The organism is Curtobacterium guangdongense, assembly GCF_049341845.1.
Taxonomy (GTDB): domain Bacteria; phylum Actinomycetota; class Actinomycetes; order Actinomycetales; family Microbacteriaceae; genus Curtobacterium; species Curtobacterium guangdongense.
Genome location: NZ_JBMPIT010000004.1, coordinates 1 through 57,306, shown reverse-complemented (window position 1 = coordinate 57,306; position 57,306 = coordinate 1). Strand labels below are relative to the sequence as shown.

Below are 57,306 nucleotides of genomic sequence, written 5' to 3'. Positions count from 1 at the left end.
CTGGAACAGGTCGGCGACCTCGTCCTCGTCCGCGGCGAAGAACGGCGCCCATGCCTCGACCAGGGAGCGCTGGATGAACGCCTGCAGGCCGAACACCACGGCGTGCGTGGACTCGGGCATGTGCGCGTTCGAGCGGTTCGTCCAGTTGATGAGGATCCGCGTGGTGCCCTGCGGGTACACCTGCCGGTGCGAGTGCTTGTACCCGTCGACGGCGAGGAGCGGCGCGATGGGGCTCGGGCCGGTGATGCGGGGCTCGATGCCGGCGGTGGTCGTGGTGGTGTCGGTGGTGGTCATCGGATCTGCTCCGTCAGGAAGGGGGTCAGGGGAACGGTCGTGAGCCCGGGCACGTCGGTCTGCGCCGGGTAGGAGTCGGTGGTGACGATCTCGCCGAAGTGCTCGGCGAGCGCCGACGCCCGGCCGGAGAAGACGCCGTGCGAGACCCAGAGGCCGAGGCGTTCCCTCGGCAGGCCCGTCGCGCCGGCGAGGCCCATGAACGTGCCGCCGCCGTCGCAGATGTCGTCGACCACGAGCAGTCGTCCGGACTCGGGGAGGGGCTCGCAGGTGAACCCGTCGAGCTTGCCGGTGTCCGGGTTGCGGTGCTTCTCGGCCTTGAAGACCGGCAGACCGCAGGCGTCCGCGACCGCGGTGGCCCGTGCGACGGCGCCCTTGTCCGGGGCGATGATGCCGACGTAGTCGGAACCGGCGACCACGGCGTCACGGACGACCCGTTCGCTCGTGACGACCGTCAGGTTGTCGACCAGCCCGACGATGACCGGCGAGTGCGGGTCGAAGGCGATGACCTGGTCGATGCCGAAGCCGTTGATGACGTCCGCGTAGACCTTCGCCCCGAAGGGGAGTCCGCGGTCCTGCCGGGCGCCGGGCAGGTACGGGATGAGTGCGACCGACTTCGAGCCGCGCTGTCGCACGGCGTCCGCCCACATGCCGAGCATGAGGAGGTCGTCGCCGCTCGCGCCCCGCAGGGTCGCGATCTCGGTGGTGTCCCCCGTGCCGGCGTCGTCGTTCGCGACCTTGACGTGTGCTTCGCCAGCGGGGAACCGCATGGTGGAGAACGTCGGGGTCACGCTGGTTCCGGAAGCGTTCCGGGTGGTGAGTTCGACTGCCATGACCCGACCGTAGCACGGTAATTGTCAGTGTGACAAGTATCGCTTGGCGATCCGTCGCATCTGCCACAGCAGCAGCGGGCCCGGGAGTCGGAGGAGCGGTCCCGGCACGACGGCCCGGAAGCGCCGGAGCCCCGCGGCCACCCGGTCCCAGCGCCGCTGCTCGCGCGGGCCCCACGCGAAGCCGTACTGCAAGCGGACGGCATCGGGGAGCATCCCGACGGTCACGACCCGCACGAGCGGCATCGCGGCACGGACCCAGAGCGGCGCGAAGCGCGGGTGCAGCAGGTCGCGCACCACGGCCCGCGCGTCGTCGGTGACGTGCAGCCCGGCGAGCGTGCTGGTCCAGTACTCCTCGAACGCGGCGACGGAGTCCGGCCACCGCCCAGCGGGCACCCGGAGCGCCACTCCCAGCGGTTCGTAGGCGTCCAGCACGCGCTGCGCGAGTTCCGGCGGAACCGGGTCACCGAACGCCTCGTGCGCCCGGAGTGCCGAGTCGTACAGCGTCGCCGCCACCCAGAGCTGCCGGTCGGCGTCGTCCGCACCCGTCACGGAGGCGTGGGCACGGTTCACGAACCCGGTTGCGATCGTCGCGTCCGAAGGCGAGCCGAGCACCACCGCGCAGATGTACATGAGCGTGTGGGCGAGCCGCTGCTGCGGCCGCCTGGCGAAGTCCGAGTGCCGGCGGACGCCGGCCGCGACGACCGGATCGGCGATCTGCAGCAGGATCGCACGCCCGCCCGCGACGACGGGGGTGCTGTCCGCCAGGAACCGGTCGAGGACCCGGTCCCGACCACGGGACGGACTGGAGGCTCGGCGCGCGTCCGGCACCGAGCCTCCCGTCCGTCCGCTGGTCACGGTCTCCTGCCCCGCTCGCGTCGGCCCGGCACCACGTCGATCGCGACGGCGCCGGCCAGGGCGGCTGCGCCGCCGACGAGCGCCGTGACGGCGAAGGCGACGCTGCCGACCGTGCCGGTGCTCATCGCGACGAGCGTCGCGACGAGCCAGATCGCTGGGAGCGGCCAGCAGTGCGACGGCGTCGCGGCGATCACGGCGATCAGGACCCCGCCGATCAGCAGGGGCAGCCAGAGGAGGTTCGTGCCGCAGGAGGGGCCGTACGTCGACGGGCCGCAGGCGGTCACACCGGAGCGGACACCCGTGTGCGCCGAGGCGGCCACGAGCAGCAGCGACGCGATCGCCAGCAGCCGCGCGACCGCGGGCATGCCGCGGACACTGGCCTGGACACGACGGAGCACGGCTCGATGGTACCGAGCCGTGCTCCGTGCTCCGTGGTCGATGCGGTGCTGGGCGGTGCCGGCTACAGCGGCTTCGTGCCGAGGTCGTTCCCCAGGTCGGGGAGCTCGGAGTCGTCGTCGTGCTCCCACAGGTCCGGCGAGCCCTCGCGGGGTGCTCCACCGGTGGGGCCGTCGTCGGTGCCGTCACCCGGCTGCGGTTCGACGGTCTCGCCGGCGACGGCGTCGTTCGTCACCGTCTCGAGCGACTCCTCGGTCTCGTCGACCTCGTACGGGCCGACGTGCTCGCGGTCGACGTCGTCGTCGCGGCGCTGCTGCGAGTCGAAGTCGTCGACGGGGCTGATGCCGGGATCGGTCATGGTGCTGCTCCTTCGTGGTCGGGTCGTGCCGGGATCAGGCGCTGACGAACTTCGTGTCGTGGTCGCCGAGGCGGAGCTGTTCCGCCAGGCCCTTCTCGTCGGTCGAGCCCCAGCGCTCGACGATCTTGCCGTCGCGGAACTTCGACACCTGGATGCCGCGCACCGTGAAGTCGCGGCCGGTGGGCTCGTGCCCCTGGAACGGGCCGGTGTGGGTCCCGCGGATGGTGAATACCGCGGTGATGAAGTCGTCCGTCACGACGAGCGGGTCCGGCTCGAGCGACAGGTCGGGGAACGCGGTGGTGAACGCCGTCCAGAAGTCCACGATGCCGGTCAGGCCCGGTGCCTGGTCGGGGGCGGGGTCGTGGTCCACGACGTCCTCTGCCCAGACCTCGGGGAAGCGGTCGAACGCCCGCGCCTCCAGGATCTCGCCGAGTCGCTCCTGTGCCTGCTGGTTCTGTTCCGCCGTCATGGCGCTCCTTCCGTCGGGCCTCCTGGTGTACGCCGGGGCCCTGGCGGGTCGCCCAGGATGTGGGGGACTCAGACGCGTTCGAGCAGGTGCCGTTCGGCGATGTCCGCGAGGGCCAGGGTCCGGTACCCGGCGTCGTCGAAGAAGACGGTGAGTCGGTCGTCCTCGGTGCTCATCACGACGCCCCGACCCCACTCGGTGTGCTCCACCGCTGCGTCGGGCGGCCACTCGGCGTCGTGTGCACCGTCGACGCTCGTGGTCGCGTCCGCGGTCCCGGCCGAGCAGGTGTCGCAGTTCCCGCAGGGCTCGCGGAGCTCGTCGCCGAAGTACCCGAGCAGGAACTGGCGGCGGCACCCGGACGTCTCGGCGAACCGGCGCATCATCGCGATGCGGGACTCCTCGATCGTCACGAGCTGGGCGGCGCGGTCCCGTGCGGCCTTCGCGGCGGCGGACGCGTCGCGCGGGGCGTCGGCCGCGCGTGCCAGCCCGTCGCCGTCGTCCGAGAGGACACCGGCGTCGAGGAGCGCGTTCGCCGCCCGTCCCGCGGTGCGCGCCGACAGTCCGGACGCGTTCGCCAGATCGGCGCGGGCGATCGACCCGGTGGCCGGGACCGCGTCGAACACGGACCGGAGCGATGCCGGACGCGGGCTACCGGAGGCGAAGAACCGCCGGAGCCCGAGGTCTTCCTCGCGGTAGTGCAGCGTGGCGAGCCCCGGGGCACCGTCCCGCCCGGCGCGGCCGATCTCCTGGTGGTAGGCGTCGACGGACTCCGGCACGTCGGCGTGCACCACGAACCGGACGTCCGGCTTGTCGATCCCCATGCCGAACGCACTCGTCGCCACGACGACCTCGACCGATCCGTCGTGGAACCCGGTGAGGACCTGCTCGCGGTCCGCCACCCGCAGTCCGGCGTGGTACGGCTTGGCGACCCGGCCGCGCTCGACGATCTCATCGGCGTACACGAGCGTCTCCGCCCGGGTCGCGACGTAGACGATGCCGGTTCCCTCGAGGCCGGCGACCTGGTCGACGACCGCCTCCCGCTTGCCCTCGTCGTCCCCGTGGCGGCGCACCTCGAGCCGGAGCTCCGGGCGGTCGAAGCCGGTGGCCAGGACGAGCGGGTCGCGCATCCGGAGCCGCTCGACGACGTCGTCACGCACGGGGCCGGAGCCCGTCGCCGTCAGCGCCAGCACCGGCGGGTGGCCGAGGCGCTCGACCACCTCGCCGAGTGCCAGGTAGTCCGGGCGGAAGTCGTGTCCCCACGACGACACGCAGTGCGCCTCGTCGACGGTCACCAGCGCCACGCCGACGTCCAGGAGTCGCTCGATGACGGTGTCCTTCACGAGCTGCTCCGGGGCGAGGAACACGTACCGGACCGCGCCGGCGGCGACGTCGTCCCACGCCTCGGTCAGGTCGCGCGTGCCCTTCGTGGCGTTCACCGTCACGGCGCGAGGAGCGTCCGGGTGCTCGGCGAGACCGACCACCTGGTCCTCCTGCAGGGCGACCAACGGCGAGACGACGACCACCAGGCCGTCGAGGGCGAGTCCGGCGACCTGGTAGATCGCGGACTTGCCGGCGCCGGTGGGCATCACCGCGAGGGCGTCCCTGCCGTCGAGGACCGCGTCGACGACGGTCTCCTGATCGGGGTGGAGGTGCCAGCCGAAGACCTCGGCGGCTCGGGTTCGGAGTCCATCGCGCACCGGATCACCGTGCCGCCCGCTGCCTGGGACGGTTTCCGGGATGCCGTCCCCCGGATCGCGCGTCCATGTGGCGGCGCTAGGCTCTGTCACGGCCGTTGTCTCGACATCGAGCGACCCTCGATGCTGAGCGCTGCGACCTGCGAAACCGATGCCGATCGCACGACGAGTGCGGGAAGAAGAACAGCGTGGATCTTTTCGAGTATCAGGCCAGGGACCTCTTCGAGTCCTACGGCGTCCCTGTTCTGCAGGGGATCATCGCCGACACCCCAGAGGAGGCGAGGGCAGCAGCCGAGGAGATCGGCGGCGTCGTCGTCGTGAAGGCCCAGGTGAAGGTCGGCGGCCGCGGCAAGGCGGGCGGCGTGAAGGTCGCGAAGACCCCCGACGAGGCGTTCGAGCACGCGCAGGCGATCCTCGGCCTCGACATCAAGGGCCACACCGTCGAGCGCGTCATGATCGCGCAGGGTGCGGACATCGCCGAGGAGTTCTACTTCTCGGTGCTCCTCGACCGCGCGAACCGCTCCTACCTGTCGCTCGTGAGCGTCGAGGGCGGCATGGAGATCGAGCAGCTCGCGGTCGAGAAGCCCGAGGCGCTCGCCCGCGTCGAGGTCGATCCGTTGACGGGCATCGACGAGGCGAAGGGCAAGGAGCTCGCCGTCGCTGCTGGCTTCCCGGCCGAGCTCGTCGACCAGGTCGCGAACGTCTTCGTGAAGCTCTACGACGTCTACAAGGGCGAGGACGCCACCCTGGTCGAGGTGAACCCCCTCGTCCGCACCGGTGACGGCCAGATCCTGGCGCTCGACGGCAAGGTCTCGCTCGACGAGAACGCGGACTTCCGCCACGAGGCCCACAAGGCGCTCGAGGACACCGCGAGCGAGGACCCGCTCGAGGCCAAGGCGAAGGCCCACGGCCTCAACTACGTCAAGCTCGACGGCCAGGTCGGCGTCATCGGCAACGGCGCAGGGCTCGTCATGTCGACGCTCGACGTCGTCGCCTACGCCGGTGAGCGCCACGGCGGTGTGAAGCCCGCCAACTTCCTCGACATCGGCGGCGGCGCATCGGCAGAGGTCATGGCGAACGGCCTCGACGTGATCCTCGGCGACCCGCAGGTGAAGAGCGTCTTCGTGAACGTCTTCGGCGGCATCACCGCATGCGACGCCGTCGCGAACGGCATCGTCGCCGCGCTCGGCATCCTCGGCGACGCGGCCACCAAGCCGCTCGTCGTGCGCCTCGACGGCAACAACGTGGAAGAGGGTCGCCGGATCCTGGCGGAGGCGGCGCACCCGCTCGTCACCGTCGCCGCGACCATGGACGACGCGGCCGAGCAGGCCGCCGAACTCGCTGCAGCAGCGGCCTGAAGGGACTGACCATGTCGATCTTCCTCAACAAGGACTCCAAGGTCATCGTCCAGGGCATCACCGGCGGCGAGGGCACGAAGCACACCGCGCTCATGCTCAAGGCCGGCACCCAGGTCGTCGGCGGCGTGAACGCCCGCAAGGCCGGCACGACCGTCACCCACGGCGACGTCACCCTGCCGGTCTTCGGCTCGGTGCGTGAGGCCATCGACACCACGGGTGCCGACGTCTCGATCGTCTTCGTCCCGCCGGCGTTCGCGAAGGACGCAGTGCTCGAAGCGATCGACGCGGAGATCCCGCTGGTCGTCGTGATCACCGAGGGCATCCCCGTGCAGGACTCCGCGGAGTTCTGGGCGCACGCCAAGGCCAAGGGCGGGACGACCCGCATCATCGGCCCGAACTGCCCCGGCATCATCACCCCGGGGGAGTCGCTCGTCGGCATCACCCCGGCGACGATCACCGGCAAGGGACCGATCGGCCTCGTGTCCAAGTCGGGCACCCTGACCTACCAGATGATGTACGAGCTCCGTGACCTGGGCTTCTCGACCGCCATCGGCATCGGCGGCGACCCGGTCATCGGCACGACGCACATCGACGCGCTCGCCGCGTTCGAGGCCGACCCCGAGACCGAGGCGATCGTGATGATCGGCGAGATCGGTGGCGACGCCGAGGAGCGCGCGGCTGACTACATCAAGGCGCACGTCACGAAGCCGGTCGTCGGCTACGTCGCGGGCTTCACCGCTCCCGAAGGCAAGACGATGGGCCACGCGGGCGCGATCGTGTCCGGCTCCGCCGGCACGGCCGAGGCGAAGAAGCAGGCGCTCGAGGCCGCGGGCGTCAAGGTCGGCAAGACGCCGTCCGAGACGGCTGCGCTGCTGCGCGAGGTGGTCGCCGCCCGGTAGTGGGTCGCGTCCACGTCAGGACGGCCGGGAGGCTCGGTGCGGGTTCCGCACCGAGCCTCCCGTCGTTCCCGGCCACCGGTAGCATCGCGGCGTGGGGGAGCAGCGCGCGCGTCGACCGGGTCCCGCCCGGCCGTGGATCGTGGCGGGTGCGGCGTCGGGCGTGATCGCACTCGTCGCCCTCGTCTCTCCGCTGCGGTCGTCGGTGACCGGCAACGTGCCCGTGTGGTTCCTCGCCGTCGTCCTGCTGGCGACCGGCGCATGGTTCGTCGTCTACGCGGTCATCGCCAGACCCCGTCGTGCGGGTGACGTCCCACTCGACCCGGAGGCGACCTCGATGCCACGGGACCCGGCGATCTACGACCCGGCGGACTACGAGCCCCGGCCCGGGTACGTCACGGACGTGTCGGGTCGGACGAACACGACGCCGATCTCGACCGTGGTCGCGATCGTCGCCGGGTTCGCGACGATGCTCGTGTCGGGGGTCTTCGACGTCGGCAAGCCGGTGGCGTACGGCTTCGCGGCGATCGTCGCCGTGGTGACCTCGCAGGTGTGGTCGCTCACCGGACGGCGCGCACGCTCCACAGCGCCTCGCCGCCTCTGACTCTCCACAGGAGCCGCGCGGCAACGCCGGACTCGACTGGTCGCCACGTATCCTCACTGCGATGAACCGCCTGGGAACCGCACTGCTCGCCGCTGTCGAAGCGATCGTGACGGTCGGCGTGGGCGTCGGGATCGCGCTCGTGCCACTGACGCTGCTCTGGGGCTTCGAGTACGGCCTGCAGGTCGACTGGGACGTGTTCTGGAAGGCCGCGGGCAGCGTCTGGCTCGTCGGGCACGGTGTCGACGTGACGTTCGTGCTCGGGGCCGCCACCGCGAAGGCCTCCGGGGTCAGCGGCGCTGCCGACCCGATCTCGGTGACACTCGCGGCACTCGGGTTCGCACTCGTCACGGCATGGCTCGGCGGGCGTGCCGGACGACGCTTCGCCGAGACGGAACACCGCGTCACGGGCGTGCTCGTCGGCACCGGGGTGGTCGCCGCCCTCGGGCTCGGCCTCGCCCTGTCGTCCACGTCCGCGGCGACGCAGCCGACCGTGTGGCAGGCCGTGGTGTTCCCGGCGCTGTGGTTCGGCATCCCGGCGCTCGTCGCGGCAGAGGTCTGTCGTCGTCGTCGCTCCGTGCCGGCCGATCCGGTCACCGCGTGGGTCGTCGGACAGCTCGACCGCGTGCCGGCGGTGTGGCGTTCCGTCGCGGGCTTCGGGCTGCGCGCGGGCACCGCTGCGAGCGCGATGGTCGTCGCTGCCGCCGCGGTCGTCGTCGGCTTCCTGCTCTTCGGCTCCTTCGCCGAGGTCATCACCCTGTACGAGCGCTCGCACGCCGGGGTCGTCGGCGGGATCTCGCTGACGATCGGGCAGCTGGCGTTCCTGCCGGACTTCGTCGGCTGGGCGACGTCGTGGCTCGTCGGCCCCGGGTTCGCCATCGGCACCGGCTCCAGCGTCTCGCCGATCGGCACCACCCTCGGCCCCATCCCGAGCATCCCCGTGTTCGGTGCGCTGCCGTCGTCCGGGCACACGTTCGGCCTGCTGTGGGTGCTCGTCCCCGTCCTCGCCGGGTTCGCGGTCGGCGGCTTGCTGCGACCGCGCCTGGTCCGGGCACTCGGGTCCGAGGACAGTGCGCTGCACCGGGCTGCCGGCGGACTCGCGACCGGCATCGTCGCCGGTGTGCTCACCGGGCTCGTCGCCTGGTTGTCGTCCGGGTCCTTCGGGCCGGGTCGTCTGGCCGACGTCGGACCGCACGCCCTGGTCGTCGGGTCGCTCGCCGCGCTCGAGGTCGGCGTCCCCGCGATCGTCGCCCTCGCCGTCGGGCAGGACCTCGTGCGGATGCCCGAGCGCACCTGGACCCGCGAGCGGTGGCACGAGTCCGAGGACGACCAGGACGCTGCATCCGTGCAGGCGGAGGGCTCGCTGCTCGACGCGCTCGACCGTGCGGGCGCCGGGCGGACGACCGACGTGCACCGCTTCGTGGTCGAGGAAGCGCACGACGGTGCCCACCCCGCGGACGTGCCGTCGCGAGCCGGAGTGCCGGAGCCGGGCGATGCGGTGACCGAGACCATCGAGGACGACGTGCGGGGCGAGGCGGACGGACCACGGGCCTCCCGTCCGGCGTCGGCCCCGGAACACGACGCTGATGCCGATGTGGAGATCCCCGAGTGGGCGCGCACCGGTGCCGTCGTGTCCCCGACGACCGCGCCGGCGTCGTCCGAGCCGCTCCGCCGAGGCAGCAGCATCCGCGACCGCCTGCGTGGCGCTGCCGACGGCGTCCGCGGACGTGCCGGCGACCTGCGTGAGCGGGCCAGCGGGATCCGCGACCGAGCCGGAGACCTGCGCGACCGGGTGACGGGTGCGGATGCCGAGCGGCCGGACAGCGCACCGGACGACCGCCCGGACCGGCACCGTCCCGAGCGGCCCGAGGTCGCCGGCGCACGTGACGAACAGCCGGCGTTCCCCTGGAGCACCGAGGAATTCGTCGCCGGCCGCGATGACGTGGACGAACAGCCGGCACTGCGCCCATCGAGCACCGAGGAGTTCGTCGCCGGCCGCGATGACGTGGACGAACACCCCGCCGTCCCGGTGGCACCGCCCGCGAAGCCGCGGTGGGACGCCACCGACCAGATCGCCGAGGACGAACTGCCGTGGTGGCGCCGTCCCAAGGACGACCGGGCGTAGCAGCGCAGCACCGCCGGTAGGCTTGTCCCCGTGCTCGAACTGGTGGTCCTGATCTCCGGTGCCGGATCGAACCTCCGGGCCCTGCTCGAAGCGACCCGCGATGCGGAGTACCCCGCGCGGGTCGTCGCCATCGGGGCCGACCGTGACGCCGAGGGACTCGGTCTCGGCGAGGAGTACTCGATCCCGACCTTCACGGTGCCCTTCTCCCGGTACGAGACCCGTGCCGAGTGGGGTCAGGCACTCGCGGAGCAGATCCGACCCTGGTCGCCGGACCTGCTCGTGCTCTCCGGACTGATGCGCCTGCTGCCGCCGGCAGTCGTGTCCGAGTTCGGTCCCGCGATCATCAACACGCACCCCGCGTACCTGCCGGAGTTCCCCGGCGCCCACGGCGTGCGTGACGCGCTGGCCGCCGGCGTCGAGCGGACCGGTGCGAGCGTCATCAAGGTCGACGACGGCGTCGACAGCGGGCCGATCCTCGCCCAGGAGCGCGTCCCCGTGCTCCCCGGCGACTCCGAGTCGACGCTGCACGACCGCATCAAGCCGGTCGAACGGCGTCTGCTCATCCAGACCATCCTCGACATCGCCAACGGCACCACCGACCTGAAGGGCACCACGAGCGCATGAGCGTGCACGCAGCCGACCCCAGCCTGTACCGCGACCGGGACGTCGTGCCCGTGCGTCGCGCGCTCATCTCGGTGAGCGACAAGTCCGGCCTGCTCGAGCTCGCCGGTGCCCTCGCCGACTCCGGCGTCGAGATCGTGTCGACGGGGTCCACCGCGCAGACGATCCGTGACGCGGGCTACGCCGTGACCGACGTCGCGAGCGTGACGGGCTTCCCCGAGTCGCTCGACGGTCGCGTGAAGACCCTGCACCCGTCGGTGCACGCCGGGCTCCTCGCCGACCTGCGCCTCGAGTCGCACGAGCAGCAGCTCGGCGAGCTCGGCATCGAGCCGTTCCAGCTCGTCGTCGTGAACCTGTACCCCTTCGTCGAGACCGTTGCGTCGGGTGCCGACACCGCGACCGTCGTCGAGAACGTCGACATCGGCGGCCCGGCGATGGTCCGCGCGTCGGCGAAGAACCACCCGAACGTGGCGATCGTCGTGTCGCCGTCGTCCTACGCCGAGGTCGTCGAGGCCGTCCGTGCGGGCGGCACCTCGCTCGAGCTCCGGAAGCGCCTCGCCGCGCAGGCGTTCGCGCACACGGCCGCGTACGACACCGCGGTGGCGTCGTACTTCGCGTCCGACGTGGTCGCAGCCGCAGGGGACGACATCGAGACCCCGGGCGCGTTCGACGAGACGCTGTCGCTCGGCGGTTCGCTGCACGCGACCCTGCGCTACGGCGAGAACGCGCACCAGGCGGCGGCGCTCTACACCTCCGAGGGCGGCACCGGCATCGCGCAGGCGACGCAGCTGCACGGCAAGGAGATGTCGTACAACAACTACGTCGACGCCGACGCCGCCGTCCGTGCGGCGTTCGACTTCGACTCGCCCGCGGTGGCGATCATCAAGCACGCGAACCCCTGCGGCATCGCGATCGCGCCCGTCGACGCGGCGGACCCCATCGCCGCCGCCCACGCCGCCGCGCACGCATGCGACCCGCTGTCGGCGTTCGGGGGCGTCATCGCCGCGAACCGTCCCGTCACGGTCGCGATGGCCGAGACCGTGCAGGACATCTTCACCGAGGTCGTCGTCGCACCCGGGTTCGACCCCGAGGCACTCGAGATCCTGTCGCGCAAGAAGAACATCCGCCTGCTCACGCTGCCCGCCGACTTCGCGCTCGCCCCGCGGGAGGTCAAGCAGATCTCCGGCGGCTTCCTCGTGCAGGACGCCGACCGCTTCACCGCGTTCGACCAGTCCACGTGGAATCTCGTCTCCGGTGAACCCGCTGACGACGCCACCCTGGCGGACCTGGCGTTCGCATGGAAGGCCTCGCGCGCGGTGAAGTCGAACGGGATCCTGCTCGCGAACGCCGGTGCGTCCGTCGGAGTCGGCATGGGGCAGGTCAACCGGGTCGACTCGTGCCACCTCGCCGTGAACCGTGCCGGGGACCGCGCTGCCGGGTCGGTCGCCGCCTCGGACGCCTTCTTCCCGTTCGCCGACGGGCTCCAGGTGCTGCTCGACGCCGGTGTGCGTGCGGTGGCGCAGCCCGGGGGCAGCGTCCGCGACGAGGAGGTCATCGCCGCGGCGAAGGCGGCCGGCGTCACGATGTACTTCACGGGCGAGCGCCACTTCTTCCACTGAGGCCGCGGGCCCGGGTACCTCGGGGTCGGTCAGATCGCACTTCGTGTCGGTACGGCCACGGCCGATCCGACACGAAGGGCGATCTCACGGCTGGGGCGGGGCGGGTGGGACGGGTGGGACGTGGCAGCGAGGGCAGCGCCGCCCAGGCTTTCGTCCACGGATTTGGCAAAAGCGACCGAAGCCTATTGCGCGCTGAGAGTCGCTGCGAATAGTCTGTAAGGCTCCGCGACAGGCACGCCGACGACTCCCAGGAGCCGGCGGCACCGCGGACACAACGGTGACGAAGACGACGACTGGAGTGACGATGAACACGACGACCGGAACAGTGGCGACGGCTGCCCGGGCAGGTCTCGTGTCCCTCGTGGGGACCACTCCCGCTCCGCGACCCCGACGGGCCGCGGCCGCCGCCTAGCCAGGCCGTTCCCACGGCCTCGCGGCGCCGCGACTGCACACGACAGCAGCTCGGCGTCCGCGAACCACCCGCTGAGAACCCGGGGGACGAGTGTCCCTCGGCGCCTACCGGCCCGACCGACGTCACGGAAGTGACGGCGGTGGCGCGCGACCACGCGCCCGGCTGATGATGACCACGCAACGCACACCGAGCCTCCAGGCCGGTCCGAGCAACCGACGGACCGACCTGCCCGTCTCGGCAGACGCATGAGGACGCAACGCATGTCCAAGTCGCCCACCACGGCGCGCCCGTCCACCTTCCGTGCCATCGCGCGGATCTACCCCTACGTGAAGCCCTACCAGGGCCGCCTCATCGCCGGCATGGCCGCGGCGATGGGTGCCTCCCTGGTGGCGCTCGCCATCCCCTACGTCCTGCAGTGGCTCGTCGACGGGCCGCTGTCTTCGAAGGACTCCGCCCAGATCTGGCCGGCCGGCCTCGGCGTGCTCGCCCTCGGCGTGCTCGAGGCGTTCTTCATCGCCTCGCGCCGCCGGATGGTGATGCGCCCGTCGACCCGCATCGAGACCAGCATGCGGAACGCGCTGTACGCCAAGTTGCAGGACCTGCCCGTGGCGTTCCACGACCGCTGGGAGTCCGGGCAGCTGCTGTCCCGCTCGGTGTCCGACCTGTCGCTGATCCGTCGGTGGCTGGCGTTCGGCGTCGTGCTGCTCGTGGTGAACATCGTCACGATCGTCGTCGGCTTCGTCGTGCTGTTCACCTTCGGGTGGCTGCTCGGGCTGATCTTCCTCATCGCCTCGATCCCGCTCTGGATCAACGGGCTGCTGTTCGAACGCCGGTACTCCGTCGTCGCGCGCCGCAGCCAGGACCAGGTCGGCGACCTCGCGACCAGCGTCGAGCAGTCGGTGCACGGCATCCGCGTGCTCAAGGCGTTCGGTCGCGGCGGCTACAAGCTCGAGGAGTTCAGCGAGCAGGCCGAGGCGCTCCGTGGCACGGAGATCAAGAAGGCGAAGGCCATCGCGAGCATCTGGCTGTGGCTGCTGCTCGTGCCGGACGTCGCGTTCGCGCTGTGCCTGCTCGCCGGCATCTACCTGGCGAGCCAGGGGCAGCTCAGCGTCGGGCAGCTGTTCGCGTTCTTCGCGACGGCGACGGTGCTGCGGTTCCCGATCGAGTCGATCGGCTTCCTGCTCTCGATGACGTTCGACACCCGCACGGCGGTCGACCGCTTCTTCGAGGTCATGGACTCCGAGAACACGATCACCGACCCGGAGCACCCGAAGACGATCGCCGAGCCGCACGGGGCGCTGTCCTTCAACGCGGTGCACTTCCGGTACCAGGACTCGGCGCCGCAGTACGCGGACCTGATCAACGGCGTCGAGCTGCAGCTGCAGCCCGGCGAGACGATGGCGCTCGTCGGCCTGACCGGGTGCGGCAAGACGACGCTCCTCTCGCTCGTGCCACGGCTCTACGACGTGACGGGTGGATCGGTGACGATCGACGGCGTCGACATCCGCGACCTGACCCGCGAGGAACTGCGTCGCCACGTCGGTGTCGCCTTCGAGGACGCCACCCTGTTCTCGACGACGGTGCGGCAGAACGTGCTGCTCGGTCGCCCCGACGTGGAGGGCGAAGAAGCCGAGGCGCTCATGCGCGAGGCTCTCGACATCGCGCAGGCGTCCTTCGTGGACGACCTGCCCGACGGCGTCGACACCCGCGTCGGGGAAGAGGGGCTCTCGCTGTCCGGTGGGCAGCGGCAGCGTCTGGCACTGGCCCGCGCGATCGCCGCACGACCGTCGGTGCTGGTCCTCGACGACCCGCTGTCCGCGCTCGACGTCGACACCGAGGCACGGGTCGAGGCAGGACTCCGCCGGGTCCTCGCCGAGACCACGTCGCTCATCGTCGCGCACCGTCCGTCCACCGTGACGCTCGCCGACCGGGTGGCGCTCATGGAGAACGGCGTCATCACCGCGGTCGGCACCCACTCGGAGCTGATGGCCACCAACGAGCACTACCGCTACGTCATCTCGTCGCTCGACGACGACGACGCGACCACCCGAGAGGAGGCGATGGCATGAGCCAGCAGACAGACCAGAACCTGCCTGGAGGCACGGCACCGGTCAGCGACGACGCTGCGGACACGCAGACTGCCGCGCCGATCACCGCATCCATCACCACCCTGGGCGTGCGCGGCGAGGAGCGTGAGGACTTCACCAAGGCGGAGAGCAAGCGCCTGCGGCGCCGCTCCCTCGCCCTGCTCGGGTCGCTCGCGGCTCCGCTGAAGCTCCGGCTCGTCCTTCTCGGCATCGTCGTGGTGGTGTCGACCGGCGGACAGGTCGCCGGCCCGGCACTGATCGCGTGGGGCATCGACAACGCCCTGCCCGCGGTGCTCGACCAGAACGACTGGGTGCCGGCGTTCGGCGTCGTCGCGACCTACATCGTCGTGGCGATCGCCGGCGCGGTGCTCACCGCGTGGTACACCGTGCTCGCGGCGCGCATCAGCCAGGCGATCCTGTTCGACCTCCGCAAGCGGGTGTTCCTGCACACGCAGCGGCTGTCGCTCGAATTCCACGAGACGTACACGTCCGGCCGGATCATCTCCCGCCAGACGAGCGACCTCGACTCCATCCGCGAACTCCTCGACTCCGGGCTGAACCAGCTCATCCAGGGCGTGCTGTACATGGGGTTCACCGCGGTGGCCCTCGTCTCGCTCGACCCGACGTCCGGTCTCGTGCTCGCGGTGTCGCTCGTCCCGCTGTGGTTCCTGATCCGCTGGTTCCAGACGAACTCGCAGACCCTGTTCCGGGCGACCCGTGTCACCTCGGCGCGGGTGATCGTGCACTTCGTCGAGACGATGACGGGCATCCGCGCGGTGCAGGCGTTCCGCAAGGAGTCGCGCAACCGGGACGAGTACGGCGGCTACGTCGAGGACTACCGGGTGGCGAACACGAAGGTGTTCAACCTGTTCGGGACGTTCGACCCGGTGCTCGTGCTCATCGGCAACGCGACGCTCGCCGCCGTGGTCATCGTCGGCGGCTTCCGGGTCGTCGGCGGGACGCTCGAGGTCGGTGCGCTGCTCGCGGTCGCGCTGTACGCCAAGCGCTTCTTCGACCCGGCGCAGGAACTCGCGATGTTCTACAACGGGTACCAGTCGGCCTCGGCGGCGATGGAGAAGATCTCCGGCGTCCTCGAGGAACGTCCGAGCGTGCCGGAGCCCGTGAAGCCGACGAAGCTCGCCGACGCCCACGGCAAGATGGACTTCGACGACGTCGTGTTCGCCTACAACAAGGGCAAGGTCGTGCTCCCGGAGTTCGACCTGCACATCCCGGCAGGGCAGACCATCGCGCTCGTCGGGTCCACCGGTGCGGGGAAGTCGACGCTCGCCAAGCTGATGGCGCGCTTCTACGACCCGTCGCAGGGGTCGGTGAAGCTCGACGGCGTGGACCTCCGCGACCTCGACTCGCGGGACATGCGCCGTGCGATCGTCATGGTCACGCAAGAGGCGTACCTGTTCTCCGGGACCGTCGCGGACAACATCGCGCTCGGCAAGCCGGGGGCGGAACGCCACGAGATCGAGGCCGCCGCGAAGGCCGTCGGCGCGCACGAGTTCATCATGGCGCTGCCCGACGGGTACGACACCGACGTGAACAAGCGCGGCGGTCGTGTCTCGGCGGGCCAGCGGCAGCTGCTCTCGTTCGCGCGGGCGTTCATCGCGGACCCGAAGGTGCTCATCCTCGACGAGGCCACGGCGTCGCTCGACATCCCGTCCGAGCGGCTCGTGCAGGAGGGCCTCGAGACGCTGCTCGCCGACCGGACCGCGGTGATCATCGCGCACCGGCTGTCGACCGTGGCGATCGCGCACCGGGTGCTCGTGATGGAGTACGGCAAGATCGTCGAGGACGGCACGCCGGACGACCTGATCGCGGGCACGGGGCGCTTCGCCCAGCTGCACGCCGCCTGGCGCGACTCGCTGGTGTAGCGCGCTGCCGGGCTGCGGGACGTGGTTGGCTTGGGGGATGACCAACGACAGTCCGCAGCCCGGCGGCGTCGCCCTGCGCGACCCCTTCTACGGGGCACCCTTCGCCGAGGCCGTCCGACGCTTCTGGCGGAAGTACACCGTGTTCACCGGGCGGGCGTCGCGCGCGGAGTTCTGGTGGTGGTGGATCACGTCGTTGGCGATCGGCCTCGTGCTGCAGCTCGTGCCGCAGATCTTCACGCCGGACACCGCGATGCTCGAGAACCCCGTCGGCTCGTACCTGTTCGTGCTCTGGGTCGTCGCGACGCTCGTCGGTTCGCTGGCACTGGGTGCCCGCCGGCTGCACGACGCGAACCGCTCGGGCTTCTGGCAGTTCCTGCACGTGCTCCCCGGCATCGGGTCGCTCGTGCTCTTCGTGATGTTCCTGCTGCCGTCGAACCCGAAGGGCACGCGCTTCGACCTCTAGAACGGGTCGCGGGGGAAGTTCGGGTCGCCCTCGTCGCGACCGTCCTGATCGTCGTCGTCGTGGCCATCTGCGTCAGGCGACCAGCGCGCCCGACGCATGTCGAGCCTCCAGGTCGTGTCGCGCCACGTGAGCGGCGTGCCCTCGACCCGGTACTGCTCGAGCGCACGCGCCTCGTGGTGGACGGGCGGGAGCCCGCCGGACCGCACCACGCGCCACCACGGCAGATCGGCGCCCTCGTGCGCCATCACCTTGCCGACGGCGCGGGACGCCTTCGAGCCGAGCGCTGCGGCGACGTCGCCGTAGGTCATCACGCGCCCTGGCGGGATCGTGCGCACCACCTCGGCCACGGCGATGCCGAAGTCGTCGATCGGTGCTGCCGGTTCCACTACAGCGAGAGCACCGCGAAGTGGTCGCCGTACTGGGTCTCGCGGACGACGTCGAAGCCGACCGCACGGAAGAACTCCTCGGGGCTGCCCTCGCCGGGTTCGTACACGACGGTGAGGCGTTCGAAGCCGCGGCTGCGGGCCTCGTCCGCGAGGCCGTGCACCGCGAAGCGTCCGATGCCCCTGCCCTGTGCGGTGGCGGACACGTTGACGCGCCAGATGCAGGCCTGCAGCTCTTCCTGCGGGTTGTCGGCGTCGAAGCTGCCGATGATCAGTCCGACGACCTCGTCGCCGTCGAGCACGACACGGGGCCACGACGCGCTCGGCTTGACGTCGGACTCGGCGACGCCGTAGGTCGTGGGCTGCACGAACTGCTCCTGCCCCGGCTTGAGCGTCAGGGAGTTGGCCGCTGCGGCGGTCGCTGCGGAGAGTTCTTCGAGGCGGAGGTCCGTCATGCGGTCAGGCTAACGGTGGTACCCGTGCGGGGGCCAGTGGGTCGCCCGTCCCGGGTGAGGCGGAGAGGGGGGGGCGGCGACACGGTGGGTCGCACGGCGGACACGGCACGATATGGTCCAGACATGGCGGAACACCGGCGCGGCGCGAACCTGCCGTCGATCGGCGGGTTCAACCGCACCGTTGTGCTCGACGCCGTCCGACGGTCGCCCGACGGACTGAGTCGTGTGGAGCTCGCCGGTCGCACGGGGCTCAGCGCGCAGACGGTGTCGAACGTCACCCGGTTCCTCATCGACGCGGGGATGATCGTCGAGTCGGGCACGATCGTGTCCGGGCGCGGCAAACCCCGGACCATCCTCCGGCTCGAAGCGGGCAGTCGGTTCGCGGTCGGTGTGCACGTCGACCCGGCCGTCGTCACCTACGTCCTGCTCGACCTCGCCGGCACCGTCGTCGGCTCGACCACCACGTCCACCCCGACCGCGGACGACCCCGACCAGGTCGTGCGCACGATGGCCTCGGCGGTGGACCGCCTCATCGCGGACGCCGAGGTGGACCGCGACGCCGTGCTCGGTGTCGGCATCGCCAGCCCCGGTCCGATCGACATCGACGCGGGCATCGTCGTCGACCCGCCGTTCCTGCCCCGGTGGCGGGACGTGCCCCTGCGGGACGCCCTCGCCGAGGCCACCGGACACCCGGTCCTGCTCGAGAAGGACGTCACCGCGGCCGCGGTCGGCGAGATGTTCCTGGCAGGGGAGTCGTCGGCGAGGAACTTCGCGTTCGTGTACTTCGGGACCGGGTTCGGTGTCGGGCTCGTCATCGACCACGAACCCGTGCGCGGGACCGGCGCGAACGCGGGAGACGCCGGACACCTGATGGTCGAACTCGGTGTCCTCAGCGGGACGCCGGACAGCGCTGCCGACCGGGGCGAGGTGGGTTCCGCCGTCGCGCCGGAGCGTCTCGTCGGCATCGCCGCGTCGCGGGGGCTCGACCTCGGTGTCGTCGCGCCGTCGGACGTCGAGGCCGTCGACCGCGCGTGGGACGCGCTGGCGGCGGCGATCGACGACGGTGACGAGACGGCACTCGAACTCGCTGCCGACGCCGGCACCGTCATGGGACGCGCTGCCGTGCTCATCGTGAACCTGCTCGACATCGACCGCGTCGTGTTCGGCGGGCCGTTCTGGTCCCGCATCTCGGCTGCTGCGCTTCCGGCTGCCCGCGAGGCGATCACGGGGTCGCCGCTCCTCGTCCCGAAGCACCCGGTCACCGTCGTGGAGAGTGACCGTGGGGCGGACGTCGCCGCGGTCGGGGCCGCGTGCCTGGTGCTCGACGCCGCGTTGTCGCCGCGGGCGAGCGCGTTGCTCATCCGGCGCTGACGGGCGGGCACCTGCTCGTCCGGCGCTGACGGGCGGGCACCTGCTCGTCCGGCGCTGACGGGCGGGCGCCTGCTCGTCCGCCGTCGCCGCGTTCGTGGCGACACCTGTCGTTCACCGCCGCGACACCGCCCGGACGCCCGGGTGCTGAACAGTCGTGCAGGTCCCCGCCGTCCCGCTCGAAGGATCCTGCATGCCCACCCCTGTCCTCCGCCTCGGCGCAGCAGCCGCGGCCGGTGCCGTGCTCGTCGCCGGCGTCCTCGCCAGCGCACCGGCGGTCGCCGTGACGCCGAGCACCGCCGCCACGACGACCGCCGCCGCACCCGACGGGCTCGTCATCAACGAGGTCGAGTCCAACGGCGACGACGTCGACTGGGTGGAGCTGAAGAACACCTCGTCCGCAGCGATCGACATCAGCGGGTACTCGATGCTCGACGACAGCGACGAGCACACCCCTTACGTGCTCCCCGCGGGATCGGTCGTCGCACCCGGTGGCTACTTCGTGCTCAACGGGAAGTCGACCACCGCGGACGGCTTCGACTTCGGCCTCGGGAACCCGGACGAGGTCCGGATCTTCGACACCACGGGCGCGCTCGTCCTCGACTACGCGTACCAGCAGCACGCGAAGGTCACGTACGGCCGCTGCCCGGACGGCACCGGCGACCTCGTCGACACCACGAAGTCGACCAAGGGTGCGGCGAACGACTGCTCCTCGCCCGTGCGCATCAACGAGGTCGAGTCGCAGGACGGTGTCCCGGGTGACTGGGTGGAGCTGACGAACACCGGCACGACCTCGATCGACCTCGGCGGGTACGTCTTCACGGACGACGACGACACCCACGGCTACTCGATCCCGGCCGGCACGACTCTCGCCGCCGGCGGGTTCACCGTCCTCGACGAGGCCGACTTCGGCTTCGGGCTCGGCAAGGCCGACTCCGCGCGGCTGTTCAGCCCGACCGGTGAGCTCGTCGACTCGTACTCGTGGACCGCGCACGCCGCCACGACGTACGGCCGGAACCCGGACGGCACGGGTGACTTCGCCGTGACCGCTTCGCCGACGAAGGGTGCTGCGAACGAGTTCGCCGGCGTCGTCACGGCGAAGGCATGGCCCGGGAGCCCGGACGAGACGGTGCTCGACGACGAGGACACCTTCTCCGGCGACCTGAGCGGCCTCGACTGGCAGCCGTCCCCGACCGCGAAGGACGGCGGGGTGCTCTGGGGCGTCCAGAACGGCGACGGCCTGCTCTACCGCATGGTCTCCGACGGCGCGGGTGGCTGGGCACCGTCGAACGCGGCGGGCACCACGCTGCACTACGCCGACGGCTCCGGCACGCCCGACGCCGAGGGGGTCACGGTGACGTCGGACGACCCCGGCGCCGTCTACGTCTCGACGGAGCGCAACAACGACGTGTCCTCGACGAGTCGCCCGGCGGTCCTGCGCTTCGCCACGTCCGACGGCTCCGAGCGGGCGCTCGACGCCACGGACGAGTGGAACCTCGCGGCCGACTTCCCCGGCCTCGGTGCGAACTCCGGCCTCGAGGGCGTCACCTGGATCCCCGACGCCTGGCTCACCGCGCACGGCTTCACGGACGAGCACACCGGCGCGACGTACTCGCCGTCGACCTACGCCGGACACGGTGCCGGGCTCTTCTTCGTCGGCGTCGAGGGCACCGCCAGTACCTACGCCTACGCCCTGATGGACGACGGCTCGTTCCAGCGCGTGGCCACGATCGCCTCGCCGTTCGCGGTCGTCGCCGACGTGCAGTTCGACCCGACGCTCGACGCCCTCTGGGTGGTCTGCGACGACGCCTGCGCCGGCCGGACCGCGCTGTACAGCGTCCAGGACGGCGTCTTCACGCTCGACACCGTGTACGAGGCGCCGGCGAACGCCGACCGCGCGCTCGCGAACGAGGGCTTCGCGATCACGGACGGCAGCACCGACGGGGTGCGTCAGACGTTCTACGCGGACGACAACGACACCGACGGGTTCTCGCTGCGGACGGGCACCTACCCGGGCACGGACGACGGTGGCACGCCGCCGACCGACCCCGGCACGGACCCGACTGACCCTGGTACGGATCCGGGTGTCGATCAGACGCCGGCTCCGACTCCGGGTGCTGGTTCGGCGCCGGTTGCTCCGTCGGAGTCGTCGCTGACGGATGCGACCCGTGGCACGGTCACGGCGCCGTCGTCGGCTCGACCGGGTGAGACGATCACGATCGGTGTCGGCACGCAGTACGCGGGCCAGCGGGTGAGCGTGTGGATGTTCTCGACACCGACGCTGCTGGGCACGGTGACGGTCGCCGCTGACGGGACGGTGCGGGTGACGATCCCCGCTGACACACCAGCGGGGTCGCACCGTCTCGCGGTGACGGCTGCTGACGGCACGCTCATCGGCTGGACGACGATCCGGATCGATCCGGTGAGCGGTGCGCTCGCGTTCACGGGTGCGGACCTGACGGGCGGCATCGCCGCAGCGCTGCTGCTCCTCGCTGCCGGTGCGGGCGTGCTGGTGGCACGTCGCCGCCGCGCCAGCGTCGCGTAACCAGAGGCCGGACGGGAGGCACGGTGCCAGCTGGCACCGTGCCTCCCGTCCGCCGTGAACACGCGTTCCGACCCATGGCACGTGCGGTGGAAAGCCGAATCGCGCGTAGGTGGTCGGAAGTTCGGGCCTCCTACGCGCGTTTCGACCTCCTACGCGCGAAACGGCCACCCAGCCCGAGCGCCGGTCCGTGGCACGCTGGGAGCATGCAGCCTGACGTCCTCCGCTACACCGCGTTCGCCTCCGAACCAGGGGGCGGCAACCCCGCCGGACTGGTCCTCGACGCCGGCGCGTTGTCCGCCGAGGAGATGCTCGCGATCGCTGCCGAGGTCGGGTACCCCGAGACCGCGTTCGTGACGGGCGAGACCGCACAGAGCCTCCGCGTGCGGTACTTCTCCCCGGGCGCCGAGGTCCCGTTCTGCGGTCACGCGACCGTCGCGCTCGCGGTGGCCCTCGCGGAACGGCACGGTGTCGGCCCGCGGACGTTCACCACCATCGCCGGCGACATCGCACTCGACGCGACGCGGGACGAGCACGGGGCGGTCCAGGTCGCGATGACGAGCGTCGAACCGGCCACCCGGGACTTCGATCCCGCTGCGCTCCTCGAGCTGCTCGGCCTGACCACGGACGACGTCGCCGACGGGTACCCGCTGCTCGAGTCCTACGCCGGCAACTGGCATCCCGTCGTGGTGCTCGACGACGCGGAGCGCTTCCACCAGTTCCGCTTCGACCCGGCAGCGCTCGCTGACCTCAAGCGCGAGCGGGGCTGGGCGGGGACGGTCACCGTGCTGCACCCGACGGGCCCGGGGGAGTACGAGGCGCGGAACCTCTTCCCGGTCGGCCGCATCACCGAGGACCCGGCGACGGGATCCGCCGCGGCGTCGACGGGCGCCTACCTCCGCGCGATCGGCAAGGCCGGCGCCGGGGACCACGTCGTGATCCGGCAGGGCCGCCACGTCGGTCGCCCGAGCATCCTGCACGTGGACGTCCCCGCGTCCGGCGGCATCACCGTCCGGGGCGGCGCGACCCCGATCTGACGAGCGTTCTTGCCCACAACGCCTGCAATAGGAAGCCGAATCGCGCGTAGGAGGTCGGAAAAACCGACCTCCTACGCGCGTTTCGACCCGCCCCGGACCCGCGCACGACCGCGCACCCCGGGTCACGAACCGTGCGCCAATGTCCGGGAACCCCTTGACAAGCAATAAGTCCATACGGTGGAGTAACCCCTGTACGCGAGCGATGGGGCCCGCGCACACATCACCTGTGCAAAGGAGCACCGATGAAACGCACCCGAATCATCGCCGGACTCGCAGCCGTGGCAGTCGCCGCGCTCGGCCTGGCAGGCTGCTCGAGCTCGGGGTCCGCCTCGAGTGACACGATCAAGATCGCGTACCAGAAGTTCGGTTCCTTCCAACAGCTCGATGCCCAGATGAAGGTCGTCAAGAAGACCTACGAGAAGGAGCACCCGGGCGTCAAGGTCACCCTCGTGCCGATCCAGGCACAGGAGAACGACTACTACACGAAGCTCGCGCTGATGAACAAGGCGCCCGCGACCGCTCCCGACGTCATGTACGAAGACACCTTCCTCGTGAAGGCCGACGCCGAGGCCGGCTACCTCCTGCCGCTCGACAAGTACACGGCGAAGTGGAAGGAGTGGGACCAGTTCTACGACAACGCCAAGCAGGCGGGTCAGGGCGACGACGGCAAGATCTACGGCGTCCCGATGGGCACCGACACTCGCGCCCTCTGGTACAACAAGGACATCTTCAAGGAGGTCGGCCTCCCCGTCCCGTGGCAGCCCAAGACCTGGGACGACGTGCTCGCGGCGGCGAAGACCATCAAGGAGAAGAAGCCCGACGTCATCCCGTTCAACGTCTACTCCGGCAAGCCGCAGGGTGAGGCGTCGACGATGCAGGGCTTCGAGATGCTCCTGTACGGCGCCGACGGCAAGGGCAACACGCTCTACAAGAACGGCAAGTGGGTCACCGGCTCGAAGCAGTTCGAGGACTCCCTGCAGTTCATCAAGGACGTCTACCAGGGCGGCCTCGGCCCGACACCGCAGCAGGCGCTCGACACCAACGTCGGCACCACGATCGCGCAGACCTGGCTCCCCAAGGGCCAGCTCGCGATCGACCTCGACGGGTCGTGGCAGTCCGGCACGTGGCTGAAGTCCGGCACCGCTCCGTGGGCGGACTGGTCGACGGTGATGGGCCAGGCACCGATGCCGACGCAGAACGGGCAGGCTCCCGGCTACAACAGCATGTCCGGTGGCTGGACGCTCGCGGTGGGCAAGAACTCGAAGAACCCGCAGGCCGCGTTCGACTTCATCTCGACGTTCCTCAACAAGGACGGCTCGATGAAGTACGACATCGAGAACTCGCAGATCGCCGTCCGCAAGGACGTCTCCGAGGACCCGAAGTACGACGCATCCAACCCGACGTTCAAGTTCTTCTCCGGGCTCGTGGAACACACGAACTTCCGCCCGGCGACGAGTGACTACTCGCAGATCTCGAACGCCATCCAGGTCGCCATGGAATCGGTGATGACCGGCCAGCAGACGCCGAAGCAGGCGGCTGCCACCTACGACCAGTCCCTGATCGGCGTGGTCGGCAAGGACAAGACGGTCGACGTCGGCTGACGTGACCACATGACGGACTGGAGGCTCGTAGCGGCCCCGCCACGAGCCTCCAGTCCGTCTCTCCCCTCTTCGAGCTCCGTCAGCACCCCATGAAGGCGGCATCCGCATGACCAGCACCCCGATCGCGCCGACGTTGTCGGCGCCCGGTTCGCCGAGGCGCACCGACCCACCCGTGCCGCGCAAGCGGCGCCCACTGCGGAACGTGGGACGAGCGGTCCCGCTCCTCCCCGCAGTGGTCCTCCTCGTCATCTTCCTGCTCGGCCCCGTGATCTCGTCGTTCTACGGGTCGTTCACGAACTCCGCACTGACCGGCGCCGGCGCCGCGAACCAGGAGTTCATCGGCTTCAAGAACTACATCGACCTGTTCCAGGACAAGGACTTCCCGAAGTCGGTCGTCCTGACGCTGGTCTTCCTCATCGCCTCGGCCGTCGTCGGCCAGAACGTCGTCGGTCTCGGGCTCGCGCTCCTCATGCGGAACGCCAACAAGGTCATCCGCGGGCTCGTCGGCACCTTCGTCGTCGCCGCCTGGGTCCTGCCGGAGATCGTCGCCGCGTTCGCCGCGTACGCGTTCTTCAACGACAAGGGCACGCTCAACTCGTTCCTCGGGCTGATCGGGATCACCGGGCCGAACTGGCTGTACGCGCTCCCGATGCTCAGCATCATCCTCGCGAACATCTGGCGCGGCACCGCGTTCTCGATGCTCGTGTACTCCGCCGCCGTGCAGGAGGTGCCCGAGGAGATCACCGAGTCGGCCGAGGTCGACGGCGCCACCGGCTGGCAGCGCCTGGTCTACATCACGCTTCCGGTCATCCGCCGGTCCATCTCCACCAACCTCATGCTGACGACACTGCAGACGCTGTCGGTGTTCACCCTCATCTACGTGATGACGGCCGGCGGTCCCGGAACGGACTCGTCGACCCTGCCGATCCTGGCGTACCAGGAGGCGTTCAAGTTCTCGCAGCTCGGCTTCGGGACCGCGATCGCGACCATCCTGCTCGTGGTGGGGGCGCTCTTCTCGATCGTCTACATCCGGGCGCTGAAGCCGGAGGTGGACTGATGGCGATCACCGCTGCTCGTCCTGACACGACGACCCGATCCGTGACCGCTCCCGGCGCGCTGCACATGACCTCCCCGCGCGGGCGGACCATGCGCTGGGTGTCGAACATCGTGCTGCTCATCGTGGCGATCTGCTTCGCGGTGCCGCTGCTGTGGCTCGTGCTCGCATCCGTCGACGCGAACGCCTCGCTATCGGTGAAGGTGCCGTCGCAGTTCACGCTCGACAACTTCACGAAGGTGCTCACACCGGAGCTGTCGTTCATCCCGCTCGCGAACAGCCTGCTGCTCTCCGGCGGGTGCGCGCTCATCACCGTGGTCGTCGCGCTGCTGGCGGCGTACCCGCTGTCCCGGTACAAGATGCGCGTGAACAAGCCGTTCCTCTACGGGATCCTCTTCGGCACCTGCCTGCCGATCACGGCGATGATGGTGCCCGTCTACAGCCTGTTCGTGTCGCTCAACCTGATCGACAACGTCTGGGGCTGCATCTTCTTCCTCGCCGCGTCCAGCCTGCCGATGGCGATCTGGATGGCGAAGAACTTCATGGACTCCGTGCCGATCTCGCTCGAGGAGGCGGCGTGGACCGACGGCGCCTCGATGATGACCACGCTGACGCGCATCGTCGTGCCGCTCATGCGCCCCGGGATCGCCGTGGTGTTCATCTTCGTGTTCATCCAGGCGTGGGGGAACTTCTTCGTCCCCTTCGTCCTGCTCCTGTCGCCCGACAAGGTGCCCGCCGCGGTGAGCATCTTCAACTTCTTCGGGCAGTACGGCGCCGTGGCCTACGGGCAGCTCGCGGCGTTCTCGATCCTCTACTCCGTGCCCGTGATCGCGCTCTACGTGGTCGTCTCTCGAGGCCTCGGCGGCGGCAACGCCCTCGCCGGCGGCATCAAGGGCTGATCGAACTCCCTGCGAAAGGAAGCAACTCCATGCACAAGGACGAACCGCTCGTCGAGGCCCGCATCGCCCGCCTCGTCCGCGACCGGATCGACCCGGCGGTCCACCGCCGGTCGGCGCCCGTGACCGTGACGGCGTGGGAGGTGCCCGACGAACCCGTGCCGTTCGCCGACGCCGTCACGCAGGAGTTCACGCCGTTCACGGTGGGCTCGGCGTGGGGCGGGCGGCCGTGGGGCACGACGTGGTTCAAGGTGTCGGGGACGGTGCCCGAGGACTTCGGCACCGCTGACGGCACCACCGCCGAGCTGCTCGTCGACCTCGGGTTCACGAAGCGCCACCCGGGGTTCCAGGCCGAAGGGCTCGCGTACCGGTTGGACGGCACCACGATCAAGGCCATCGAGCCGCGCAACAACGCCGTGCCGCTCGCCGTCGGACCGGGTGGGTCGTTCGAGCTCTACGTCGAGGCAGGGGCGAACCCGGACATCGGCGGCGACTCGTTCCAGGGCGCGACGCCGCTCGGCTCCCGGAAGACCGCCGGGGACAAGCCGATCTACGAGCTCCGCGCGCTCGAGGTCGTCGAGCGCGACGACACGGTGTGGGAGCTCCAGCAGGACTTCTGGGTGCTCCGCGGGCTCATGGCCGAGCTGCCGACCGACGGCACCCGTGGTGCGGACATCCTCCGGGCGCTCGAGCGCGCCGCCGACGCGCTCGACCCGGACGACGTCGCCGGGACGGCCGCAGCCACCCGAGCCGTCCTGGCGCCGGTGCTGTCGGTCCCCGCGAGTGGAGCAGCGCACCGGGCGATCGCAGTCGGGCACGCCCACATCGACTCCGCCTGGCTCTGGCCGGTGCGCGAGACGAAGCGCAAGTGCGCCAGGACGTTCTCGAACGTGCTCGACCTGATGGACCGCGATCCCGACTTCACGTTCGCGTGTTCGTCGGCCCAGCAGTACGCCTGGATCAAGGCCGAGTACCCGTCGATCTTCTCGCGCATCAAGCAGCGGGTCGCCGAGGGACGGTGGATCCCGGTCGGCGGCATGTGGGTCGAGTCGGACACGAACCTGCCCGGCGGTGAAGCACTCGCCCGACAGTTCGTCGCGGGCAAGCGGTTCTTCCTCGAGGAGTTCGGCATCGACACCCCGGAGGCCTGGCTGCCCGACTCGTTCGGGTACACCGGGGCGCTGCCGCAGATCGTCCGGGCAGCCGGGTCGAAGTGGTTCGTCACGCAGAAGCCCTCGTGGAACGAGACGAACGTCATCCCGCACACCTCGTTCCACTGGGAGGGGATCGACGGCTCCCGCATCCTGACGCACCTGCCACCGGCCGACACGTACAACTCGGACGTCTCGCCCGCCGACCTGCACCGCGGGGAACGGCAGAACAAGGAGCGCGGCACCGCGAACACGTCGATGCTGCTCTACGGCTTCGGCGACGGCGGTGGCGGTCCCACGCGCGAGATGGTCGCCGCTGCCCACCGCCAGCACGACCTGGACGGCTCGCCCCGCGTCGACCTCGGGACGCCGGCGCAGGTGTTCGAGCAGCTCGAGCAGGAGCTCCCGGTCCCGGGCGTCTGGTCCGGGGAGATGTACCTCGAGTTCCACCGTGGGACCTACACGTCGCAGATCCGCACAAAGCAGGGCAACCGTCGCTCCGAGCACCTGCTCCGCGAGGCCGAGCTCTGGGCGGCGACCGCTGCCGTGCGGCTCGGGCTCGACTACCCGTACGAGCAGCTCGAGGAGGCATGGCACACCGTCCTGCTCCAGCAGTTCCACGACATCCTGCCCGGCTCCTCGATCGCCTGGGTCTACGAGAACGCCGAGGAGAACTACCGGATCGTCGCCGAGACGCTCGAGGGGCTGATCGGCGACGCGACGACCGCGCTCGCGGGCGGCTCGACCGACGGGACCGTCGTGCGGTTCAACGCGTCGCCCGTCAGTGCGGGGGGCGCAACCGCCCTGGGAGGTTCCCTGGGGTCGGAGGCGGAAGCCGTGCCTCCCGTCCGTTCCGGCGACCGCTTCGTGTTCGACACCGGCGCGGTCGTGGCGACCATCGACGCGGCCGGCCACGTCGTGTCGTTCGTCGAGCACGCCACCGGACGCGACGCGATCGCACCGGGGACGGTCGCCGCGGAGTACACCGTGTTCCGCGACACCCCGAACCAGTGGGAGGCGTGGGACATCGACCGCGCGTACCAGCGCAACGGGAACGCCCTGTCGGCCACGTCGGTGGCGATCGAGGGGGACTCGCTGGTCGTGGTCCGTCCGGTCGGCTCGTCGACCGTGACCACGCGCTACTCGGCCGTCGCCGGGCAGCCGGAGCTCACCATCGAGACCGAGGTCGACTGGCACGAGCAGCAGAAGCTCCTGAAGCTGGCGTTCCCGCTCGACGTGCGGGCGAGCATCGCCTCGAGCGAGATCCAATTCGGCCACGTCGACCGACCCACCCACCAGAACACCTCGTGGGACTTCGCCCGGTTCGAGACCTCGGCGCACCGGTGGGTGCACGTCGCGGAGCCCGGGTTCGGTGTCGCCGTCGCGAACGACTCGACCTACGGGCACGACATCACCCGGTCGACGCGTGCCGACGGCGGCACGACGACGCTCGTCCGCGAGTCGCTCCTCCGTGGGCCGACGTTCCCGGACCCGCACGCCGACCAGGGACACCACGTGTTCCGCACGGTGCTGCGCGTCGGGGAGTCGGTGCTGGACGCCGCCGACTCCGGGTACCGGCTCAACCTGCCGGTGCGCACGGTGGCCGGTTCGGCTCCGGTGTCGCCGCTCGTCGTCGTGTCGTCGCCGCAGGTGTTCGTCGAGGCCGTGAAGCTCGCCGAGGACCGGTCGGGGGACGTCATCGTGCGGCTCTACGAGGGACTCGGCGGCCGTGCCACGGACGTCGGCGTGGACTTCGGATTCGACGTCGCCTCGGTGGCGCAGGTGGACTTGCTCGAGCGGCCGCTCGGCACGTCGTGGGACGCGGGCTCGCCGGTGTCGCTGACGCTGCGGCCGTTCGAGATCGTCACGCTGCGGGTGCAGCGGGCGTAGGGACCGCGACGCCGGACGGGCACGGGTGCGCTCGTCCGGCGTCGTGTCGCGCGGGGTGGCAGCTCCGCGTTCTCGTGCGCGTGTGGCGATCGCTGGGGTTCGGGTCCCGGGGGTCGTTGCGGGTCGGGTCGGGTTCGGCTCCGGCCCAGGCCCCGCTGGCGGGTCGTTTCGCGCGTAGGAGGTTGAATCGCGCGTAGGTGGTCGGATTTTCCGGCCGCCGACGCGCGATTCCGCTTTCCATCGCGGGTGAAGTGGGTGGGAAGGGGTAGCCCTCCACAGATCGCCGGACTGGAGGCTCGTCCACGGTTGGCGCCGCGCGGCACCGTCGCATGTGGCTGGTTCGAGATCGTGGGCGACATGGAACAGCCACTCCCGATCCACAGGTCCACGCCCACCCGAGAAGCCGGCCGGTCCGGCTCCGCGATGCGCCGGCGGACTGCTCGTCCCGGCCCCGACCAGCTCGTCCGAGTCGGTCCCAACGCGTTCGTCCGAGCGCTCGACTGGAACGCCGCGGGCCCACGAACCCGCTACGTCACACGGGTGCACGCCAGGCTGCTCCGGCTCGGCGCACCGGCCTCGGCGTCGCACGCTTCGGCGGCCGCCTTGCACGGGCTCGCGTGGCTCGCCGGTTGGCCGGAAGACGTCCACGTCACGGTGCCGAAGTCCCGGTACCGCAGCCGGAGTCCCGGTCTCGTGCTGCACACCCGGCCGCTCGGGGAGTCGGAAGTCGCTCGGGACGGACGGGTGTCGGCGACGACCGTCGAACGTACCGTGATCGACGTGGCACTCACGGGTGACGTCCGCTCCGCGGTGGTCCTCGCGGATTCTGCGCTCCGCCGTGGCGTGTCTGCCGCCGAGCTCGATCGCGCACTCGCCGGGTACCCGGCAGCTCGTGGTCGGCGCACGGCTGAACTCGTGCTCGAGCTCGCCGACGCGCGCTCCGGCTCGCCGGCGGAGTCGTTCGCACGAGTGGTCTTCCGCGAGCTCGGACTCCCGGAGCCGGTCCTGCAGCAGGAGTTCGTGCTCGACGGGCGACGGATCGTCGTCGACTTCTGGTTCCCCGAGCAGGGCGTCGTCGTCGAGATCGACGGTCGCGCGAAGTACACGCAGGCGCGGTACCTGGCCGGCAGATCCCCTGCCGACGCCTTCATCGACGAGAAACGACGGCAAGAGCTCCTGCTCACCTCGCCGGACGTCCGCCGCGTCGTGCGGGTCGAGTGGCGTGACCTGCACCTTCCGGAGCCGCTGGCGCATCGACTCCGGGCAGCGGGGCTCCCGTGCGCAGTCCGCCCGGGGCCGAGCGCCATCCTGACTGCGGCGTGACGGGAGCCGCTGATCCGAAACGACACGCGGATGACCACGGACTGAGATCCACGGGACGGAGGACTCCACGGGCGATGCGCTCGAGACAGCGCTGCTGGAGGGGCCGAAGCGGATGCGTTCGAACCCATGACGACCGCGCTGGGAAGGCCTTTCGCGCGTCGGCGGTCGGAAATCTGGAGCACCTACGCGCGATTCGACCACCTGAGCGCGAAAGGCCCGCGGAGCCACCCCCGCGGAGCACCCCCTAGCACCACGCCACCCCCGTGGAGCGCACCACTCAGGCGCGCAGGGACTCCACGGCCTTCTCGATGCGCCGGAGTCGGGTCTCCGGTGCCTTCGCCTGCACCACCGGGTCGACGATCGCCCGCTGCCGGGAGTTCGACAGCGTGTCGAACGCCGCACGGACACCCGCCTCGGTCAGCGCCGCCGCCAGGTCCTCCGGCAGGTCAACGCTTCTGGGCTGTGCATCGACCACGAGCGAGACGGTGACGATGTCGCCCGCGGCGAGGCCGGACGCCGCGCGGTGTTCGGCCGAGAGCGGCACGAGGAACTGCTCGTTCATCACGCCCACCGTCGACCGGTAGGTGTACCCGCCGTCCAGGGTGACCACCACCGGCGGGCGCTTCCCCGACCCGAGCGCGTCGATGACCTCGGCCGGCACGGGCAGGCCCGTCGCCGTCTTGCGTGCCTGCAGCACCGTCGTCGTGAACTCCACGGGCAGAACGTACAACCGCTCCCCGACGTTCCGCCACCGTTCACCGTCGCAGCACGAACGCGAAACCGACCGCGTCCACGATCATCCCGAACGCAACACCGAACGCAACACCGAACGAGAAACCGAACACGGCGCCGGCCGCAGCACCGAACGCGACGGCGGCGCACAGCACGTCACACCGAACGCCACCCGAAAGGCACCTCCCCGTGCAGTACAAGCGCACCCTGGCCGGCCTCGCCCTGGCCGCAGCCGCAGTCGTCACCCTCGCCGGCTGCTCCGCGACGAGCTCCGCGTCCACCGGCAGCGGCGGCGACGCCGACTGGAAGACCGCGACGAGCGCCGCGAGCGCCGGCGGCATGGACGCCCTCGTCAAGGCGGCGAAGGCGGAGGGGCAGCTCAACGTCATCGCGCTGCCGCCGTCGTGGGCGAACTACGGCAAGATCATCGACGGCTTCACCAAGAAGTACGGCATCAAGGTCAACTCCGCGAACCCGAACGGGTCGAGCGCCGACGAGGTCGCCGCCGTGAAGTCGCAGAAGGGCCAGTCGACGGCACCGGACGTGCTCGACCTCGGCAACGCCGTCATGCAGCAGAACCTCGATCTGCTCACGGACTACAAGGTCGCGAACTGGAGCGACATCCCGACGAACCTGAAGGACGCGGACGGCAAGTGGACGCGTGACTACACGGGCCTCATGTCGATCGGCTACGACTCCTCGAAGATCAAGTCGGCCCCGAAGGACCTGGACGACCTGCTCGGCTCCGAGTACAAGGGCAAGGTCTCGATCTCGGGCGACCCGACGCAGGCGAACCAGGCCGCGTCCGCCGTGTACCTCGCGGCGCTCGAGAACGGCGGCTCGGCCGACGACATCACCAAGGGCGTCGAGTACTTCGGCAAGCTCAAGCAGGCCGGCAACTTCCAGAACGTGCTGCCGACGCAGGCCACGGTCGCCTCGGGCGAGACCCCGGTCGTCGTCCAGTGGTCGTACAACAACCTGGCGTGGGGCCCCGCTGCCGGTGCCTCCGGCAACAAGAACTGGAAGACCGTCGTCCCGTCGGGCCAGGCGCTCGGTTCGTACTACTCGCAGGCCATCAACCAGGACGCCCCGCACCCCGCAGCGGCCCGCCTGTGGCAGGAGTGGATCGCCAGCGCCGACGTGCAGAACCTCTACCTGCAGGCCGGTGCCTTCCCGTCGACCCTCGCCGCACTCGAGAAGTCGGGCAAGGTCGACCAGGACGCCCTCAACGCCGCCGGCGGCGCGCCGAAGGACTACGTCGAGCTGACGGACGACCAGGTCGCGGCGGCCTCGAAGGTCCTCGCCGCCAAGTGGTCCGCCACGATGGGCTCCTGACCGGTATGACCACCGCATCGGCACCAGGCGCGCCAGCCGCAGCGAGCACCACGCCCGCAGCGACGCTCGTCACGAGTGAGCACGCCGATGCCACCACCCGCCGCGGTGCCGGACCCCGTGTCCGGCGCCGCGGCGGCGTCGCGTGGCTCGGACTCACGCCGTTCGCCGCCTACGTGGTGCTGTTCCTCGTCGTCCCCGCGGTGATCGCGGTCGGCAGCGGGTTCTTCGACGCGACCGGACGCCCGACGTTGGCGAACCTCGCCGCGTTCGCGGACCCGAGCGTGCTCCGGGCCTTCGGCGCCTCGTTCGGGCTCTCCGCGGTGTCCGCGGTGGTCGGCGCGGTCGTCGGTGCCATCGTCTGCTGGGCGCTGTCGTCGCTCGCGCCCGACGGCATCGTGCGCTCGATGATCGACTCCGCCGCGAGTGTCCTCGCGCAGTTCGGCGGCGTGATGCTCGCCTTCGCGTTCATCGCCACGATCGGCGCCCAGGGGCTGGTGACGGCGTGGCTGGTGTCGACGCTCCACTGGGACATCAACTCCGGCGGTGCGTTCCTCTACACGGTCCCTGGTCTCGTGCTCCCGTACGTGTACTTCCAGGTGCCGCTGATGGTGCTGACCTTCATGCCGGCGTTCGAGGGCGTGAAGACCCAGTGGGGCGAAGCCGCCGCGACCCTCGGGGCGAGCCGCTGGACCTACTGGCGCCGGATCGCCCTGCCCGTGCTCGCACCGGCGTTCTGGGGATCGCTGCTCCTGCTCTTCGCCAACGGCTTCTCGTCGTTCGCCACGGCCGCCGCGCTCATCTCGCAGGGCGGCATCGTCCCGCTGACGATCCGCGCCCAGCTCACGAGCGAGACGATCATCGGCCTGCAGAACGTCGCCGGCGTGCTGGCGTTCGGCATGGTCGTCGTGATGGCGGTCGTCATGGGCGCGTACTCGCTCCTGCAGCGTCGCGCATCGAGGTGGCAGCGATGACCCCGACGGGAGGCTCGACCCGCCGCCCGCAGACCGGCTCGCGTCCGTCTCGGAGCACCACAGCACGCTTCGGTGCCGCCCCGTCCCGGGTCACCGCCGCGATCGTCCTCGCTGTGATCGGAGCGGTCTTCGCCGTCCCGATCGCCGCCCTCGTGCAGTTCACCTTCCGCGAGGGGACGTCCGGTGCCCTGACCGGCGCGCACTACGCCGCGATCGCCGACCCGGTCAACCGGGCGACCTACCAGCCGGTGTTCGACGGCCTCGGCGCCTCGCTCGTGATCGCGCTCATCACCGTGGCGATCGTGCTGCTCGTGCTCCTGCCCGCGCAGATCATCACCGCGCTGCGGTACCCGAGGCTCCGCCGGATCCTGGAGTTCGTCTGCATCGTGCCGATCACGGTCCCCGCCGTGGTCCTCGTCGTCGGCTTCGTGCCCGTCTACCAGGTCGTCTCGCAGGTCTTCGGTTCCGGCGCGTGGACCCTGGCGTTCGCGGTGGGGATCATCGCGCTGCCGTTCGCGTTCCGCCCGATCGCCGCCGCCATCACCGCGACCGACATGACCACCCTGTCCGAGGCCGCTCGGTCGCTCGGCGCCTCGTGGTGGACGGTGACCTGGCGGGTCCTCCTGCCGAACCTCCGGCGCGGGATCCTCGCGGCGTGCTTCCTGACGATCACCGTCGTCCTCGGCGAGTACACGCTCGCATCGTTCCTCTCCCGCACGACCTTCCAGACGGGGCTCGTGCTCGTGCAGCAGACCGACCCGTACGTCGCGGCGGTCTTCTCGCTCGGCGCCCTGGTGTTCGGGTTCGTGCTGCTCGTCGCCATCGGCCGGATCGGCGCGCGCCGCACCTCCAAGGAGTCCGCATGACCACCATCGCCCCTGCTGCACCCGCGTCCCTCCGAGCGACCGGCGCCGTCGTCGAGCTCGAGGCCGTCGAGAAGCGCTACGGCACCCACCTCGCCCTCGCCGGGCTGTCGCTCCGCATCGAGCCGGGGGAGTTCCTGTCACTCCTCGGCCCGTCGGGCTGCGGCAAGACGACGGCGCTCCGGGCGCTCGCCGGACTCGAGGGCATCGACGCCGGCGCGATCCGCATCGACGGCGCCGACGTCGCGAGCACCCCGGCGAACAAGCGCGACATGGGGATGGTCTTCCAGCAGTACTCGCTCTTCCCGCACATGACGGTGCGCCAGAACGTCGCGTTCGGCCTCGAGATGCGCCGCGTGCCGACGGGCGAACGGAAGACCCGGGTCGTCGACGCGCTCGACATGGTGCACCTGGCGGACTTCGCGGACCGCTTCCCGCACCAGCTCTCGGGCGGGCAGCAGCAGCGCGTGGCCCTCGCCCGTGCGCTCGTCACCCGGCCGCGCGTGTTGCTCCTCGACGAACCGCTGTCCGCCCTCGACGCCAAGGTCCGGGTGTCGTTGCGCGACGAGATCCGTCGCATCCAGACCGACCTCGGCATCACGACGGTGTTCGTCACCCACGACCAAGAGGAAGCGCTCGCCGTCTCCGACCGGATCGCCGTGATGAACGCGGGCGGCATCGAGCAGATCGGCACGCCCGAGGAGCTCTACCGCTCGCCGTCGTCGGCGTTCACCGCGGACTTCGTCGGGCAGTCGAACCGGCTCCGCGGGGACCTCCGCGGCGGGGACGTCTTCGTGTACGGATTCCGCGTGCCGGCGCTCGACCAGTCGGCCACGGACGGCCCGGTGCTCGCCTACGTCCGACCGGAGGACATCGCCTTCGCGTCGGACGGCGTCACCGGCACCGTCGTCTCGTCGAGCTTCCTCGGGTCGATCCGACGGACCACCGTCCGCCTCGACGACGACACGGTCGTCACGGTCCAGCACGAGGTCGGCGACCGCCACGCGACCGGCGACGCCGTCGCCGTGCGCCTCCTCGGCGCACCCGTCGCGATCGCACCGATCGCCTGACGGCGCGGGCCCGACGGTGACCGCCGCCGGACGGGAGGCTCGGTGCGGGCCCGCACCGAGCCTCCCGTCCGATGCGGTGCCGGTCAGCGCTGGAAGCGCGCCTCCGGTTCGCCCGCCAGGGCGACCTGCACACGCTCCCGCATGTTCTCGGACATCTCCGGCAGCGCGGAGACCGGGGCCCAGAACGCCTCGGTGTTCTCGCCGTCGGCCGGGTACGGGTCACCGGACGACCACCGGCAGGCGAAGACGAGGTCCATGTACTGCGCACGGTCCCCGTTGGCGTAGGTCATCTCGGGGAGGGTCTGCACCCACACCAGGCGTTCCGCGACCGCGACGACGCCTGCTTCCTCGAGGACCTCGCGTTCGGCCGCGACCGCGGGCTCCTCACCGGGATCGACGATGCCGGTGACCGGGGTCAGCGCGCCGTTGTCCGCCCGCCGGACCACGAGCAGTTCGCGGTCCTCCCCCTCGCCGCGGGTGACGACGGCCGTCACGCCGGTCAGCCAGAGCGGGGCGTTCCCGACCTTCTCGCGCAGGGACAGGACGAAGTCGGGCGTCGGCATACGGCCACGCTACCGATGCGTCGATACGCTCGGACCATGGCACGCGCTGGCAGGACGTTCGAGGTGCGGGCGGACCACGGGGTCTGGGCCGCGGGATGGCGACTCGCGCTCGCCGGGGTTGTGCGCGCGGTGACCCCGGGTCGGCGACTCGCGCTGTTCGTGTCCCTCGGCGTCGTGGTCGTCGGGCTCGTCGTCGCGGTCGTCGTCGGACTCGTCCGCGGGTCCTCGTCGCCCGCCTCGGTCGGGGTGTTGATCGGGACGGCGGCGCTCTTGGCGTACCTCGTCGTCGCGGTCGAACTCGTGCTCTGGACGATGGCCGATCGCCGTCGAGTCGCCCCGACCGACGTCGACCCGGAACGGCTCGGACGGGTGCAGCAGGCGATCGCCGACGGGCACGCGTCGTCGGTGGAGCCCGCCGATCGCCGTGCACTCGTGCGGTTCGCCCGGGTGCAGCAGACCGCGCTCCCCGCCACCGTCCTGGTCCACGTGCTCGGGATCAGCGTCGGTGTACTGCTCGCTGCCCTGGAGGCGTTCGCCGGATCGGCCGGGATCGTCGTGCTCGTCCTCGCCGTGCTCATCGTGGCGGTGTCGGCGTGGTCGCTCCGCGGGGCGCTCCGGGCGCTCGGGTCGACGCCGGAGCTCGTGGCGCTGGAGGACTGACCGACGCTGTCGCGGACTGGTCATGACCAGTAGGATGGGCCCGTGGAGATCATCATCCTGCCCACGCCTGCTGAGGTCGGTCGCGTCGCTGCGGCGAAGATCGCCTCGGTCGTGGCGAAGAAGCCGTCAGCCGTCATCGGTCTCGCGACCGGGTCCAGCCCCCAGGGCATCTACACCGACCTGCAGCGCCGCGTCGAGGCGGGGGAGATCTCCTTCGCCGAAGCGCGCGGGTTCGCCCTGGACGAGTACGTCGGGATCCCGTTGGAGCACCCCGAGTCGTACGCGAGTGTGATCGCCCGTGACGTGGTGGCGCCGCTGGGCTTCGATCCGTCGCGGGTCCGCGTGCCGGACGGGCGTGCGGCGGACATCGAGTTCGCGGCGAAGGAGTACGACGCCGCGATCCGTGCCGCCGGGGGGATCGACGTGCAGATCCTCGGCATCGGGGCGAACGGGCACATCGGCTTCAACGAACCGACGTCCTCGTTCGCATCGCGGACCCGGATCAAGACGTTGGCGCCGTCGACGCGTGAGGCCAACGCCCGGTTTTTCGACTCCCTGGACCAGGTGCCGACGCACTGCATGACGCAGGGGCTGGGCACGATCCTGGAGGCGCAGCAGCTGGTCCTCGTGGCGCAGGGGTCGGCGAAGGCCGACGCGATCGCCGCCGCGGTCGAGGGGCCGCTCAGCTCCTTCGTGCCCGGCAGTGCGTTGCAGCTCCACGAGCACGCGACCGTCGTGGTCGACGAGGAAGCAGCAGCCGGACTCCAACTCGCGGACTACTACAAGTACACGTACGCGAACAAGCCGGCCTGGCAGCTGTTCGAGTAGGCGTCACACCGATCGGTCGGCGTACGCCGAGTGCAGTCGGCTGAGTCCCTCGCGCAGGGTCTCCGCCGAGCACCCGAAGTTGAGCCGGGCGAACCCGCGCCCCTGCCGCCCGAAGGCCGGTCCACTGGCGAGCGCCACCTTCGCCTCGTCGACGAGCACCGCCGCGGGGTCGTCGCCCCACGGCAACGCCCCGAGGTCGATCCACGACAGGTACGACGCCTGCGGCTGCCGGTGCACGGCTCCGGGCAGTGCGTCCCCGAGCTCCTCGGCGAGGATCCGCCGGTTCGCCGCGAGTTCGGCGAGCAGCGACGCGAGCCACGGTCCGCCCTCACGGAACGCGGCGACACTCGCGGTGTAGCCGAGGATTCCCGTGCGCTCGACGACCTCGCCCGGGAGCCCGTCGAACCACCCGCATGCCCGGTCCGACGCTCCGACCATCAGCGCGCACTTCGTGCCGGCGAGGTTCCACGCCTTGCTCGCGCTCGTCAAGGCGACACCGAGCGCCGCCTCCGGGCACGAGTCGAGGAACGGGGTGAACGTCGCGTCCGCGTGCACGAGGGGCGCGTGGATCTCGTCGGACACGACCACGGCGTCCCACTCCGCGGCGAGCTGGGCGAGTGCCACGAGCGAGGCGCGGTCGTGGACGAGTCCGAGCGGGTTGTGCGGGTTGCAGAGCAGGACCGTGCGGGCACCGTCGGCGAAGGCGCGACGGACACCGTCGAGGTCCATCCGCCACCCGGCCGTCGTGTCGAACGGGTCCGCGGGGCCGTCCGGTGCGATGAGTGGCACCTCGGTCACGGAGCCGCCGGCTTCGCTGACGTACTCCCAGAACGGCGGGTACACGGGCGGCATGATGACGACCTGGTCGCCCGGCTCGATCACCCGGCGGAGCACCTCCACCGCGGCGACGGACACGTCCGTCGTGGTCCGGACCAGGTCGGGATCCACCTTCCACCCCCAGCGGTCGCCCGCGAAGTCCGCGAACGCCTCCGGCAGGACCCGGCCGTGCCCGACGTACCCGGTGTCCCCTGCGGTGACGGCGGCCACGAGGGCGTCCCGCACGGGTTCGGCGAGCATGCTGTCCATCTCCGCGACGAACATCGGCAGGACGTCCGGCGGGTACGCCGTGTACTTCTCGCTCGTGCGGGACCGGCTGGCATCGAACACGGAGACCATGACGCTCATGGGACTCATCCTCGCAGTGGACGCAAGCCCGTGATCAGGATCTCGACGTAGCGGTCAGGTTCGGTGACCGGCACGCCTCCGGCGGTCGCGGCCGCACGCATGCCGCAGACCAGCCGTCGGAGGTCGTCCGGAGTGATGTCGGAGCGCACGACCCCCGCGTCCGCGGCGCGTTCGAGCAGCCCACCGACGGCGACGACGAGGTCCCCGGAGAGCTCCATGGTGTCCGAGCACGAGAACCCGCCGCCGGTCAGCAGGTCGCCGAGGGCCGTGTCGTCCAGGAGTCCGCGGAACGCCTCGCTGACGACTCCGCGGAACGCGTCGTCCGGATCGGGCAGCTCCACGGCGACACGGACGCGGTCGAGCATCGACTCGAACGCGTCGATCGCGAGTGCCTCGAGCAGGTGCTGCTGGGTGGGGAAGTGCCGGTAGGCGGTCCCGACACCGACCCCGACCTCTCGTGCGACGGCGTTGAGCTGCAGGGGCTCGCCGCGGTCCAGGTGCGTCCGCGCGACGTCGAGCAGCGCTGTGCGGTTCCGGAGGGCGTCGGAGCGCAGCGAGTCCGGGCGGGCGAGGTCGGTCATTCGGAGAGTCTATCCGGTTGTGCTAGCGTTCCGGATAGATCATCCGATTAGAGCCAGGAGACGTCATGCAACCCTTCCCGTGGGAACCCGCCCAGATGCCCGACCAGCACGGCAGGACCGTCGTCGTCACCGGCGCGACCGGTGGACTCGGGCTCGTCGTCGCCACACGGCTCGCCGCAGCCGGTGCACGCGTCATCGCCGGGGTCCGTGACCTGGAGAAGGCGGCTCGTGTCCTGCCCGTCGTCGACGGTTTGGAGGCTCGGCTCGTCGACACCGCGTCCGTCGCCTCCGTCACGGCCTTCGCCCAGGGCCTCGCGGACGACGGGATCGTCGTCGACGCGCTGGTCAACAACGCCGGCGTCTCCGCCGCGCGCTTCGCGCTCGGCGTCGACGGCGTCGAGCGGACGTGGGCGACGAACGTCGTCGGACCCGCCGTGCTCGCCGACGCGATGCTGCCGGTGCTCGGCGGACCGGCCTCCAGGGTGGTCCTCGTCGGGTCGAACCTGTCGCAGCGGACGTCGCGCGTGCCCGACCTCGATGCGGTGAACCGGGCCGAGGGGTACCGGCAGTTCGCGGCGTACACCGACTCGAAGACGGCGGCGGCCGCCCTCGCGGTGGACCTCGGGTCCCGGCTCCGGGAGTCGGGCTCGCCGGTCCGGTCGGTGATCGCGCATCCGGGCATCGCCGCGACGGGGATGAACGGCCAGGCGGAGACGGCGGTGGCCAGAGTCGCGGGCCGGATAGCTCGCCTCGCTGCCCGCACCGCGGAGGACGGCGCACGATCCACCATGTGGGCCGCGACCGTGCCGGACGTCCCCGAGGGCACCTTCGTCGGACCGGCGCTGCGCCGGGGTGACCGTCGGCTGCATCCCGTGCCGGTGCGCGGGGCGCCCGCCGATCCGGCCTTCCGTGCGCGCGTCCGTGCGTTCGTGGACCAGGTCCTGGAGCGCACTTCCGCCTGAGGGTGGTCGCCGCGGTCTGTGCGGTGCCTCAGACTGGAGGCATGCCGGAACTCCCTGTCGTGTTCGAAGTCGGCTCGATGATCGCCCTCGTCGCGATCCTGCTGGCGGACCTGCTCATCGTGGCTCGTCGTCCGCACGTGCCGACGCTCAAGGAGTCGGCGACCTGGGTCGGGCTGTACGTCGGGCTCGCGCTGGTCTTCGCCGTGGCGATGTTCGTCTTCGCGGGCGGCGAGCCAGCCGGGCAGTTCGTCGCCGGGTGGCTGACCGAGTACAGCCTGAGCATCGACAACCTCTTCGTCTTCGTCATCATCATGGCGCGGTTCTCGGTCCCGAAGCAGATCCAGCAAGAGGTGCTCATGCTGGGCATCATCATCGCGCTGGTGCTCCGGGGCGTGTTCATCCTCGTCGGTGCCCAGCTCATCGAGGACTTCTCCTGGATCTTCTACCTCTTCGGTGCCTGGCTGATCTGGACGGCGATCCAGCAGCTCCGGGACGAGGACGGCGACGACCAGAAGGACGGCCTCGTCGTCCGGCTGCTGCGCCGACGCGTGCGTCTGACCGACACCTTCGACGGGATGAAGTTCCGCACCACGAAGGACGGCGTCCGGCACTTCACACCGCTGCTCGTCGTCCTGATCGCCATCGGCACGACCGACCTGCTGTTCGCGCTCGACTCGATCCCCGCGATCTTCGGCATCACCGAGAGCGCGTTCATCGTGTTCACCGCGAACGTGTTCGCCCTGATGGGCCTGCGGCAGCTGTACTTCCTGCTCGGTGGACTCCTCGAGCGGCTCGTCTACCTGAAGTACGGGATCGCGTTCATCCTCGCCTTCATCGGCGTGAAGCTCGTGCTGCACGCACTGCACGGCAACGAGCTGCCCTTCCTCAACGGCGGGGACGGCGTCGCCTGGGCGCCGGAGATCCCGACGTGGGTCTCGCTCGTCGTCATCCTGGTGGCGATGGCCGCGTCGACGCTGGCGAGCGTCGTCCGTCTGCGCCACGACGGCGGGACGACGGACGATCAGGAGAGCAGCACCGAGCAGACCGCACGCACCTCGGACTGACGTCCCGCTGCCTCCTGGCGGGGGCGTTCAGCCGAGGGGACGCCCGTCGGCCCAGACCCGCTGCACCTCGAACGACGGCGACAGCGCCAGGAGGTCCGCTGCGAACCCCGGCGCGAGACGGCCCAGCCGGTCGCCGAACCCGAGCGCCGCGGCCGGCACGCTCGTCAGCGCCGCGACGGCAGCGGGGAGCGGCTGTCCGGCGAGGGTGACGGCGTTCCGCAGCGCGACGTCCTGCGTGAGCGTCGACCCCGCGATGGTCTCCGTCCCGGCGACCTGAGCGACACCGTTCGTCACGGTCACGTCGAGGGAGCCCAGCGTGTAAGAACCGTCCGCAGCGCCGGCGGCACCCATCGCATCCGTGATGAGTGCGACCCGCCCCGGGGCCGCGCGGAACAGGGTCTCCGCGACGACGGGGTGCACGTGGACGCCGTCGAGGATGAGCTCGAGGGTCACGCGGTCGTCGGCGACGGCGGCCCCGATCGGACCGGGAGCCCGGTGGTGCAGGCCCGGCATCGCGTTGAAGGCGTGGGTGAGCACCGTCGCGCCGGCGTCGAACGCGGCGCGTGCCTGGTCGAGGGTGCCGACGGTGTGGCCCACGGCGACGACGACGCCCGCGGACACGAAGGCGCGGACGGCGTCGAGTGCGTGCGGCAGCTCGGGGGCGATCGTCACCTGCCGGATGACACCGTCGCCGGCGGACAGCAGCTCGTCGACGGCAGCGGGCGTCGGGTCGATCAGGAAGTGCTCGTTGTGGGCGCCCTTGTTGTGCGGGGAGAGGAACGGTCCCTCCAGGTGCACACCGAGCACGAGCGGGTCGGCGTCCATCACGGTGCGGATCCGCTCGAGCGACGACGCGAGTGCGGGGACCGGGTTCGCGACGAGCGACAGGACCGATCGGGTCGTGCCGTGTGATCGGTGCATCGCGAGCGAGGGTTCGAACGCGTCGTCCTCGTACGCGACCGTCGCCCCACCGTGCCCGTGCAGGTCGATGAACCCCGGGGTCAGGATCGCGTCGCCGAGTTCGACGACCTCGTCCGCGGCAGGTGCTTCGGGACCGGAGCCGACCGCGTGGACGGTGTCACCGGTGATGACGACCCAGCCGTCGGTGGTGGACCCGGACACGTCGACGACGTGCCGGGCGCGGACCAGGGTGCGCCGAGCCTCCAGGCCGGACGCGCCGGACGCGCCGGACGCGCCGGACGCGCCGGACGCACCGAGCCTGCCGGACGCACCGAACGCGCCGGAACCGCCGCTCACCGCGTCTCCCGCCGGAACGTGACGATTCCGGAGACCGCAGCCACCACGATGAAGACCAGGCCGACGACCGGGTGCCCGATCGAGATCCAGCAGCCACCGGCCGCGACGATCAGTGCCACCTCGACGATGGTCTTGCCGACCGCGTCCGTCTCGATCGGGGACCTCGGCGACCGGAAGAAGTACCAGACCACGATCGCGAAGACGGGCGCGCCGATCATGAAGAGGATCCCGGGCATCGGGAACGGCCACGCGATGTAGCCCCAGTACGCCAGCGAGAGCAGACCGAAGGTGCACACCACGACCCGCAGGGCCTTCCAGGGGTCGAACTCGCGTCGGGGCTTGCCGATCGCGGACGGGTCCGGAGTGTCGCCCCAGTCCATCGGGGAGCGTGGTGCATTGCTCATCGGAGTGTCCCCACTGTCACACTCGGGGCCATGGGGGAGCGTGGTGCGTTGCTCATGGTGCCTACTTGAAGATGATCGTGCGGGCGCCGTCGAGCAGGACTCGGTCCTCCGCGATCCAGCGCACCGCCTGGGTGAGGGTCCTGGACTCCTCGTCCTGGCCGATCGACACCAGCTCGGACGGGTCCTTCGTGTGGTCGACGCGGACGACGTTCTGCTCGATGATCGGCCCCTCGTCGAGGTCGCTCGTGACGAAGTGCGCCGTCGCACCGATCAGCTTCACGCCGCGAGCGTGCGCCTGCCGGTACGGGTTCGCCCCCTTGAAGCCGGGGAGGAACGAGTGGTGGATGTTGACGGCGCGGCCCTTGAGCGCGGCGCAGAGCTCCGGCGACAGGATCTGCATGTAGCGCGCGAGGACGACGAGCTCGATGTCGTGTTCCTCCACCGCCTCGAGGATGCGGCGTTCCATCGCTTCCTTGCTGGACGCGTCGGTGACCGGACGGTGCTCGAACGGGACGGAGTAGAACGCCGCGAGCTCGGACAGGTCCGCGTGGTTCGACAGCACCAGCGGCACGTCGATCGGGAGCTGGCCGCCGCGCTGCCGGTAGAGCAGGTCGTTCATGCAGTGCCCGGCCTTCGACACCAGGACGAGCGTGCGCATCGGCCGGCCGACGACGTCGAGCTGGACGCGCATGCCGTAGCGCTCGACCACGGGCGCGAGCGCCTGCTCGAAGGTCGCGCGGTCGACGGGCGCCATCACCTGCAGGCGCATGAAGAACGTGTTCGTGTCGTGGCTGGAGAACTGCTGCGACTCGGTGATGTTGCCCTGCGCCTGCACGACGGCCCCGGAGACGGCGTGCACGATCCCGGGCTGGTCGTCGCAGACCAGCGTGAGGGTCCAGTGCGTGGGGGTGCTCGCGGGCGTCGGGTCGGTCACGGGTTCAGGGTACCGGGGCGGGAGGCACGAGTCGGCCCGCGCCCCGCGCCATCGAGGGAACAGAAATGGTCGGGTGCCGAGGGTCCACTCGACCATTTCTGTTCCCTCGATGCGCGGCGGCGTAGCGCGGCGCGCTCAGCGCGCCGGGCGCTCAGCGCGCCGCGCGGGACACCAGCGCCCGGTCGGAGACCGTCAGCGCGGTGAGCAGGACCGCGATCCCCACGATGACCCACCCGAGGACGTGCAGGTCCGCCGTGGTCGGACCCTCGCCGAACACCCCGCCGATGAGCGACGACGCGGCGATCGCCCCGATGTAGACGCTCGTGCGTGAGAGCCCGGCAGCGGTGCCGATCGACTCCGGCGGGACGATCTTGTACAGCGCCGCCTGGTTCGAGACCGACGCGAGTGCCTGGGGGATGCCGAACAGCGCGGGCGCCAGGGCGAGCAGCACGATGGGCGAACCGGTGTGCAGCCCGAGCAGCAGCAGCCCCCCGACGATCGGCACGACCGCGGCGACGACGAGCGGCCCGCGGACGGCGGTCTTCCGGGCGACGAGGAACGACACGATCCCGGCGACGATCGCCGCGGGGAGCTGGATGTACCCGGCCTGGTCGCTCGAGTACCCCGCGACGTCCTGCACCCACTGCGAGAACCCGTACGTCATCGTGTACGCGAGCATGTAGACGAGGAACAGCCGGACGTAGGTGCGGGACAGCGCCCCGTTCCGCGCGAGCATCCGCACGTCGATGAACGGCTTCGCCGCCCGGAGCTCCCAGACGATCAGCGCCGCCAACAGCACGATCGCGACGCCGAGCAGCCACCAGAGCCCTGCCGAGATGTCGAGCAGGAACACCAGGAGCGCCGACACCGTCCCCGTCATGAGCACCATGCCGAACGGGTCGAGCGCCGTCAGCACGGGGACATCGGCGTCGTAGCGGGGTCGGAGCCGGTCGGACGGCAGCCAGAGCCCGGCGACGACGAGGCCGAACGCCGCCAGCGGGACGTTCACGAGGAAGATCGCGTGCCACCCGAACGCCGCGATGAGTGCACCACCGAGGGGCGGACCCGCCGCGGCGGAGACCAGGGAGGTGATCGAGAGCGCACCGAGGACGAGCGGCGGGGTCGGCATGCCGATCCGGGCGGAGTGCTGCCGGAGCGTGGTGAGCGCCGCCGGGTACGCCGACGAGGTCCCGATGCCGATGAGCACCCGAGCGAACACCGCGCCGCCGAAGCCCGTCAGCACCTCGGGCACGACGCCCGCGATCCCGACGACGACGAGTCCGGCCATGAAGACCTTCTTCGGCCCGAACCGGTCCGCGAGCTTCCCCATCGTCGGCTGGGCGATCGCGCTCGCCAGGTACAGCGCCGCGACGAGCCAGATCGCCTGCGAGGCGCCGATCCCGAGGTCGCGGGAGATCGGCGCGAGGGCGACGGAGACCATCGTCGTGTTGATGGGGTTGAGCAGCGGTCCGACGAGGATCGGGACGAGGAGCTTCGGCCCGAAGCCGGAACCCGTCGGATCGCTCGTCGAGGTGACCGGGGTGGGTGCGGTTGCGGTGGACGTGGTGGGGTGCCTTTTCGACGTGGTCGGGCAGGTGCGGCCTGGAGGCTCGGCGTGCGTCGGGGACGCCCGTCACGCCGGGCAGGCGGTCACCGCTCGACGAGGGTTCCGAGGATGGTGAGGGACCGCGCGACGGTCGCGCGGTCGTCGGGGTCGAGCGCGGCGAGGCGCTCGGCGAGCAGACGGGTGCGGGAACGCTGGGAGTCCCTGCGGGCAGCGTGCCCGGCGTCGGTCGCGCTGACGATCGTGCGACGGCCGTCGGTCGGGTCCGGCATGCGCTCGACGAGCCCGAGGTCCTCGAGCGCCTGGACCGTCGCGCCCATGGACTGCGGGCGGACTCCTTCGGCTCGGGCGAGTGCCGCGGTCGTGGATGCGCCGTCGCGGACGAGCCGTCCGAGCGCTGCCGACTGCGACGCGGTGACGTCGTCGGCCTTCCCGGCGAGGAGGGTCCGGCGGATCCGGCCGTGCATGGCGAGGATCTCGTCAGCCAGGTCGGTCTCGGTCTCCAGACGGCTGTTCACGGCACCGACGGTACGCTTCGCAAGGCGAACTTGCAAGTTTGCCTTCCGGTTTCGACTCAGGTGTCGAAGACGATCCGGCGCTTCGTGACGTCGAACCCGGCGCGCTCGAACGCCCGGCGCATCGGGGTGTTCGCCGCATCGGTGGTGCCGACCACCCGGTCCTCCCCGGCGTCGGCGTGGACGCGGAGTCCTTCGCCGAGCAAGGCGTCGACGACCCCGCGACCCCGGTGCTGCGGCAGGACGCCGATGGAGCTGATCGCGGCGTCGTAGGCCGTCCTGGTGGCGAGCACGAACCCGACCGTGAGACCGTCCGTGTCGACCGCGATCCGCCAGTCCTCGCGCCGGCCGGGCAACGACCGGTAGAAGTCGAGGTCGTCGGCGGCGGTGCCCCTGGCGCCGAGCCGTTCGACGGTGGCGACGGTGTGCGCGTCGAGCGACCCGACCGTGACCCGGGCGAACAGGTCCGTGAACTCGGCGTCGTCGCCCTCGCGGAAGCGGAACGAACCGGTGTCCGGCACCCCGGCCGACGGCGTCCAGGCGAAGCTGACGCGCTCGGTCGTCCGGACCAGGCCAGCCGACTGCGCTGCCTTCGCTCGCCACGCGACCGCGGCGACGGCGGACGGGTCGTCGTGCCAGTCGACGGCGACGTCGACGATCCACTCCGGGAGCGTCCCGAACGCCTGCGCGCCCGCACGGATCAGACCCGTGGCGATCGCCACGCGGTCGCCGTGCTCCGACGCGGACACGATCACGTCGTCGAGCGTGCTCGGTGTCGCGGCATCGGCACCGCCCCACCAGATCGCCCGCCCCACCGGACGACCGTCGCGCTCCGCGAGGAACGACCACTCCGGGCGGAGGTTCCGCGCCGCCGACTCCTGCCGGTACTTCTCCGCAACGGTCCACGCGACCGGTTCCGACGTCGAGAAGGCGAGCAGGGCCTCCCGGTCGGATCCCGTGGACGCGCGGAAGGTGAGCGTCACCGTTGGTCTGTCATCGCTGGTCTGTCATCGTCGTGACCAGGTGCTCCTGGACGTACCCGAGCCAGTCGTAGACGTCGCGGAGGCCGACGGCGGCGGTCGACGTGCGCGTCGCGTCCTCCGTCGCCTGGTCCACGATCCCCAGCCGGTCCGCGATTGTCAGCCGCAGGTCGGTCAGGCACCGGAGCCAGGACTGCTCGTCGGACGCGGTGAGCGCGCCGTCCTTTGCGCCGGTGAGCCAGTCGTGGACGACCTGCGCGTTCGCGGACTTCGCCGAGCGGAGATCGCTCTGCGTATACCGCCGGAACTCGGCGCTCGCCGCCCGATCGCCCGGGTAGGCGTCCGGGAACATCCGGAGCGTCACCGGATCGGAGTCCATGTCGCCGTCGAGGATCTGCCGGAGCTGCTCGGTGAGGCTCATCAGCACGTCGCGCTCGCCGGAGGCCAGGCCGAGGTGGATGCCGTCCCCGCGACGGACGAACGGGATCACGCTTCGGGTGCCCGGTCGACGGTTGCCTGGAGTCCGTAGCCGTGCATCGCCTCGACGTGCCGCTCCATCTCCTCGCGGTGGCCGGTCGCCACGATCGCCCGTCCCTCGGAGTCGACCTGGTGCATCAGCCGCTCGGCCTTGGCCGCCGGGAACCCGAAGTAGCTCTGGAAGACGTAGGTGACGTACGACATCAGGTTGACCGGGTCGTCCCAGACCACGGTGACCCACGGCACGTCGGCGCGCGTGCTCGTGGCTTCGTCGACGTCCGGCGACAGCATGGTCATGTCTCCAGGGTGACACAGGCTGGGCGGCTCGGTACGATCGTCACGTCGCGACTGGCGTTGGATGGGTCACCATCGGGAAGCGACACCTGACACGGTGCGCTGCCGTACGCCTGGGCAGCGCGCACCGACCGTCCGAGCACGACCGCATGGTCGTCCGCACACCGTAGGAGTCCCGTGTCCATCACCGATCTGCCCGCTGCGTCCGTCAGCTCCACCTTCAACGCCCCCCTCGCCGAGGTCGATCCCGAGATCGCCGCGGTCCTGCAGAACGAGCTCGGCCGCCAGCGCGACACCCTCGAGATGATCGCGTCCGAGAACTTCGTCCCGCGCGCCGTCCTCGAGTCGCAGGGCTCCGTCCTGACGAACAAGTACGCCGAGGGCTACCCGGGCAAGCGCTACTACGGTGGCTGCGAGTTCGTCGACGTCGCCGAGCAGCTCGCCATCGACCGGGCGAAGGCCCTGTTCGGTGCCGCCTACGCGAACGTGCAGCCGCACTCCGGCGCAAGCGCGAACGCCGCGGTCCTGCACGCCATCGCCTCGGCCGGCGACACGATCCTCGGCCTCGAGCTCGCCCACGGCGGCCACCTGACCCACGGCATGAAGCTCAACTTCTCCGGCCGCATCTACAACGCCGTGTCCTACGGCGTCGACCCGGAGACGTTCGAGGTCGACTACGACGACATCCGCGCGAAGGCGATCGAGCACCAGCCGAAGGTCCTCATCGCGGGCTGGTCGGCGTACCCGCGGCAGCTCGACTTCGCGAAGTTCCGCGAGATCGCGGACGAGGTCGGCGCGACGCTCTGGGTGGACATGGCGCACTTCGCCGGGCTCGTCGCCGCGGGCCTCCACCCGTCGCCGCTGCCGCACGCCCACGTCGTGTCGTCGACGGTGCACAAGACGCTCGCCGGTCCGCGCTCCGGCATCATCCTGTCCAACGAGGAGTCGCTCTTCAAGAAGCTGAACTCCGCGGTGTTCCCGGGACAGCAGGGCGGCCCGCTCATGCACGTGATCGCCGCCAAGGCGACCGCGTTCCTGCTCGCCGGCCAGCCGGAGTTCAAGGACCGCCAGGAGCGCACGCTCCGCGGTGCGAAGCTGCTCGCGGACCGGCTCACCCAGTCCGACGCCAAGGCCGCCGGCATCGACGTCCTGACCGGCGGCACCGACGTGCACCTGGTGCTCGTCGACCTGCGCGAGTCCGAGGTCGACGGCAAGCAGGCCGAAGACCTGCTGCACGAGGTCGGCATCACCGTGAACCGCAACTCCGTGCCGTTCGACCCGCGTCCGCCGATGGTCACCTCCGGTGTCCGCATCGGCACCTCGGCGCTCGCGACGCGCGGCTTCGGTGACGCCGAGTTCACCGAGGTCGCGGACATCATCGCGCTGACGCTCATGCCGAACCCGGACGTCGAGGCGCTGTCCGCGCGGGTGAAGGCGCTGACCGACGCGTTCCCGCTCTACGCGTGAGCGGCGCCGTGGCCGACCTGCCCCGGGCGCTCTGGGCGGGTGAGGGCAGTGCCGTCCGCATCGACGGAACCGCCCTCGCCGCCCGGACGCTCGACGACCTGAAGGTCCGGATCGACCGGCTGCACGACCACGGGTTCCGGCCAGGGCTCGGCACGATCATGGTCGGCGAGAACCCGGGCTCGGTGTCCTACGTGGCCGGGAAGCACAAGGACTCGGCGCGAATCGGGCTCGACTCGGTCCGCATCGACCTCCCGGAGACCGCGAGCGCTGCGGACATCCGGGCGGCGATCCTGCAGATGAACGACGACCCCCGGGTCACCGCGTTCATCGTGCAGCTCCCGCTGCCGCAGGGCATCGACCCGATCCCGATGCTCGAGCTGATGAACCCGGCGAAGGACGCCGACGGCCTGCACCCGACCAACCTCGGGGAGCTCGTGCTCGCCGTCCCCGGTGGTGCCGGCACGATCGACGCGCCGCTGCCGTGCACCCCGCGCGGCATCGTCGCCATGCTCGAGGCCTACGGCGTCGCGATCCGCGGGCAGCACGTCACGATCATCGGGCAGGGGCTGACGGTCGGCCGGCCGCTGGGCTTGCTGCTCACCCGGCTCGAGGCCACCGCCACCCTGACGCACTCCCTGACCGAGGACGTCGCCGCGGAGTGCCGTCGCGCCGACATCATCGTCGCGGCCGCCGGTGTCGCCGGGCTCGTGCAGCCGGAATGGGTCAAGCCGGGCGCGGCCGTGATCGACGTCGGCATCAGTCGTGTCGTCGACGAGTCGACCGGCAAGGCGAAGCTGCGCGGCGACGTCGACCCCGCGGTCGCAGCGGTCGCCGGGTTCCTCTCCCCGACGCCGGGTGGCGTCGGACCGATGACCCGCGCGATGCTGATGAAGAACGTGGTCGAGGCCGCGGAGCGCCACCTGAAGTAGGCGCCGCGGATCCTTCCCCCGAAAGCGACAGTTTCCCGCCGGACTGCGGTCGGAAACTGTCGCTTTCGCGGTGTCGCGTGCGTGCTAGCGTCGCGCCCATGGGGGAGCAACTGGTCACCGCGCCGGTCATGGCCGTCGAGGGACATCGATTCCGGATCCGCGGATGGATGGTCGCGGCGGTTGCCGTCACCGCCGTGTTCGTGTTCCGCGCCGTCTCGGTCTGGAGCGTCAGCGCGGACTACGGCGGCGTCGACGCAGACGGGCACTGGATCGATGCGCAGGGCGCCGTCGTGCCGAGCGCCCCACCATCGGTGTCGGTGGTCGGACACGCGCCGCCGCTCGTCCTCGTGCTCATCGTGCTCGCCGGTGTCGTCGGTGTGACGCTCCCGGCGACGCTCGCCCGGTACGGCCGGGACCGCGCCGGGCGGATCGTCCGGGTCGTGGCGCTCGTCGCGATCCCGGTGCTCGTCGTCGTCGGCGTGGGGGTCTACTCGTTCTGGCAGTCCGACGTCGTGCTGGACCAGGTCCAGCGCCAGGCGCTGCCGATCACGTCCTTCCCGTGGGGCGGCGCGACCGTCGACGTGGGACACATGACCCGCTGACGAGCGGGGCGGGGCGGCGCCTCGCCGCGCCGCGCAGTGTCGCTCAGGCGTCTCGGCGCGCGCCCTGGTCCGCGTGCACGGTGAACACCGAGGGCTCCCGGTACCCCGCTTGGGCGAACGCAGCCGTCACCGCGGCGCCGATCGCCTCGCGCTGTGCGGCATCGACGAGCGCGATCGCGGCACCCCCGAACCCACCGCCGGTCATGCGCGCCCCGACGGCGCCGTTCGCCATCGCGGTGGACACCGCGAGGTCGAGCTCCGGGACCGAGATCTCGAAGTCGTCGCGCATCGACGCGTGCGATGCGACGAGCAGGTCACCGATCGCCCGCGGGCCGTGCTCGCGGAGCGTACGGACGGTGTCGAGGACGCGCTGGTCCTCGGTCACGACGTGGCGCACACGGCGGAAGGTCTCGTCGTCCAACAGGTCGGCGGCACGCGGCAGGTCGTCGACGGTCACGTCACGGAGTGCCTCGACGCCGAGCGCCTGAGCACCCCGTTCGCAGGACTCCCGACGGGCCTTGTACCCACCGGTCGCGTGAGCGTGCTCGACACGGGTGTCGATCACCAGCACTTCGAGCCCGTTCGCCGACAGGGCCATGTCCACCACGGCGGTGTCGAGCGTGCGGCAGTCGAGGAACACGACGGCGTCGCGCTCGCCCAGGAGCGACGCGGACTGGTCCATGATCCCGGTCGGTGCGCCGACGGCGTGGTTCTCCGAGTACTGCCCGACGCGTGCGAGCCGCTTGCGGTCGAGGCCGAGCTCCCACAGGTCGTTGAACGCCAGCGCGACGCCGCACTCGATCGCGGCGCTCGACGACAGGCCGGCACCCACGGGGACGTCGGACTCGATGAAGACGTCGAACCCGGTCTTGTCCGACAGGTCCGCGCCCTGCTCCTGCAGTGCCCATGCGATGCCGAGCACGTACGCCGACCAACCGGCCATCGCGTCCGGTTCGAGGTCGTCGAGTGCGAGCGAGACGACGGACTCCGGGTCGAATGCCGAGGCGACACGCAGCACCCGGTCCGTCCGCGGAGCGATGGACGCCGTCGTGCGACGGTCGATCGCGAACGGCAGGACGTAGCCCTCGTTGTAGTCGGTGTGCTCACCGATCAGGTTGACCCGCCCCGGGGCGGAGTACCGCACCGTCGGCTCGTACCCGAACACCTGCTGGAACGTCATGCTCGTTCGATCCCTCCTCGGATGAACTCGGCCTGCTGTTCGGGGACGACATCCCCGATCCAGGCGCCCATGGCGGCTTCGCTGCCGGCCAGGAACTTCAGCTTCGTCTCCGCCCGACGCGGCGACGTGATCTGCAGCATCAGCCGCACGGTGTCACGAGCGGTGTGCACCGGTGCCTGGTGCCACGCGGCGATGTACGGCGTCGGGTCGCCGTAGAGCTGGTCCATCCCGCGGGTCAGCCGCAGGTGCATGTGCGCGAGCTCGTCCTTCTCGGCATCGGTCAGGCCGGCGAAGTCGGGGACGTGGCGATGCGGGAGCATGTGGATCTCGAGTGGCCAGCGAGCGGCGAACGGCACGAAGGCGGTGAAGTGCTCACCGGCGAGGACGACCCGGTCGGAGTCGCGCTCGTTCGCGAGGTGCTGCTCGAACAGGTCCGGACCGAAGCGCTCGATCGAGTCGAGGAGTCGCTGCGTGCGCGGCGTCACGTACGGGTAGGCGTAGATCTGCCCGTGCGGGTGGTGGAGCGTGACGCCGATCGCTTCGCCCCGGTTCTCGAACGGGAAGACCTGCTGGATGCCGGGCATCGCGGAGAGCGCGGCGGTGCGGTCCGCCCAGGCTTCCACCACGGTGCGGGCCCGCGACTCGGAGATGGACGCGAACGAGCCGGCGGTCTCGGGGGAGAAGCACACGACCTCGCACCGACCGACCGACCGGAACGTCCGGTTCAGGCCGACCTCGGTCAGCGAGTCCAGCGAGCCCGGAGCGTCGTCGGCCTGGAGTGCCGGGCCGAACGAGGGCGACCGGTTCTCGAACACCGCGACGTCGTACACGCTCGGGATCTCCGACGGGTTCGCCGCGGACTGGGGCGCGAGGGGGTCCTGGTCGGCCGGGGGTAGGAACACGCGGTTCTGCCGGCTGCTGGCGATGGAGACCCACTCGCCCGTGAGCACGTCTTGGCGCATCTGCGCGGTGGCCGGACGCGGGTCGAGGGTCCGCTCGTCGATGCGACGCTCGGCGGGCAGCGTCGTGTCCGCATCGTCGAAGTAGATGAGGTCGCGGCCGTCCGCGAGCTTCGTCGCGCGCTTGGTGATCACCGGACGAGCCTACTCGATGAACGAAGGATTGCGAAAGTGATCGGAAGCAGACGAAACTAGCGGTGTGAGCGACGACGACCTCTTCCTCGCCGGCGCGATGCCGGCGCCGCTGCGGCAGGAGCGCATCGTCGCCATCGTCGACGGCGCACCCGGCATGGTGCGCACGACGGCGCTCGCCGCGGCACTCGGCACGAGCGAGGTGACGGTCCGCCAGGACCTCGCGATCCTCGACCGGGAGGCTCGGCTCAAGCGGGTGCACGGCGGCGCGCTCCGCCTCGGGGCCGGTTCCGGCGAGCGGCCGTTCGAAGAGACCGCCGTCGAGCACCAGGTCGCGAAGGCTGCCATCGGCCGCGCCGCGGCCGCGCTCGTGCGGTCCGGCCAGTGCGTCGTGCTCGACGTCGGCACCACCCCGGCCGCCGTGGCCGAGGCGTTGGTCGCGCGCGAGGACCTCGTCGACGTCACCGTCGTCACGAACTCGCTGACGACCGCGCTCGCGCTCGAACGCGCCGTCCCCCGGTTCACGGTCATCGTCACCGGTGGGACGCTCCGGCCGCTCCAGCACTCGCTCGTCGCACCCTTCAACAACACCCTGCTGCCGATGATCGCCGCCGACGTGGTGTTCCTCGGTGGGACGGGCGTGGACGTCGAGCACGGGCTGACGAACGTGAACCTGCCCGAGACCGAGGCGAAGCGCATGCTCGCCACCCACGCCGGGCGTACGGTCGTGGTGGCGGACGGCTCGAAGTTCGGGCGCGCCCACGTCGGGGTCGTCAGCGGCCTCGAGGACATCGACGTCGTCGTGACCGCGGAAGCGCCACCGGAGCTCGTCGAGCAGGTGCGCGCCGCCGGGGTCGAGGTCGTCGTCGCCGACGGCGGACAGACGGACGGCACCGCATCGGGAAGGAACCACAGCGCATGACCGCAGCACCCACCGGGGGCCAGTACCACCTCCGTCACGCCGGCCCGGACGGGGTCGTCGAGGCGGTCGTCACCGAGGTCGCAGCCGGTATCCGCGAACTCCGGGTCGCCGGGTTCGACCTGACCGAGCCCTTCCCCGCGTCCGAGGCACCTGCCGGTGCGAACGGCATCGTGCTCGTGCCGTGGCCGAACCGCGTCGCCGGCGGGAAGTGGGAGTTGGACGGCAAGGCCCAGCAGCTCGACGTCTCCGAGCCGAAGTACGGCAACGCCTCGCACGGGCTGCTCCGGTTCTCGCCGTACCGCCTGGTGTCGCAGACGGAGACCAGCCTCCTGCAGGAAGCGACGATCCACCCGCAGCACGGCTGGCCGTTCACGCTCGAGACGCGGGTGCACCACGAACTCGTCGACGACGGCATCCGCGTCACCCACGAGATCACGAACCGTTCCGGCGTGCGTGCCCCGTTCGCCGTCGGGGCGCATCCGTACCTGCGCGCCGGCGACACCCCCGCGGAGGACCTCGTCATCACGCTCGACGCCGCGACGGCGTTCACCGTCGACGACAAGCGCATCCCGAACGGCACCGAGCCCGTGGCGGGGACCGGTGTCGATCTCCGCGCCGGTCGTCGTGCGGGCGACTCGGACCTCGACACCGCGTACACCGACGTGACGCCGGATGCCGAGGGGGTCCGCCGCACGACCATGCACGGGCCGGAGGGCGACGGCGTCCAGCTCTGGCAGGACGAGTCGTTCCCCTACGTGCAGGTGTTCACGTCGCGGGAGTTCCCGCGGGGTGACGGCAAGGGGCTGGCCGTCGCGGTCGAGCCGATGACCGCGCCCGCCGACGCCCTCAACTCCGGCGAGGGGCTCCGATGGCTGGAACCCGACGAGACCTGGACCGGTTCCTGGGGCATCCGTCGCGTCTGGTCCTAGACCAGCGAGCCGGAGCCGAGCGCGAGCTGCTCAGCCGCGGCGCATCCGCAGGGCTTCGACCGCGAGCGACTCGGAGGCGTAGCGCCCGATCTCGTGCGCCCACGCGGGGTCGTCACCGCGGAGGGCGATGAACTGCTTGCGCTGCCGGCAGACGTAGCCGAGCACGCTGGAGGCGGTCGCGACCTCGACGAAGTCCTTGCGGATGTGTCGGGTGCTGACCTGGGCGTTCCGCCGGAGCGTGTCCAGCAGGAGCTGGTCGCTCATCGTGGTGTTGGTCGCTGCTGCGAGCTCGACGATGCGGCGCGCGTCCCCGCTGGTGCTGGACTGCGTGGCGTCGATGTGCTCGATCACGGTGTACCCCGTTCGTTCTGCTTCAGGTGGTGCGTTCGATCCACGAGGAGTGGATGCGGGAACGACACTATCGGCGACACCCCAACAGACCGCTGAACGAGGCCTGAACTGTGCAGTGGGAACGCCATGAGCTCGCTGGGGACGGCTTGTACCCCAATCGTTGACCCTCCTTCTGGGGGTCGCCAGATCGGTCTACGGCTTGGAATCCTCACAGGGTCGCCAGGAGGGTGACATGTGAGGGGGACCCATTGAAGAAGTTCATCGCGATCTCGACGAGCGTCGTCTTGGCCGCAGGACTGGCGGTAGCGATCGGCGCGCCGGCCCAAGCGGCAACAGGCGACATGATCGTTCCGACGAGCGGCAAGGTGACCGGTCAAGTGGCGCCGAAGCACTGCGACGGGAGCGGAACGTCTGCACACACCGGAATCGACATCGCGGCCTCGGCCGGTTCGTCGATCGTCGCCGGAGCTGCCGGCACCGTCCGGAACGTCGTCAACTCGTCTGAGCCGACCGGCTTCGGTACCTATGTGACGGTCGATCACGAAGCCGGTTACCAGACGCTGTACGGCCACATGTCCGTCAACAGCCCAAAGGTCTCGATCGGCCAATCCGTGGCCAAGGGGCAGGTGCTCGGATCGGTCGGCAACACCGGTCAGTCGCGGGGTAATCACCTCCACTGGGAGGTCAGGATCGACGGGGTCACGCAGTCCGGGTTGAACGGCTACTTCACGTGTGGCGCTGTGGTCACCCAAGGCACGCCCGTTCCGTGGTCCTTCCCGGGCTTCCCGTCGACCGTCGTGCAATCGCACGTGGCCGTGCGTGCGAACACCGGCACGATGTGGACCTGGCGAGGCGAGGCGGGGAGCGAGGGATTCGCGGCGAACTCAGGACAAGCCGTGCAGGCGGGCACGTCGCCCGCGATCGACTCCACCGGCACCGACTCAGGTGCCGCGTTCACCTCCCCCGGCGGATCGCTCGTCACGTGGCGCGGGAAGGCGGGCACCGCCGGAACGGCCGCTCCCGCAGGGACCGGAGTGCGGACGGGTACCAGCCCCGCCATCGTCGCGCTGGGGGCGGGTGAGTACGCCGTGGCGTTCCAAGCGAACACCGGTGAACTGTGGACGTGGCGCGGCACACCCGGCACGGTGGGCTTCGCAGCCGCTACGGGGTACGGCATGAAGGACGGGACGAGTCCGTCGATCACCGCCGTCGGCTCGGGTGTCGCAGTCGCGTTCCAGGCCAACACGGGGAGCCTGCACACCTGGTACGGAGCGCCCGCGACGGCTGGGACTGCGGCGAGTGCCGGTGTCGGAATGCGTGCGGGGACCAGTCCATCGATCACGCGTGTGAACGGGTCGACTGTCGCCGTCGCCGCACAGGCCAACACCGGGAAGCTCTGGGTGTGGAGTGGTACCCCCCGTACCGCGGGGCTGGCTGTTCAGACATCCGTCGGAATGAAGACGACCACGAATCCCGCGATCACCCTCGTCGGAACGCAGCTCGCGGTCGCGGCGCAGGCGAACACCGGGCAGCTCTGGACGTGGCGCGGATCACCCGGAGAGTCGGGGTTCGCGCACTCCGCGGGTGTCGGTGTGAAGGACGGCACGAGCCCTGCGGTCGAGACGGTCGGAAGCGAGATCGCCGTCGCTGTCCAGGCCAACACCGGGTCGCTCTGGACTTGGAGCGGGGCGCCGGGGACGGACGGCTTCGCTCATTCCGGTGGTGTCGGGATGACCACGAACCCGAGCATCGGATGACCTCGGCGATCGTCAGGAATGCCGGGCCTGGAACAGTGGCCCCCTTGGGGCTCGAACCCACGACCCTCGGATGAAAAGCGGGTGGGCGGTGCCAGTGGGCCCCGTGGGGCTCGAACCCACGACCCTCGGATGAAAAGCGGGTGGGCGGTGCCAGTGGGCCCCGTGGGGCTCGAACCCACGA

At 70.8% G+C, this 57,306-nt stretch carries 55 protein-coding genes and 1 riboswitch (1 of these 56 only partly in view); of the genes, 31 read left to right on the top strand and 24 right to left on the bottom strand.

What is annotated here, in order from left to right:
* From ACO0E1_RS06835 to ACO0E1_RS06805, 7 genes are all read right to left on the bottom strand, one after another.
* Positions 1-294, bottom strand: the start of a protein-coding gene (locus tag ACO0E1_RS06835; protein WP_422873514.1) for a nicotinate phosphoribosyltransferase. It extends 1,281 nt beyond the left edge of the window; 294 of the gene's 1,575 nt are visible here — the first part of the coding sequence; the start codon lies at positions 292-294; the stop codon falls past the left edge of the window.
* A complete protein-coding gene (locus tag ACO0E1_RS06830; protein ID WP_422873513.1) occupies positions 291-1,124 on the bottom strand; it encodes a ribose-phosphate pyrophosphokinase in 834 nt (277 codons plus the stop codon). The genes ACO0E1_RS06835 and ACO0E1_RS06830 overlap by 4 nt, the downstream gene beginning before the upstream one ends.
* A gap of 24 nt (positions 1,125-1,148) precedes the next feature.
* Entirely contained in the window at positions 1,149-1,979 is an 831-nt protein-coding gene (locus tag ACO0E1_RS06825; RefSeq protein WP_422873512.1) for an oxygenase MpaB family protein, read from the bottom strand.
* Positions 1,976-2,377: a hypothetical protein gene (locus ACO0E1_RS06820; RefSeq protein ID WP_422873511.1), complete on the bottom strand. Its 402-nt coding sequence runs from the start codon at positions 2,375-2,377 to the stop codon at positions 1,976-1,978. Before ACO0E1_RS06820 ends, ACO0E1_RS06825 begins: the two co-directional genes overlap by 4 nt.
* Before the next feature lie 62 nt (positions 2,378-2,439).
* On the bottom strand, positions 2,440-2,733 hold the full coding sequence (locus tag ACO0E1_RS06815; RefSeq protein ID WP_422873510.1) for a hypothetical protein: 294 nt from the start codon (positions 2,731-2,733) through the stop codon (positions 2,440-2,442).
* A 34-nt stretch (positions 2,734-2,767) separates the two neighbouring features.
* On the bottom strand, positions 2,768-3,202 hold the full coding sequence (locus tag ACO0E1_RS06810; protein ID WP_422873509.1) for an ester cyclase: 435 nt from the start codon (positions 3,200-3,202) through the stop codon (positions 2,768-2,770).
* A gap of 68 nt (positions 3,203-3,270) precedes the next feature.
* Positions 3,271-4,896, bottom strand: a complete 1,626-nt coding sequence (locus ACO0E1_RS06805) for a RecQ family ATP-dependent DNA helicase (protein ID WP_422873508.1) — start codon at positions 4,894-4,896, stop codon at positions 3,271-3,273.
* 185 nt (positions 4,897-5,081) lie between these two features.
* Here ACO0E1_RS06805 and sucC point away from each other — a divergent pair, with 185 nt between their 5' ends.
* The 9 genes from sucC to ACO0E1_RS06760 all read left to right on the top strand — a co-directional run bounded on the left by sucC (position 5,082) and on the right by ACO0E1_RS06760 (position 16,958).
* Positions 5,082-6,251 (top strand): ADP-forming succinate--CoA ligase subunit beta, encoded by a 1,170-nt coding sequence (gene sucC, locus ACO0E1_RS06800; protein ID WP_422873507.1) that lies wholly within the window; start codon positions 5,082-5,084, stop codon positions 6,249-6,251.
* 11 nt (positions 6,252-6,262) lie between these two features.
* Positions 6,263-7,150: a succinate--CoA ligase subunit alpha gene (gene sucD / locus ACO0E1_RS06795; RefSeq protein WP_281265938.1), complete on the top strand. Its 888-nt coding sequence runs from the start codon at positions 6,263-6,265 to the stop codon at positions 7,148-7,150.
* Positions 7,151-7,241: 91 nt separating this feature from the next.
* Positions 7,242-7,751: a hypothetical protein gene (locus tag ACO0E1_RS06790; RefSeq protein ID WP_422873506.1), complete on the top strand. Its 510-nt coding sequence runs from the start codon at positions 7,242-7,244 to the stop codon at positions 7,749-7,751.
* A 61-nt stretch (positions 7,752-7,812) separates the two neighbouring features.
* On the top strand, positions 7,813-9,873 hold the full coding sequence (locus ACO0E1_RS06785) for a cell division protein PerM (RefSeq protein WP_422873505.1): 2,061 nt from the start codon (positions 7,813-7,815) through the stop codon (positions 9,871-9,873).
* A 30-nt stretch (positions 9,874-9,903) separates the two neighbouring features.
* Complete coding sequence (purN, locus tag ACO0E1_RS06780; RefSeq protein WP_422873504.1) at positions 9,904-10,497, top strand: phosphoribosylglycinamide formyltransferase; 594 nt, start codon at positions 9,904-9,906, stop codon at positions 10,495-10,497.
* Positions 10,494-12,113, top strand: coding sequence for a bifunctional phosphoribosylaminoimidazolecarboxamide formyltransferase/IMP cyclohydrolase (gene purH, locus ACO0E1_RS06775; protein ID WP_422873503.1), 1,620 nt, complete (start codon positions 10,494-10,496; stop codon positions 12,111-12,113). The genes purN and purH overlap by 4 nt, the downstream gene beginning before the upstream one ends.
* Positions 12,114-12,785: 672 nt before the next feature.
* On the top strand, positions 12,786-14,594 hold the full coding sequence (locus ACO0E1_RS06770) for an ABC transporter ATP-binding protein (RefSeq protein ID WP_422873502.1): 1,809 nt from the start codon (positions 12,786-12,788) through the stop codon (positions 14,592-14,594).
* A gap of 92 nt (positions 14,595-14,686) precedes the next feature.
* Positions 14,687-16,495, top strand: coding sequence for an ABC transporter ATP-binding protein (locus tag ACO0E1_RS06765; protein WP_402728300.1), 1,809 nt, complete (start codon positions 14,687-14,689; stop codon positions 16,493-16,495).
* Positions 16,496-16,532: 37 nt separating this feature from the next.
* Complete coding sequence (locus tag ACO0E1_RS06760; protein WP_422873501.1) at positions 16,533-16,958, top strand: DUF805 domain-containing protein; 426 nt, start codon at positions 16,533-16,535, stop codon at positions 16,956-16,958.
* On the opposite strand, the gene ACO0E1_RS06755 is transcribed toward ACO0E1_RS06760, so the two are convergent.
* Both ACO0E1_RS06755 and ACO0E1_RS06750 read right to left on the bottom strand, forming a co-directional pair.
* A complete protein-coding gene (locus tag ACO0E1_RS06755; protein WP_422873500.1) occupies positions 16,955-17,344 on the bottom strand; it encodes an MGMT family protein in 390 nt (129 codons plus the stop codon). The genes ACO0E1_RS06760 and ACO0E1_RS06755 overlap by 4 nt on opposite strands.
* Positions 17,344-17,796, bottom strand: coding sequence for a GNAT family N-acetyltransferase (locus ACO0E1_RS06750; RefSeq protein ID WP_413600768.1), 453 nt, complete (start codon positions 17,794-17,796; stop codon positions 17,344-17,346). Before ACO0E1_RS06750 ends, ACO0E1_RS06755 begins: the two co-directional genes overlap by 1 nt.
* Before the next feature lie 123 nt (positions 17,797-17,919).
* Between ACO0E1_RS06750 and ACO0E1_RS06745 the strand changes: the two genes are divergently transcribed.
* The 8 genes from ACO0E1_RS06745 to ACO0E1_RS06710 all read left to right on the top strand — a co-directional run bounded on the left by ACO0E1_RS06745 (position 17,920) and on the right by ACO0E1_RS06710 (position 30,658).
* The gene (locus ACO0E1_RS06745) at positions 17,920-19,167 is read left to right on the top strand and encodes an ROK family transcriptional regulator (RefSeq protein ID WP_422873499.1); all 1,248 of its coding nucleotides are present in this window, start codon (positions 17,920-17,922) and stop codon (positions 19,165-19,167) included.
* Between the two features lie 190 nt (positions 19,168-19,357).
* Positions 19,358-21,709 carry a lamin tail domain-containing protein gene (locus ACO0E1_RS06740; RefSeq protein ID WP_422873498.1) on the top strand — a complete coding sequence of 784 codons (2,352 nt, stop codon included), beginning with the start codon at positions 19,358-19,360 and terminating at the stop codon, positions 21,707-21,709.
* A gap of 203 nt (positions 21,710-21,912) precedes the next feature.
* The gene (locus ACO0E1_RS06735; protein WP_422873497.1) at positions 21,913-22,743 is read left to right on the top strand and encodes a PhzF family phenazine biosynthesis protein; all 831 of its coding nucleotides are present in this window, start codon (positions 21,913-21,915) and stop codon (positions 22,741-22,743) included.
* Positions 22,744-22,985: 242 nt separating this feature from the next.
* Complete coding sequence (locus ACO0E1_RS06730) at positions 22,986-24,344, top strand: extracellular solute-binding protein (RefSeq protein ID WP_281265926.1); 1,359 nt, start codon at positions 22,986-22,988, stop codon at positions 24,342-24,344.
* A 106-nt stretch (positions 24,345-24,450) separates the two neighbouring features.
* Entirely contained in the window at positions 24,451-25,401 is a 951-nt protein-coding gene (locus tag ACO0E1_RS06725; protein ID WP_422873496.1) for a carbohydrate ABC transporter permease, read from the top strand.
* The gene (locus ACO0E1_RS06720) at positions 25,401-26,297 is read left to right on the top strand and encodes a carbohydrate ABC transporter permease (RefSeq protein WP_402727187.1); all 897 of its coding nucleotides are present in this window, start codon (positions 25,401-25,403) and stop codon (positions 26,295-26,297) included. The genes ACO0E1_RS06725 and ACO0E1_RS06720 overlap by 1 nt, the downstream gene beginning before the upstream one ends.
* A 29-nt stretch (positions 26,298-26,326) precedes the next feature.
* Positions 26,327-29,335 carry an alpha-mannosidase gene (locus ACO0E1_RS06715; protein WP_422873495.1) on the top strand — a complete coding sequence of 1,003 codons (3,009 nt, stop codon included), beginning with the start codon at positions 26,327-26,329 and terminating at the stop codon, positions 29,333-29,335.
* A gap of 357 nt (positions 29,336-29,692) precedes the next feature.
* A complete protein-coding gene (locus tag ACO0E1_RS06710; RefSeq protein WP_422873494.1) occupies positions 29,693-30,658 on the top strand; it encodes a hypothetical protein in 966 nt (321 codons plus the stop codon).
* A gap of 277 nt (positions 30,659-30,935) precedes the next feature.
* On the opposite strand, the gene ACO0E1_RS06705 is transcribed toward ACO0E1_RS06710, so the two are convergent.
* Positions 30,936-31,373: a YdeI/OmpD-associated family protein gene (locus ACO0E1_RS06705; RefSeq protein WP_422873493.1), complete on the bottom strand. Its 438-nt coding sequence runs from the start codon at positions 31,371-31,373 to the stop codon at positions 30,936-30,938.
* A 206-nt stretch (positions 31,374-31,579) separates the two neighbouring features.
* On the opposite strand from ACO0E1_RS06705, the gene ACO0E1_RS06700 reads away from it, so the two are divergent.
* From ACO0E1_RS06700 to ACO0E1_RS06685, 4 genes are read left to right on the top strand one after another with little or no spacing between them, the layout of a single operon-like run.
* Positions 31,580-32,725, top strand: a complete 1,146-nt coding sequence (locus ACO0E1_RS06700; protein ID WP_422873492.1) for an ABC transporter substrate-binding protein — start codon at positions 31,580-31,582, stop codon at positions 32,723-32,725.
* 5 nt (positions 32,726-32,730) lie between these two features.
* Positions 32,731-33,696, top strand: coding sequence for an ABC transporter permease (locus ACO0E1_RS06695; protein ID WP_422873491.1), 966 nt, complete (start codon positions 32,731-32,733; stop codon positions 33,694-33,696).
* Positions 33,693-34,562 (top strand): ABC transporter permease, encoded by an 870-nt coding sequence (locus ACO0E1_RS06690; RefSeq protein ID WP_422873490.1) that lies wholly within the window; start codon positions 33,693-33,695, stop codon positions 34,560-34,562. The genes ACO0E1_RS06695 and ACO0E1_RS06690 overlap by 4 nt, the downstream gene beginning before the upstream one ends.
* On the top strand, positions 34,559-35,629 hold the full coding sequence (locus ACO0E1_RS06685; RefSeq protein ID WP_422873489.1) for an ABC transporter ATP-binding protein: 1,071 nt from the start codon (positions 34,559-34,561) through the stop codon (positions 35,627-35,629). The genes ACO0E1_RS06690 and ACO0E1_RS06685 overlap by 4 nt, the downstream gene beginning before the upstream one ends.
* Before the next feature lie 83 nt (positions 35,630-35,712).
* Here ACO0E1_RS06685 and ACO0E1_RS06680 read toward each other — a convergent pair whose 3' ends face one another.
* Positions 35,713-36,192, bottom strand: a complete 480-nt coding sequence (locus tag ACO0E1_RS06680; RefSeq protein WP_422873488.1) for an NUDIX hydrolase — start codon at positions 36,190-36,192, stop codon at positions 35,713-35,715.
* A gap of 36 nt (positions 36,193-36,228) precedes the next feature.
* Between ACO0E1_RS06680 and ACO0E1_RS06675 the strand changes: the two genes are divergently transcribed.
* Positions 36,229-36,852 carry a hypothetical protein gene (locus ACO0E1_RS06675; protein ID WP_422873487.1) on the top strand — a complete coding sequence of 208 codons (624 nt, stop codon included), beginning with the start codon at positions 36,229-36,231 and terminating at the stop codon, positions 36,850-36,852.
* Between the two features lie 42 nt (positions 36,853-36,894).
* Positions 36,895-37,680, top strand: a complete 786-nt coding sequence (gene nagB / locus ACO0E1_RS06670; protein WP_422873486.1) for a glucosamine-6-phosphate deaminase — start codon at positions 36,895-36,897, stop codon at positions 37,678-37,680.
* A gap of 3 nt (positions 37,681-37,683) precedes the next feature.
* On the opposite strand, the gene ACO0E1_RS06665 is transcribed toward nagB, so the two are convergent.
* Positions 37,684-38,865, bottom strand: coding sequence for a MalY/PatB family protein (locus ACO0E1_RS06665; RefSeq protein ID WP_422873485.1), 1,182 nt, complete (start codon positions 38,863-38,865; stop codon positions 37,684-37,686).
* 5 nt (positions 38,866-38,870) lie between these two features.
* Positions 38,871-39,446: a TetR/AcrR family transcriptional regulator gene (locus tag ACO0E1_RS06660; protein WP_422873484.1), complete on the bottom strand. Its 576-nt coding sequence runs from the start codon at positions 39,444-39,446 to the stop codon at positions 38,871-38,873.
* A gap of 65 nt (positions 39,447-39,511) precedes the next feature.
* Here ACO0E1_RS06660 and ACO0E1_RS06655 point away from each other — a divergent pair, with 65 nt between their 5' ends.
* Entirely contained in the window at positions 39,512-40,408 is an 897-nt protein-coding gene (locus ACO0E1_RS06655) for an SDR family NAD(P)-dependent oxidoreductase (RefSeq protein WP_422873483.1), read from the top strand.
* 41 nt (positions 40,409-40,449) lie between these two features.
* On the top strand, positions 40,450-41,472 hold the full coding sequence (locus tag ACO0E1_RS06650) for a TerC family protein (RefSeq protein WP_422873482.1): 1,023 nt from the start codon (positions 40,450-40,452) through the stop codon (positions 41,470-41,472).
* Between the two features lie 27 nt (positions 41,473-41,499).
* Here ACO0E1_RS06650 and nagA read toward each other — a convergent pair whose 3' ends face one another.
* The 8 genes from nagA to clpS all read right to left on the bottom strand — a co-directional run bounded on the left by nagA (position 41,500) and on the right by clpS (position 47,900).
* Positions 41,500-42,639, bottom strand: coding sequence for an N-acetylglucosamine-6-phosphate deacetylase (nagA, locus tag ACO0E1_RS06645; protein WP_422873781.1), 1,140 nt, complete (start codon positions 42,637-42,639; stop codon positions 41,500-41,502).
* 86 nt (positions 42,640-42,725) lie between these two features.
* Positions 42,726-43,133, bottom strand: coding sequence for a YrdB family protein (locus ACO0E1_RS06640; protein WP_422873481.1), 408 nt, complete (start codon positions 43,131-43,133; stop codon positions 42,726-42,728).
* Between the two features lie 61 nt (positions 43,134-43,194).
* The gene (purU, locus tag ACO0E1_RS06635) at positions 43,195-44,067 is read right to left on the bottom strand and encodes a formyltetrahydrofolate deformylase (RefSeq protein ID WP_422873480.1); all 873 of its coding nucleotides are present in this window, start codon (positions 44,065-44,067) and stop codon (positions 43,195-43,197) included.
* Positions 44,068-44,218: 151 nt separating this feature from the next.
* On the bottom strand, positions 44,219-45,532 hold the full coding sequence (locus tag ACO0E1_RS06630; RefSeq protein WP_422873780.1) for an MFS transporter: 1,314 nt from the start codon (positions 45,530-45,532) through the stop codon (positions 44,219-44,221).
* A 185-nt stretch (positions 45,533-45,717) separates the two neighbouring features.
* Positions 45,718-46,149 (bottom strand): MarR family winged helix-turn-helix transcriptional regulator, encoded by a 432-nt coding sequence (locus tag ACO0E1_RS06625; protein ID WP_422873479.1) that lies wholly within the window; start codon positions 46,147-46,149, stop codon positions 45,718-45,720.
* A gap of 56 nt (positions 46,150-46,205) precedes the next feature.
* Positions 46,206-47,129 carry a GNAT family N-acetyltransferase gene (locus ACO0E1_RS06620; RefSeq protein ID WP_422873478.1) on the bottom strand — a complete coding sequence of 308 codons (924 nt, stop codon included), beginning with the start codon at positions 47,127-47,129 and terminating at the stop codon, positions 46,206-46,208.
* 10 nt (positions 47,130-47,139) lie between these two features.
* Positions 47,140-47,616, bottom strand: coding sequence for a DUF2017 domain-containing protein (locus ACO0E1_RS06615; protein WP_422873477.1), 477 nt, complete (start codon positions 47,614-47,616; stop codon positions 47,140-47,142).
* Positions 47,613-47,900, bottom strand: coding sequence for an ATP-dependent Clp protease adapter ClpS (gene clpS, locus ACO0E1_RS06610; RefSeq protein WP_420365601.1), 288 nt, complete (start codon positions 47,898-47,900; stop codon positions 47,613-47,615). The genes ACO0E1_RS06615 and clpS overlap by 4 nt, the downstream gene beginning before the upstream one ends.
* A 37-nt stretch (positions 47,901-47,937) precedes the next feature.
* Positions 47,938-48,023, top strand: a riboswitch (ZMP/ZTP riboswitch).
* A 57-nt stretch (positions 48,024-48,080) separates the two neighbouring features.
* Here clpS and glyA point away from each other — a divergent pair.
* From glyA to ACO0E1_RS06595, 3 genes are all read left to right on the top strand, one after another.
* A complete protein-coding gene (gene glyA, locus ACO0E1_RS06605; RefSeq protein WP_422873779.1) occupies positions 48,081-49,364 on the top strand; it encodes a serine hydroxymethyltransferase in 1,284 nt (427 codons plus the stop codon).
* On the top strand, positions 49,361-50,293 hold the full coding sequence (locus tag ACO0E1_RS06600) for a tetrahydrofolate dehydrogenase/cyclohydrolase catalytic domain-containing protein (protein WP_422873476.1): 933 nt from the start codon (positions 49,361-49,363) through the stop codon (positions 50,291-50,293). Before glyA ends, ACO0E1_RS06600 begins: the two co-directional genes overlap by 4 nt.
* A 98-nt stretch (positions 50,294-50,391) precedes the next feature.
* Entirely contained in the window at positions 50,392-50,895 is a 504-nt protein-coding gene (locus ACO0E1_RS06595) for a hypothetical protein (RefSeq protein WP_422873475.1), read from the top strand.
* Between the two features lie 43 nt (positions 50,896-50,938).
* Here ACO0E1_RS06595 and galK read toward each other — a convergent pair whose 3' ends face one another.
* Entirely contained in the window at positions 50,939-52,075 is a 1,137-nt protein-coding gene (gene galK, locus ACO0E1_RS06590; protein WP_422873474.1) for a galactokinase, read from the bottom strand.
* Entirely contained in the window at positions 52,072-53,169 is a 1,098-nt protein-coding gene (gene galT / locus ACO0E1_RS06585; RefSeq protein WP_422873473.1) for a galactose-1-phosphate uridylyltransferase, read from the bottom strand. The genes galK and galT overlap by 4 nt, the downstream gene beginning before the upstream one ends.
* A 64-nt stretch (positions 53,170-53,233) precedes the next feature.
* On the opposite strand from galT, the gene ACO0E1_RS06580 reads away from it, so the two are divergent.
* Both ACO0E1_RS06580 and ACO0E1_RS06575 read left to right on the top strand, forming a co-directional pair.
* Positions 53,234-54,088, top strand: a complete 855-nt coding sequence (locus ACO0E1_RS06580; RefSeq protein ID WP_422873472.1) for a DeoR/GlpR family DNA-binding transcription regulator — start codon at positions 53,234-53,236, stop codon at positions 54,086-54,088.
* Entirely contained in the window at positions 54,085-55,017 is a 933-nt protein-coding gene (locus ACO0E1_RS06575) for an aldose 1-epimerase family protein (RefSeq protein ID WP_422873471.1), read from the top strand. The genes ACO0E1_RS06580 and ACO0E1_RS06575 overlap by 4 nt, the downstream gene beginning before the upstream one ends.
* Positions 55,018-55,047: 30 nt before the next feature.
* On the opposite strand, the gene ACO0E1_RS06570 is transcribed toward ACO0E1_RS06575, so the two are convergent.
* Positions 55,048-55,368, bottom strand: coding sequence for a hypothetical protein (locus ACO0E1_RS06570; RefSeq protein WP_422873470.1), 321 nt, complete (start codon positions 55,366-55,368; stop codon positions 55,048-55,050).
* A 248-nt stretch (positions 55,369-55,616) separates the two neighbouring features.
* Between ACO0E1_RS06570 and ACO0E1_RS06565 the strand changes: the two genes are divergently transcribed.
* Complete coding sequence (locus ACO0E1_RS06565; RefSeq protein ID WP_422873469.1) at positions 55,617-57,125, top strand: M23 family metallopeptidase; 1,509 nt, start codon at positions 55,617-55,619, stop codon at positions 57,123-57,125.
* Positions 57,126-57,306 lie beyond the last annotated feature (181 nt).

Coding starts and splice junctions, on each gene's coding strand:
- ACO0E1_RS06720 (WP_402727187.1), top strand. CDS start 25,401: ATGGCGATCACCGCTGCTCGTCCTGACACGACGACCCGATCCGTGACC.
- ACO0E1_RS06685 (WP_422873489.1), top strand. CDS start 34,559: ATGACCACCATCGCCCCTGCTGCACCCGCGTCCCTCCGAGCGACCGGC.
- galK (WP_422873474.1), bottom strand. CDS start 52,075: ATGACGTTCCAGCAGGTGTTCGGGTACGAGCCGACGGTGCGGTACTCC.
- ACO0E1_RS06730 (WP_281265926.1), top strand. CDS start 22,986: ATGAAACGCACCCGAATCATCGCCGGACTCGCAGCCGTGGCAGTCGCC.
- ACO0E1_RS06715 (WP_422873495.1), top strand. CDS start 26,327: ATGCACAAGGACGAACCGCTCGTCGAGGCCCGCATCGCCCGCCTCGTC.
- ACO0E1_RS06745 (WP_422873499.1), top strand. CDS start 17,920: ATGGCGGAACACCGGCGCGGCGCGAACCTGCCGTCGATCGGCGGGTTC.
- ACO0E1_RS06665 (WP_422873485.1), bottom strand. CDS start 38,865: ATGAGCGTCATGGTCTCCGTGTTCGATGCCAGCCGGTCCCGCACGAGC.
- ACO0E1_RS06655 (WP_422873483.1), top strand. CDS start 39,512: ATGCAACCCTTCCCGTGGGAACCCGCCCAGATGCCCGACCAGCACGGC.
- ACO0E1_RS06640 (WP_422873481.1), bottom strand. CDS start 43,133: ATGAGCAATGCACCACGCTCCCCGATGGACTGGGGCGACACTCCGGAC.
- ACO0E1_RS06675 (WP_422873487.1), top strand. CDS start 36,229: ATGGCACGCGCTGGCAGGACGTTCGAGGTGCGGGCGGACCACGGGGTC.
- ACO0E1_RS06650 (WP_422873482.1), top strand. CDS start 40,450: ATGCCGGAACTCCCTGTCGTGTTCGAAGTCGGCTCGATGATCGCCCTC.
- purH (WP_422873503.1), top strand. CDS start 10,494: ATGAGCGTGCACGCAGCCGACCCCAGCCTGTACCGCGACCGGGACGTC.
- ACO0E1_RS06735 (WP_422873497.1), top strand. CDS start 21,913: ATGCAGCCTGACGTCCTCCGCTACACCGCGTTCGCCTCCGAACCAGGG.
- ACO0E1_RS06760 (WP_422873501.1), top strand. CDS start 16,533: ATGACCAACGACAGTCCGCAGCCCGGCGGCGTCGCCCTGCGCGACCCC.
- ACO0E1_RS06695 (WP_422873491.1), top strand. CDS start 32,731: ATGACCACCGCATCGGCACCAGGCGCGCCAGCCGCAGCGAGCACCACG.
- ACO0E1_RS06575 (WP_422873471.1), top strand. CDS start 54,085: ATGACCGCAGCACCCACCGGGGGCCAGTACCACCTCCGTCACGCCGGC.
- ACO0E1_RS06770 (WP_422873502.1), top strand. CDS start 12,786: ATGTCCAAGTCGCCCACCACGGCGCGCCCGTCCACCTTCCGTGCCATC.
- ACO0E1_RS06810 (WP_422873509.1), bottom strand. CDS start 3,202: ATGACGGCGGAACAGAACCAGCAGGCACAGGAGCGACTCGGCGAGATC.
- ACO0E1_RS06830 (WP_422873513.1), bottom strand. CDS start 1,124: ATGGCAGTCGAACTCACCACCCGGAACGCTTCCGGAACCAGCGTGACC.
- sucD (WP_281265938.1), top strand. CDS start 6,263: ATGTCGATCTTCCTCAACAAGGACTCCAAGGTCATCGTCCAGGGCATC.
- ACO0E1_RS06595 (WP_422873475.1), top strand. CDS start 50,392: ATGGGGGAGCAACTGGTCACCGCGCCGGTCATGGCCGTCGAGGGACAT.
- ACO0E1_RS06725 (WP_422873496.1), top strand. CDS start 24,451: ATGACCAGCACCCCGATCGCGCCGACGTTGTCGGCGCCCGGTTCGCCG.
- ACO0E1_RS06660 (WP_422873484.1), bottom strand. CDS start 39,446: ATGACCGACCTCGCCCGCCCGGACTCGCTGCGCTCCGACGCCCTCCGG.
- ACO0E1_RS06690 (WP_422873490.1), top strand. CDS start 33,693: ATGACCCCGACGGGAGGCTCGACCCGCCGCCCGCAGACCGGCTCGCGT.
- ACO0E1_RS06785 (WP_422873505.1), top strand. CDS start 7,813: ATGAACCGCCTGGGAACCGCACTGCTCGCCGCTGTCGAAGCGATCGTG.
- ACO0E1_RS06750 (WP_413600768.1), bottom strand. CDS start 17,796: ATGACGGACCTCCGCCTCGAAGAACTCTCCGCAGCGACCGCCGCAGCG.
- ACO0E1_RS06740 (WP_422873498.1), top strand. CDS start 19,358: ATGCCCACCCCTGTCCTCCGCCTCGGCGCAGCAGCCGCGGCCGGTGCC.
- ACO0E1_RS06815 (WP_422873510.1), bottom strand. CDS start 2,733: ATGACCGATCCCGGCATCAGCCCCGTCGACGACTTCGACTCGCAGCAG.
- ACO0E1_RS06710 (WP_422873494.1), top strand. CDS start 29,693: ATGGAACAGCCACTCCCGATCCACAGGTCCACGCCCACCCGAGAAGCC.
- ACO0E1_RS06680 (WP_422873488.1), bottom strand. CDS start 36,192: ATGCCGACGCCCGACTTCGTCCTGTCCCTGCGCGAGAAGGTCGGGAAC.
- clpS (WP_420365601.1), bottom strand. CDS start 47,900: ATGACCATGCTGTCGCCGGACGTCGACGAAGCCACGAGCACGCGCGCC.